The sequence below is a fragment of the Vibrio sp. Vb1574 genome (assembly GCF_033338675.1).
Genome location: NZ_JAWOTC010000012.1, coordinates 1 through 57,671, shown reverse-complemented (window position 1 = coordinate 57,671; position 57,671 = coordinate 1). Strand labels below are relative to the sequence as shown.

The 57,671-nt window shown below is 46.9% G+C and carries 53 protein-coding genes and 1 pseudogene (1 of these 54 running past the window's edge); 12 read left to right on the top strand and 42 right to left on the bottom strand.

Annotated elements, in window-relative coordinates:
- On the top strand, positions 1-343 hold the 3' portion of the coding sequence (locus R7O12_RS10765) for a hypothetical protein (protein ID WP_318125813.1). It extends 305 nt beyond the left edge of the window; the window shows 343 of its 648 coding nt (coding positions 306-648); the start codon falls outside the window, past its left edge; it ends in the stop codon at positions 341-343.
- A gap of 105 nt (positions 344-448) precedes the next feature.
- Positions 449-1,210, top strand: a complete 762-nt coding sequence (locus R7O12_RS10760) for a hypothetical protein (protein ID WP_258685831.1) — start codon at positions 449-451, stop codon at positions 1,208-1,210.
- Between the two features lie 172 nt (positions 1,211-1,382).
- On the opposite strand, the gene R7O12_RS10755 is transcribed toward R7O12_RS10760, so the two are convergent.
- The 10 genes from R7O12_RS10755 to R7O12_RS10710 form a co-directional block, all read right to left on the bottom strand.
- On the bottom strand, positions 1,383-1,700 hold the full coding sequence (locus R7O12_RS10755) for a hypothetical protein (protein WP_318125812.1): 318 nt from the start codon (positions 1,698-1,700) through the stop codon (positions 1,383-1,385).
- Positions 1,693-2,178 carry a hypothetical protein gene (locus R7O12_RS10750; RefSeq protein ID WP_318072521.1) on the bottom strand — a complete coding sequence of 162 codons (486 nt, stop codon included), beginning with the start codon at positions 2,176-2,178 and terminating at the stop codon, positions 1,693-1,695. The genes R7O12_RS10755 and R7O12_RS10750 overlap by 8 nt, the downstream gene beginning before the upstream one ends.
- A gap of 14 nt (positions 2,179-2,192) precedes the next feature.
- Positions 2,193-2,831, bottom strand: coding sequence for a DNA N-6-adenine-methyltransferase (locus R7O12_RS10745; RefSeq protein ID WP_318072520.1), 639 nt, complete (start codon positions 2,829-2,831; stop codon positions 2,193-2,195).
- Complete coding sequence (locus R7O12_RS10740; RefSeq protein ID WP_017634081.1) at positions 2,809-3,051, bottom strand: hypothetical protein; 243 nt, start codon at positions 3,049-3,051, stop codon at positions 2,809-2,811. The genes R7O12_RS10745 and R7O12_RS10740 overlap by 23 nt, the downstream gene beginning before the upstream one ends.
- On the bottom strand, positions 3,044-3,340 hold the full coding sequence (locus R7O12_RS10735; protein ID WP_318125811.1) for an HU family DNA-binding protein: 297 nt from the start codon (positions 3,338-3,340) through the stop codon (positions 3,044-3,046). The genes R7O12_RS10740 and R7O12_RS10735 overlap by 8 nt, the downstream gene beginning before the upstream one ends.
- A complete protein-coding gene (locus R7O12_RS10730; protein ID WP_052484255.1) occupies positions 3,340-3,663 on the bottom strand; it encodes an HU family DNA-binding protein in 324 nt (107 codons plus the stop codon). The genes R7O12_RS10735 and R7O12_RS10730 overlap by 1 nt, the downstream gene beginning before the upstream one ends.
- A complete protein-coding gene (locus tag R7O12_RS10725) occupies positions 3,642-3,842 on the bottom strand; it encodes a hypothetical protein (protein WP_318125810.1) in 201 nt (66 codons plus the stop codon). The genes R7O12_RS10730 and R7O12_RS10725 overlap by 22 nt, the downstream gene beginning before the upstream one ends.
- Positions 3,843-4,021: 179 nt before the next feature.
- Complete coding sequence (locus R7O12_RS10720; RefSeq protein WP_017634077.1) at positions 4,022-4,720, bottom strand: hypothetical protein; 699 nt, start codon at positions 4,718-4,720, stop codon at positions 4,022-4,024.
- A 26-nt stretch (positions 4,721-4,746) separates the two neighbouring features.
- Positions 4,747-5,475: a VRR-NUC domain-containing protein gene (locus tag R7O12_RS10715; RefSeq protein WP_048626743.1), complete on the bottom strand. Its 729-nt coding sequence runs from the start codon at positions 5,473-5,475 to the stop codon at positions 4,747-4,749.
- 2 nt (positions 5,476-5,477) lie between these two features.
- Entirely contained in the window at positions 5,478-5,942 is a 465-nt protein-coding gene (locus R7O12_RS10710) for a hypothetical protein (RefSeq protein WP_318125809.1), read from the bottom strand.
- Positions 5,943-6,467: 525 nt separating this feature from the next.
- Here R7O12_RS10710 and R7O12_RS10705 point away from each other — a divergent pair.
- Together R7O12_RS10705 and R7O12_RS10700 are read left to right on the top strand one after the other, a co-directional pair.
- Positions 6,468-6,737 carry a hypothetical protein gene (locus tag R7O12_RS10705; protein ID WP_024703886.1) on the top strand — a complete coding sequence of 90 codons (270 nt, stop codon included), beginning with the start codon at positions 6,468-6,470 and terminating at the stop codon, positions 6,735-6,737.
- A gap of 68 nt (positions 6,738-6,805) precedes the next feature.
- A complete protein-coding gene (locus R7O12_RS10700) occupies positions 6,806-7,900 on the top strand; it encodes an RNA-guided endonuclease InsQ/TnpB family protein (protein WP_213868156.1) in 1,095 nt (364 codons plus the stop codon).
- A 160-nt stretch (positions 7,901-8,060) separates the two neighbouring features.
- Here R7O12_RS10700 and R7O12_RS10695 read toward each other — a convergent pair whose 3' ends face one another.
- The 3 genes from R7O12_RS10695 to R7O12_RS10685 are packed head-to-tail and all read right to left on the bottom strand — an operon-like array spanning position 8,061 to position 9,312.
- Positions 8,061-8,600 carry a single-stranded DNA-binding protein gene (locus tag R7O12_RS10695; protein ID WP_213868157.1) on the bottom strand — a complete coding sequence of 180 codons (540 nt, stop codon included), beginning with the start codon at positions 8,598-8,600 and terminating at the stop codon, positions 8,061-8,063.
- 3 nt (positions 8,601-8,603) lie between these two features.
- On the bottom strand, positions 8,604-8,906 hold the full coding sequence (locus R7O12_RS10690) for a helix-turn-helix domain-containing protein (RefSeq protein ID WP_017634072.1): 303 nt from the start codon (positions 8,904-8,906) through the stop codon (positions 8,604-8,606).
- The gene (locus R7O12_RS10685) at positions 8,881-9,312 is read right to left on the bottom strand and encodes a hypothetical protein (RefSeq protein ID WP_318095433.1); all 432 of its coding nucleotides are present in this window, start codon (positions 9,310-9,312) and stop codon (positions 8,881-8,883) included. Before R7O12_RS10685 ends, R7O12_RS10690 begins: the two co-directional genes overlap by 26 nt.
- Positions 9,313-9,451: 139 nt before the next feature.
- On the opposite strand from R7O12_RS10685, the gene R7O12_RS10680 reads away from it, so the two are divergent.
- The gene (locus R7O12_RS10680) at positions 9,452-9,685 is read left to right on the top strand and encodes a hypothetical protein (protein WP_318125808.1); all 234 of its coding nucleotides are present in this window, start codon (positions 9,452-9,454) and stop codon (positions 9,683-9,685) included.
- 1,866 nt (positions 9,686-11,551) lie between these two features.
- Here R7O12_RS10680 and R7O12_RS10675 read toward each other — a convergent pair.
- The gene (locus R7O12_RS10675; protein ID WP_054577229.1) at positions 11,552-12,628 is read right to left on the bottom strand and encodes a replication initiation protein; all 1,077 of its coding nucleotides are present in this window, start codon (positions 12,626-12,628) and stop codon (positions 11,552-11,554) included.
- Positions 12,629-12,717: 89 nt separating this feature from the next.
- On the bottom strand, positions 12,718-13,635 hold the full coding sequence (locus tag R7O12_RS10670; RefSeq protein ID WP_213868159.1) for a hypothetical protein: 918 nt from the start codon (positions 13,633-13,635) through the stop codon (positions 12,718-12,720).
- 549 nt (positions 13,636-14,184) lie between these two features.
- Here R7O12_RS10670 and R7O12_RS10665 point away from each other — a divergent pair.
- Entirely contained in the window at positions 14,185-14,538 is a 354-nt protein-coding gene (locus tag R7O12_RS10665) for a hypothetical protein (RefSeq protein ID WP_318125807.1), read from the top strand.
- Positions 14,539-14,629: 91 nt separating this feature from the next.
- Here the strand turns inward: R7O12_RS10665 and R7O12_RS10660 are convergent, their stop codons facing one another.
- Together R7O12_RS10660 and R7O12_RS10655 are read right to left on the bottom strand one after the other, a co-directional pair.
- Positions 14,630-15,583 carry a head processing protein gene (locus tag R7O12_RS10660; RefSeq protein WP_169628934.1) on the bottom strand — a complete coding sequence of 318 codons (954 nt, stop codon included), beginning with the start codon at positions 15,581-15,583 and terminating at the stop codon, positions 14,630-14,632.
- Between the two features lie 13 nt (positions 15,584-15,596).
- The gene (locus R7O12_RS10655; protein WP_318125806.1) at positions 15,597-17,270 is read right to left on the bottom strand and encodes a portal protein; all 1,674 of its coding nucleotides are present in this window, start codon (positions 17,268-17,270) and stop codon (positions 15,597-15,599) included.
- 380 nt (positions 17,271-17,650) lie between these two features.
- On the opposite strand from R7O12_RS10655, the gene R7O12_RS10650 reads away from it, so the two are divergent.
- From R7O12_RS10650 to R7O12_RS10630, 5 genes are all read left to right on the top strand, one after another.
- Entirely contained in the window at positions 17,651-24,370 is a 6,720-nt protein-coding gene (locus tag R7O12_RS10650; protein ID WP_169628936.1) for an SNF2-related protein, read from the top strand.
- A 56-nt stretch (positions 24,371-24,426) separates the two neighbouring features.
- A complete protein-coding gene (locus R7O12_RS10645; protein ID WP_029860222.1) occupies positions 24,427-24,852 on the top strand; it encodes a hypothetical protein in 426 nt (141 codons plus the stop codon).
- A gap of 535 nt (positions 24,853-25,387) precedes the next feature.
- On the top strand, positions 25,388-25,630 hold the full coding sequence (locus R7O12_RS10640) for a hypothetical protein (protein ID WP_069497778.1): 243 nt from the start codon (positions 25,388-25,390) through the stop codon (positions 25,628-25,630).
- Positions 25,630-26,403: a ParA family protein gene (locus R7O12_RS10635; RefSeq protein WP_069497779.1), complete on the top strand. Its 774-nt coding sequence runs from the start codon at positions 25,630-25,632 to the stop codon at positions 26,401-26,403. The genes R7O12_RS10640 and R7O12_RS10635 overlap by 1 nt, the downstream gene beginning before the upstream one ends.
- The gene (locus R7O12_RS10630; RefSeq protein WP_169628937.1) at positions 26,400-27,320 is read left to right on the top strand and encodes a ParB/RepB/Spo0J family partition protein; all 921 of its coding nucleotides are present in this window, start codon (positions 26,400-26,402) and stop codon (positions 27,318-27,320) included. The genes R7O12_RS10635 and R7O12_RS10630 overlap by 4 nt, the downstream gene beginning before the upstream one ends.
- Before the next feature lie 21 nt (positions 27,321-27,341).
- On the opposite strand, the gene R7O12_RS10625 is transcribed toward R7O12_RS10630, so the two are convergent.
- The 20 genes from R7O12_RS10625 to R7O12_RS10530 form a co-directional block, all read right to left on the bottom strand.
- Positions 27,342-27,674 carry a hypothetical protein gene (locus R7O12_RS10625; RefSeq protein ID WP_169628938.1) on the bottom strand — a complete coding sequence of 111 codons (333 nt, stop codon included), beginning with the start codon at positions 27,672-27,674 and terminating at the stop codon, positions 27,342-27,344.
- A 96-nt stretch (positions 27,675-27,770) separates the two neighbouring features.
- Entirely contained in the window at positions 27,771-29,180 is a 1,410-nt protein-coding gene (locus R7O12_RS10620; RefSeq protein WP_169628939.1) for a hypothetical protein, read from the bottom strand.
- A gap of 66 nt (positions 29,181-29,246) precedes the next feature.
- Positions 29,247-29,369 carry a hypothetical protein gene (locus R7O12_RS10615; RefSeq protein ID WP_258500649.1) on the bottom strand — a complete coding sequence of 41 codons (123 nt, stop codon included), beginning with the start codon at positions 29,367-29,369 and terminating at the stop codon, positions 29,247-29,249.
- 133 nt (positions 29,370-29,502) lie between these two features.
- A complete protein-coding gene (locus R7O12_RS10610) occupies positions 29,503-30,006 on the bottom strand; it encodes a hypothetical protein (RefSeq protein WP_169628940.1) in 504 nt (167 codons plus the stop codon).
- Between the two features lie 68 nt (positions 30,007-30,074).
- A complete protein-coding gene (locus R7O12_RS10605) occupies positions 30,075-34,868 on the bottom strand; it encodes a hypothetical protein (protein WP_169628941.1) in 4,794 nt (1,597 codons plus the stop codon).
- Entirely contained in the window at positions 34,865-35,491 is a 627-nt protein-coding gene (locus R7O12_RS10600; RefSeq protein ID WP_169628942.1) for a hypothetical protein, read from the bottom strand. The genes R7O12_RS10605 and R7O12_RS10600 overlap by 4 nt, the downstream gene beginning before the upstream one ends.
- Positions 35,484-35,897 carry a hypothetical protein gene (locus R7O12_RS10595; protein WP_069497785.1) on the bottom strand — a complete coding sequence of 138 codons (414 nt, stop codon included), beginning with the start codon at positions 35,895-35,897 and terminating at the stop codon, positions 35,484-35,486. The genes R7O12_RS10600 and R7O12_RS10595 overlap by 8 nt, the downstream gene beginning before the upstream one ends.
- On the bottom strand, positions 35,894-36,217 hold the full coding sequence (locus R7O12_RS10590) for a hypothetical protein (RefSeq protein WP_169628943.1): 324 nt from the start codon (positions 36,215-36,217) through the stop codon (positions 35,894-35,896). Before R7O12_RS10590 ends, R7O12_RS10595 begins: the two co-directional genes overlap by 4 nt.
- Positions 36,218-36,581: 364 nt before the next feature.
- Positions 36,582-39,215, bottom strand: a complete 2,634-nt coding sequence (locus tag R7O12_RS10585) for a hypothetical protein (protein WP_169628944.1) — start codon at positions 39,213-39,215, stop codon at positions 36,582-36,584.
- 97 nt (positions 39,216-39,312) lie between these two features.
- Positions 39,313-40,431 (bottom strand): hypothetical protein, encoded by a 1,119-nt coding sequence (locus R7O12_RS10580; RefSeq protein WP_169628945.1) that lies wholly within the window; start codon positions 40,429-40,431, stop codon positions 39,313-39,315.
- A gap of 72 nt (positions 40,432-40,503) precedes the next feature.
- Positions 40,504-41,763, bottom strand: a complete 1,260-nt coding sequence (locus R7O12_RS10575) for a hypothetical protein (protein ID WP_158157460.1) — start codon at positions 41,761-41,763, stop codon at positions 40,504-40,506.
- Positions 41,763-42,224: a hypothetical protein gene (locus R7O12_RS10570; protein WP_158157462.1), complete on the bottom strand. Its 462-nt coding sequence runs from the start codon at positions 42,222-42,224 to the stop codon at positions 41,763-41,765. Before R7O12_RS10570 ends, R7O12_RS10575 begins: the two co-directional genes overlap by 1 nt.
- 57 nt (positions 42,225-42,281) lie before the next feature.
- Positions 42,282-43,154, bottom strand: a complete 873-nt coding sequence (locus R7O12_RS10565; protein ID WP_158157464.1) for a phage tail protein — start codon at positions 43,152-43,154, stop codon at positions 42,282-42,284.
- Between the two features lie 92 nt (positions 43,155-43,246).
- A complete protein-coding gene (locus tag R7O12_RS10560; RefSeq protein WP_169628947.1) occupies positions 43,247-44,647 on the bottom strand; it encodes a hypothetical protein in 1,401 nt (466 codons plus the stop codon).
- Positions 44,644-44,991 (bottom strand): hypothetical protein, encoded by a 348-nt coding sequence (locus R7O12_RS10555; RefSeq protein WP_024703838.1) that lies wholly within the window; start codon positions 44,989-44,991, stop codon positions 44,644-44,646. The genes R7O12_RS10560 and R7O12_RS10555 overlap by 4 nt, the downstream gene beginning before the upstream one ends.
- 3 nt (positions 44,992-44,994) lie before the next feature.
- Positions 44,995-47,667, bottom strand: coding sequence for a hypothetical protein (locus tag R7O12_RS10550; protein ID WP_169628948.1), 2,673 nt, complete (start codon positions 47,665-47,667; stop codon positions 44,995-44,997).
- A gap of 128 nt (positions 47,668-47,795) precedes the next feature.
- Positions 47,796-48,608, bottom strand: a complete 813-nt coding sequence (locus R7O12_RS10545) for a hypothetical protein (RefSeq protein ID WP_158157470.1) — start codon at positions 48,606-48,608, stop codon at positions 47,796-47,798.
- Positions 48,608-49,123 carry a hypothetical protein gene (locus R7O12_RS10540; protein WP_054866402.1) on the bottom strand — a complete coding sequence of 172 codons (516 nt, stop codon included), beginning with the start codon at positions 49,121-49,123 and terminating at the stop codon, positions 48,608-48,610. Before R7O12_RS10540 ends, R7O12_RS10545 begins: the two co-directional genes overlap by 1 nt.
- A gap of 11 nt (positions 49,124-49,134) precedes the next feature.
- The gene (locus R7O12_RS10535) at positions 49,135-49,695 is read right to left on the bottom strand and encodes a hypothetical protein (RefSeq protein ID WP_042522733.1); all 561 of its coding nucleotides are present in this window, start codon (positions 49,693-49,695) and stop codon (positions 49,135-49,137) included.
- Between the two features lie 254 nt (positions 49,696-49,949).
- A complete protein-coding gene (locus R7O12_RS10530) occupies positions 49,950-50,363 on the bottom strand; it encodes a LysE/ArgO family amino acid transporter (RefSeq protein WP_025594145.1) in 414 nt (137 codons plus the stop codon).
- Between R7O12_RS10530 and R7O12_RS10525 the strand changes: the two genes are divergently transcribed.
- Positions 50,340-50,813 (top strand): DUF4832 domain-containing protein, encoded by a 474-nt coding sequence (locus tag R7O12_RS10525; RefSeq protein ID WP_025594143.1) that lies wholly within the window; start codon positions 50,340-50,342, stop codon positions 50,811-50,813. The two genes, R7O12_RS10530 and R7O12_RS10525, sit on opposite strands and share 24 nt — an antisense overlap.
- A 146-nt stretch (positions 50,814-50,959) precedes the next feature.
- On the opposite strand, the gene glpC is transcribed toward R7O12_RS10525, so the two are convergent.
- The 5 genes and pseudogenes from glpC to R7O12_RS10500 all read right to left on the bottom strand — a co-directional run.
- The gene (glpC, locus tag R7O12_RS10520) at positions 50,960-52,186 is read right to left on the bottom strand and encodes an anaerobic glycerol-3-phosphate dehydrogenase subunit GlpC (protein WP_004726856.1); all 1,227 of its coding nucleotides are present in this window, start codon (positions 52,184-52,186) and stop codon (positions 50,960-50,962) included.
- The gene (gene glpB / locus R7O12_RS10515) at positions 52,183-53,508 is read right to left on the bottom strand and encodes a glycerol-3-phosphate dehydrogenase subunit GlpB (RefSeq protein WP_014257458.1); all 1,326 of its coding nucleotides are present in this window, start codon (positions 53,506-53,508) and stop codon (positions 52,183-52,185) included. The genes glpC and glpB overlap by 4 nt, the downstream gene beginning before the upstream one ends.
- Positions 53,505-55,175 carry an anaerobic glycerol-3-phosphate dehydrogenase subunit A gene (gene glpA, locus R7O12_RS10510; protein ID WP_025594253.1) on the bottom strand — a complete coding sequence of 557 codons (1,671 nt, stop codon included), beginning with the start codon at positions 55,173-55,175 and terminating at the stop codon, positions 53,505-53,507. Before glpA ends, glpB begins: the two co-directional genes overlap by 4 nt.
- Positions 55,176-55,783: 608 nt before the next feature.
- Positions 55,784-56,704: an IS5 family transposase gene (locus R7O12_RS10505; RefSeq protein WP_025594252.1), complete on the bottom strand. Its 921-nt coding sequence runs from the start codon at positions 56,702-56,704 to the stop codon at positions 55,784-55,786.
- A gap of 567 nt (positions 56,705-57,271) precedes the next feature.
- Positions 57,272-57,671: pseudogene (locus tag R7O12_RS10500) on the bottom strand (hypothetical protein); the annotation flags it as partial.

The following is a 57,671-nucleotide window of genomic DNA, read 5'->3' as shown; positions in this document are numbered from 1 at the left end:
TTTGCAAATCCCATTAAAAATCTTGCATCCATATCGTGAGCGCTATCAACGCCTACACGAAGACATTCTTAATGGCTTGTCCAGTGAGGGAGCCAGAGCCTTTAAAGAACTGGAATATTCCTCTGTATGCGCAGCTATGAGCAATAGCTTTCTCACTGGCCTATCAAACTACCAACGATTAACGATCCTCGCTAAAGACATTGATGAAAGTGAGCATAACGTCGAAGAAAAGGGGCAACAACTTACTAGTGATATGGCCGAGTTTCTTAAGATCTACGATGACTATCGCCAGCACGTTAAGCGCTATCTTAAGATAGTTAAGGATGTTAGAACGTCCCTTTAGAAGCCATGCTGTTAGTTGCGTTCCTATACCCCGCATGCATCAAGTCAATAATTTTTGTAGTCAGTCGACCAGAGTCACACTTCCACACTTATAGAATGGTAAACCATGAAGAAAAATATGAGCGATGAAAGGATAACCAAGATCGAAGATCTGATGGGTAGCCCGTTTCCATTAGAGGTAACAGATTACGAAGAGAAAATCCGACGAAATCTACTTTTTGCCTCTATGATTGTGTTTGGCACCACTTATCTAAAGTTAATCCCCACACCCGACTCGAAGTTTTTTGGTCTCTCGTTTGAGAACTTAACTGTTGATAGCGTATACATCATATTACTGTTAGTTGTAGTGTATGAACTACTCCACTACATATGGCTAGTAAGTAATAAGTTGATGTATTGGAGAGTAAGACTAACGGGCACAACCCCAAAAGCATCTAGAGGTAATTCTGGAATGCGTTTTGGTAGTCAGTTTGATTCTTTTGATCACGGCGGCAAGCAGGAAGACTCAACTTTCTATGTATGGATGCTCGAACAAAGATTCAGTCTGGACGAGGAATTTGAGCGCCATAACTCTATATGGATTAACCTCGAAGACAAGGCCTTTAGTAGCGAGCATCTAAAAAGCAATGACGTTCAAGAGATTCTCAGAAAACTAAATGAAGTCAAGTCATCACAAGATAAACTGTACTCTCACCTCAATAATCTTAGAATTGACGCTTCTATGCATTACTTTGATTCATGGTTTTCAAAGATGCTAATCAGCCAGTCTGTCAGATGGTTGATTTTGGACTTTATTCTACCAATACTTAGCGGTGTCTTAGCCATTGGCTTTCTTGCGTATCGGTTAGATTGGCTACCCATTAATTGATAGCATTTACCCCACAACTAAGAACAAAGGGCTGACCCTCTTTCGAAGATCAACCCTTTGCCCTCTTTGGGAGCCTGTAGGTTTTACCCTACAACGCTTGCACAACCTTATTAAACAAGCGCACCGTATAGGAAGTCGTATCCGTCACTGTCCTATGGGAATAATACTAAACTCATTCCGAACACATCACAATATTAGTTTGCATTTTATTTTGTGATTTTTGCCCATTTAAAGATTGTTTCTGTCGCTTTTTGCTGGTGGCTTTCTTGAGCGTTTCATAGTAGCCAATCTTTATCAAAAACAAGTACCAGAGCGCATTAAGAGTCGTGATGTGCCTAAACTGTAGGTCAGCAAACCAGAATCGCTTTTTCAGATGCTTAATGGCCATGTAGGCTAACCATTGGTGTTTGAATCTAAGCACCGTCACTAGGCGAGCTTTCTTCACCTTAAGCGTGAATACATAGGCTCTTGTCTTTCCTGTCTTACTCATTGCTTGCTTTCCCCTCTAACTGGTATCGAAGCGGAGCAGTAAGCCATCCCCAACGTTTATGTCGCCATATGTCGCTAATCGTGGACTGGTGAACGCCATATTCCTCGGCTAGCGTGTGTTGGCATACCTGTTTAGTGAATAACAGCTCGTAGATGCGTAGAACTTCACTAGGGGATAACTTGGATGCGCAGTTCTTTCCTCGGCGGTCTACGTTGTCCTTTACGGCCTTTTCAGCGGGTACACCAGCCTTAAGGCGTCTTAGCACTCTGCGGTAACTGGTGTCGGTAGCGGCGCATAGCTGTCTTGCGGTCATTACCTTGCCTTGGTAGGTCACAAGGTGCTTGGTAGCCTCGGCCAGTAGTTCCTCTCCGGTTCGTAGTCCTTTGTGATACGCGCGATAAAGGGAAGTCATTGGATAGCCAGTTAACTGAGCGAGACGGTACACGCTCATCGATTGACCCTGATATTGAATGCTCATAGTGACTCACTCCCTTAAGCCACTTTAGCGATTTGCTCATAGATACCAGTAAGGTACGTTCTGCCTACCTTACGGTTAAAGCGCATGGATGGTGTTTGTAGACCTTTCTCGGTAAAGAGCACTAATGCACTGCCGAAGTTCACACCTTGCTTTTTGGTGTGTCCATCTGTCTCATAGAACGGGTAACGACCATCCGGCTTGTAAATCATCGTGGCGTAGCCCTCAACCAAGTCCAGCCACCACGTTGTGAGTTCTTCATGTGGTAACAGCATCATGCCGTCACGACCTTTTCTGGCTTGTTCTAGCGCCTTTTCCAGAAACTCAAACTTAAGGTCGAACGGAGGATTGCACCACCAGCCATCTTCCCATTCGCCTTGTAGGCCATCGAACCCAACACAAACAGGGTTTAGGAGCTGCGCGGCCTTGTGTTTTGGCTTTAGGCTTGGGAATCCACTCGGCTGTTCGTTAATCCAGTCAGGAGCCACGTAGAAGCGGTTCACCTTGGCGGTTTGTGGCTCGGCGGCCACATCTAAAACAAACTCTTTTCCGGTATCACGTCGAAAGAGGAATTGAGCATCAAAGAAACAATCCCAACGAGTCGCCCATTTGTTCTTTGCGCCCTCGACGGTCTTACTTTTGACTAGGTGCGCCATTCTCTGACTTCTCCCCACTCTTGGCCGCTACCGTAATGCGCTCGATGCGTTCTGCGTCCAAATCAATCTTCACTCGCTCTATCTTTGGATAGACCACCAATCCATAAAAGCTGTATGTGCCAATACCGACAACAGCCACCAGCGCTAACACAATGGTTATGGCCAGTAGTCGAACAGAGCCGATAAAGACACGTAGCCCAATTGCCTTGCTATCATTCATGGACGCGTACCATGCCCTTGTAAGCAGAGAACATTACGCTGTGCTCGGTTTTGACACCTAAGCGCTCTTTCGTCGCCGGATTAATGGTTGTGCGTTCACGCTCTATGTGACGGAAACGGCCAAAGCCTCGAATTTGCACCTCACGACCTTTCGCAATCTCAACCAGAATGTGATTGATCATTGCGTCCAGACAATCGCCCACCAGCTCTGCATCATCACCAGTAAGCTTTAAGCCAAGGCGTTTAGAAATGTTTCTTTCAATGTCAGTTCGGTTTAAGCGTGTGCTCATTAATGTGCCCCCTTGATCTCGTTTACCTTGTTTGCCAGCTCATCGCGGAATACATCCGATGCACTAAAAGTCAGCTTGTCTCGCGCAGCTACAATCGCTGGCGCTCCCGTTTTTGGATTACGGCCAGCTCGCGCTTTCTTAAGGCGAGGTGCGAACGTGCCGAAACCACTAAGCAATACAGCATTGCCCTCAATCATGGTTTGAGTTGAGATTTCTTCGATAAAGGCATCAAAAACCAGCTCGCATTCTTCACGTAATGCGCCCGTTTCTTTTTTCATTGCTGAGATCAGTTCGTGCTTACCTACGGCTTTTTGTTTAGACACGCTAAGTCCTCTTGAATATCTTTCAGATAAATTCCGTGCTGTTGGCCTAGAAGATTGATGGCATAAAGAACCAGTTCTTCTCGACTGCTACAGCCAAGTTCTATTTGGAGTCGCCTAATTTGCTCTCGTTGTGGCGCGATAGTATTGACGTTTAATGTCAAACCTAGCCATCTTGGCAAGATGACGATTCCAGCGCTGCTGAGGGGTTAAGGCGTTCTTCTTGGGTTTACGTCCTGCCATGAGACGATTATAACCATTCCGAACACGCCGTAAATATTCCGAACACGATTTCTGTTTTTAATACAAAAAAACACCGCCCATATAGGCGGCATTTGTGGAAAGATGATCAAGGATTTGATTAAGCTCGTTTGAACTCCGAAAAGTGGCTGCGCATGCCATCACGAACTTTGAGAGGCGTTTTGCGCAGCTTGGCGCGTGTCGCTGTGTCGTATAAGTATTGTTCCCATTCCCAATAGGACATATCACGTAGTCGGCCTACTGGCTCACCAACACTGTTCATGAATATGTAGGTGTTCTTGGCTTGGCCGTTCGGGATTGAGTTGCCATTACCATCCAATATCTCAAAGACCCCTCTCGCACCGACAAACGTCACGGTCAGACCATATTGTGCCGCTGTAGCATCAATCATTGCGCTAGTGAGGTAAACATTCTCGCCAAAGATTTTAGTACGGAGGATTTCACGACGATATTTCTTAATGTCTCGAACCCATTCAAAGATAACGCAGCGAGTATGTGGCGTTCGGATGTTGGTTTTTACTTTGATTAGACCAGCATCGAATAGCATTCTAATGACTCGATAGTTGATCTTCTCTCTTGGTGCAATTGTGTCGCCAGTAGCATCGTAGTCACAAATATGACCACCAGTAAGCCAGCGATACGCTTGAGCGCTACCAAATTCCCCTGCGGGAGCATAGCTTAGCAACAACTTGTCATAGTAAAGGTAATCGCATAGGAAGTTACGGACTACCTTTGTTGCTTCTAACACGTCTAAATCAACTGGCTTTTGGCCAATGCTGTGATATTCACTCGCTAACATGAGATAACTAAGCCCTTTTTATATACTTATGCGGCTAGTCTAGTTTTGTTATCAAATGTTGGCAATTGGAGATAGCTATTAATTTGACAAATGCACTCATCAAACCCCTTAGCCACAACCACGTAATACCCTAGATTTTGGAACATTTTTATCTTTTCCTGTTGTTCCTTACTTGGGCGACCTTTTTCCGTTTTTACCTCCAAAAAGAACCCGTGATACACCCCTCTCGGGATAGGAAAAAATATATCTGGCACACCTTTCTTTTGTCCCTCATAGCTCATCATCGAAGCCGCTTTAGGTGTTCGGTAGCCACCATTAGGGATTGAGAAAACCAGCGGGTAAATGTCCTTGTACTGCGTCTCTAACGTGTAGAACAAACGCACCTGTAACCAGTGTTCGGCCAGTTTCGTGTCGTTAAACTCTTTCGGGCGCTTAATCCCTTGTGCTAGGCGCGTTTTGTGTGGTGAATCCAGTTCCACTTTCTTCTGTGTTGCAGCGCGCGCAACGTCATTGTCTTTCTCAAGAATACGGATGAGCCAAGCTGGTAGTTCCGACTTATCCACCAGCGCGGTATTAGGGACGTTTATCGATGCCGGATTGATGATGTGATTAACAGAACGGTTAATCTCGTTAAGTGCTGCATCGATATTGAAGTCGCCGCCGTGGCCAGCTTTCACGCCTTTGCTTTTCCACTTCTTGCGCTTAGCGACTTGGTTTGCGAGGAAAGAGTGATCGAATCGTGGTGCCTTGGCCATAACTAGATAAGCCCTTGTGTTACTAAAATCTCTTGTTCCTTACGGCGGTTAATGTAGGCAAATACCTCGTCCTTGGTGAATTGCTTAGCTACCACTTTGCGGCGGTCACCTTGCGAGAAAACACGCTTAGCAATGTCCTCAGATAGCGTCCAACAAAGTGCGGTTTCGATTTCGGATTCGTCATTGATAGCTCGGTAGGCCGTGATCACCTTGGGTAGCTTGGCGAACGCCTTGCGCTCTGACGATTTCATCACCTTGTGCTTGTTGCGTCTCGGGCACGTAAACAGGGACGACCACACACATTGATGTTGGTGCGAGCCTTGCGCTTTCCATAGCGTTCCAAGTACGTCCCAATAGGTTGAGTCGTCTTGGATAGCTGGCGCACTGCGAACAAAGAAATCGAGCTGATAACACTCAGGAATAGATAACAGGCGGGAAATGATATTGGAGTCGTTAACGTTAGCCACTTTGTACCTCTTTTTTGCCGCCTCACGCTGCTTGGCAAGGCGGCCTAACGTCATCTAAATGTTTCAGCGTGGATACCCCTCCCGAAAGAGGGAGGGGAGGAACGCTGCCCTTTGTGGTTAATTCTATTGTGGTTACGAGGGGATTATACGACAAAGCTTGCTAACTATAAATTCCGAACACAGAATTAAAATCAACGTTTTCACACTTGCCAGATTGCATATAAAAAATTATAGTTAAAAAACGACTTGCAAAACCTATTTTTTCGGAGTTAATCTATTTGGGCACTGGCAAAATCCAGTGTCGAGATTAGCCTCTCGAAACTTACTAGGCGCAAGTCGCCAGCATCCCATCTTGCTGGTTTTTTATTGCGTAAAATCTGCACATCCTAATTATGGTGGGCTGGTTTGGGAGCACTTCGGTGCGCCGTTTCCTAGTAGGCGGTAAGGCTAACCCCGAATCAGCTCACCACCACTGGTTAGCCTCGGTTTTGGTGAGTTAAACATCAACTTACTAGGACAAAAATCATGATTGGTACTTCTACAATCAACATGCGCGCCGCACTTCAAGCTGCGCAAGATTACCTCTCCCAAGATCTAAACGCGCCTGTAGAGCTTCTTTGTCAGATCTACAACGCCTTACAACCTGTCGATTGGAACGACTCACCAGAACAGCATTTTCAAGATTGGCTGCTTTGTGGTGGTGATCTTCGCGTTGATTCAATTCTGGACGCTCAATATCTGTTTTGCTCGGGGTTTGAACTTGCCCTAGAAAAAATGGACTTCCAGACAAATTAAATCGGGAGAGAAAGCCCCGTTTATTGCGGGGCTAACTCAATGAGTTAAGTCAAAAGCGTTTGTAAGACATGAAAGAGATCGCAATCAAACAACGGTTTTATCCAACTGATGAGCAAGCTGAACTTCTAGCAAGAACGTTCGGTTGTGTGCGAACTGTTTACAATAGAATCCTACGTTGGAGAACTGACGCTTATCGTAATGACAAAATTAAGGTGAACTACAGCGCAGCATCAAGCCGATTAACCGAGCTTAAGAAAGATCCGGAGTTAAGCTGGCTTAATGATGTTTCTTGTGTGCCTTTGCAACAATCACTACGTCACCAGCAAGCTGCTTTTAAGAACTTCTTTGAGGGTCGAGCAAAATACCCTGTCGAAAAAAAGAAACGTCACAAACAGTCTGCTGAGTTCACTAAATCTGCATTTAAGTTCCGCGATGGACAGCTATTTATTGCCAAGTCCAAGCAGCCACTTAATATCCATTGGAGTCGTGAACTACCTAGCGAACCAACCACAGTCACAATCTCAAAAGACACCGCAGGCCGATACTTTGTGTCTATGCTATGCCGTTTTGAGCCTAAACCAATGCCTGTAACCGCTAAAACGGTTGGTATTGATTTGGGTTTAAATAACCTGTTCATCACAGATAGCGGTGAGAAAGTCGATAATCCTCGCCACTTCAAACACTACCAAAACAAACTGGCATACCTACAGCGTCAACTCGCCAAGAAAAAGAAAGGCAGTAATAATCGCGCTAAGGTGCGCCAGAAAGTAGCCCGTCTACACGCGAAAATTGCTGATAGTCGATTAGACAACTTACACAAGTTGTCTCGCAAACTGATAAACGAAAACCAAGTTGTTTGTGTTGAATCGCTACAAGTGAAGAACATGCTCCGCAATCCAAAACTAGCAAAACACATCGCTGATGCGAGTTGGGGCGAGTTCGTTCGCCAACTCAAATACAAAGCAGAATGGGCTGGACGAACTATCGTTGAGATAGAACGCTTCTTCCCTAGTTCAAAGCGTTGTAGCTGTTGTGGGTTCGTACACGAATCAATGCCGCTTAATATCCGAAACTGGACTTGTCCAGAATGCAATACGCACCATGATCGTGATATTAACGCAGCGAAGAATATAAAAACCGCTGGACTGGCGGGGTTAGCTTAGGGAGCGACTGGATCGGGGATAGCCTCAAAAGAGGCTATCTAGTGAAAGCGTGTTGAACTAAGAATCCCCTAGCGAATTAGCTAGGGGAGTATGTCAATCGACGCAGTACAATCAGTAAGTCGTCTTGAGTTGCTAACGCTAAATTTTGTTTACTCATCGTTTAAGCCGCCACGTAACTCAGCATCTTGTAATGACGGAACTCGTTCTGGAACGGTATTTCATCGTCAAAGTCCATTGGTGGCTCGCCGTATTGCTGTTGAGATTGATCCCAACCACCCTGTTGCTGTGGTGAATGCTGTGGTTGTTGAGGTTGACCCCAACCGCCTTGTTGCTGCTGGCCACCAGCTCGGTTATTGCCAAGCATTTGCATCACGCCATTAAAGCCTTGAACTACTACCTCTGTGCTGTAACGGTCTTGGCCTTGCTGGTCTTTCCATTTGCGAGTCTGCAATTGACCCTCGATGTAAACTTGTGACCCTTTGCGTAGGAACTCCCCCGACACTTCGGCCAACTTGCCGAACAACACCACTCGATGCCACTCGGTTTTTTCTCGGTTCTCGCCTGACGCTTTATCGCGCCAAGTTTCGGATGTAGCGACCGTGATATTCGCTACTGCGCCGCCATTTGGTAGGTATCGGATTTCGGGATCTGACCCCAAGTTACCAACCAGAATGACCTTGTTAATGCCTCTTGAAGCCATTCGTTATTCTCCGGTATCTCTCTTTACCGCTTCGTCTCTGTTAGAAATCGCATCACCAAAGAACAAATAACCCACGTCTGTACTTGTGTAGACCGCTATCAGTTCTAGGTTTTGCACCCTTGGGTTCACTTCGCCATTCTCGATTTTTCGATAAGTGTCTGGTGATAACCCGATTAACCTGCTCATTTCGAGTATGGTTAAATCTGCATGCCGTCTCGCTCGCTTGATTCGCGCTGCACGTTGCTGTCGATACTCAAGCGATTGGATTCGAGCGGCCTGTTTAGTCTTTGCGTCTCGCATTTTCATAGAAGCTCTCCACTTCACTTGCTAGTCGTTCTTCCTCGGTTGTGGTCGCCTTAATCAAGGCAACGCGATATTCATGTAACCGATTCTTTGACCAATCGAGGCAGAGCTTTTGCCACTTGATAACGGCAACCGGATCGGAAAGGTCGTAACCCGTCCCAAAACAGCTACAGCACTCCCACTTGCTAAATAACGACTTGGTGTAACCTGTGCCATTGCAAGTCGGGCAGCGATCCGGTTTGTCGTCCAATGTCACATCGGCATCTTGTAACCGGTTCGCCAGAGCTTCGCGTTCGTCCGTAAGCTCTATGCCCTCGAATGTATCTAGGATTGATGGTGAGCTTTTGTCTCGCTCTCTTTGCCGTTGTTCCAGTTGAGATCGCTTAATTTCAGAAATTTCCTCACCCACCATTAATTCCGAACACATCAATTTTATACGGAGTATAAGCCTACTTAAAAAACAATGCAAAAAGTATTGATACAAAAACCGAAACGATGTATTTTTGTCTCAGCAAACAGGCAAATAGACTCATATGAGGAATCAGCAAATGTCAGAGAACAACAGCAAAAAAGTTCACGACCAAATCCAAGCAGACGTTAAAGAGTACATGACCAACACCTCGAACAGCGTCTTAGACTTCGCTTTGGCCAATGCAATTAAGAGCGGTCAGAACAACCTATATGACTTGTGTAAAAAGTGGAAAATCCCTGTAGATAAGCCACTTAGCAAGATAAACACTTCTCTTTTCAAAGTGGATGATGATACTATCCACCTCGCATAGACGGATACGTTTAGCTATCGGGATAAGAGTAATGGAAAGCTTCGGGGAAACTCGAAGCTTTTTTTTATCTCAATACTTAATCCGAACACTCAAGAATTTAAGGCACAAAAAAAGCGCCTACTCATAGAGCAAGCGCTTATCGTTCGGAAACCCACTAAAACATCCACCAGCAACAAAAACAAACAAAAACCAACCAAATTAAACAACAACACTGTCGCTTTATAAAAGCAAAATAGAAATTAGAAAGCATCAATCGCGAAAGATAGTTTGAACTGATTCATCAAGAAACCTCGTCCGTAAGGTTCTGTTAGCACGCATTCCATTTAAAATAGCGGTATAGTGAAAAATAAACGCCTTATGTGATACCGGATCGTTTAGCGTCTTATCACCGTCAAATAGTTGTGTTTAATACTGTCAACACTTAGGCTATTTGGAAGAAAAAACACTGTAAAAATAGTAGCTAAACCTATACTTTTGGCCCAATTAGTTTGTACGGAGAAGCATTTTAATTTTTTACAGGATAAGATGGCTTAACAGCAATACATTGAATGCGCTAACCCACCTGCTGGAAGCGGCAACTTTCTTTTGAGGTTGGCATCAAGCAGAAAGGAAAAATGAACATGAATTATTGGATAAAAATCTTGCTCATATCCCGATTCATGTAGAGAAATGAATATTTTTCAAAGCGTTCCTTTATGAGAGGGGAATTATCTGATAACAATGGGACATAAGGACTTGGGAGTTTTCATGCGCCTAAACCTGAAAGAGATAACCAACTCGTTTGGGCGTTTGCAAAATTAGCAAAAAGTCTGGAATACTAGGCACAGCAAGACTTGGAACAAAACGTTCCCCAATAACCTTGATTGTGTGAAGAATATAAAAAAAGGCTGGATTCGAAGAACCCAACCTTTAGTTAACTAGGAGGTAATTATGTAATCACCAACCAAGCTCGAAGCAGCTAAAAGCTTCACCTCAAGTAATGCGCATTAGGTGAGTACCAGTCACTTAATACGACTTACATAGCTACAACAATCAAAACCGTCGGAGGTTATATGAGTAAGCTCATTGAGCTTGTCATAGCTGTTATCAACCTAGTAGCAGCTATTATTCAAGCACTAATAGGTTAATTAACCGCGCTAGGGGTACATGTTGTTGCCCCTAGAGCACACTTACAACTATCCAATAATTAATATTTCCTGTCAATTCGTGTTTTTATCAAGAACTCACACAAATGCGATCGCTATTCGACTCTGCCTGCCAAATTTACCTTTCATCGTCCACCTATCAGTTAGATTGAAAATTGACCTACCACAATTAGTTGTAGCACGCAGTTGTCTATAGCCAGGATCATTCACTCATCTAAACAACAAAAACTTGTTGTGTATGTGGGAAACTGTGTAAATCTTTGATTTTCCAGTTATCCACATACGCTATAAAGATCTATATTTAACTATATCAATCTATGGAAACTATAGAACTATAAGATCTATAGGAACCGTAACGTATTGATTTCAATTGGTTTTAACTCGTTTAAAGATCTTTTTTTAGGTCTTTAAGTAACAAGATCTAGGTTTAATTGATCATTTATTAGGTGTTTGTGATCTTCTTACAGGCTTTAGTGCTACATAATCTAGGTGAAAGTGATCATATATCAGGTGATTGGATAACAGGTTTTAGGTGTTTCTGTTCTTAAATGACATATTTTAGGTGTGTGAGATGGTTGTATAGGAGTCTTGTCCGGTTTTTTCTACTTTCGAGTCAATGATCACGTCGAATTCCCTCCCATATACCTAAAATGTGTCACATAGCTCATTTCAACCTAGAAAATGTCATCTATCGAGCCCATGACCTAAAACTTGTTAGCTATCAGTAATCGTGTGTATCGGTTAGTTCTGAAAGGGTATCTATCTTTTCCATTAACGACTCTAATTCATGCATTCCATCATCATGCTTTTGTTGCTCTTTTTCTGAGTGTCGCTTTGACAAGCTAGCTTCAACTTTAAGAGCGTGGTCTTCTTTACCCACATAGCGGTACGCGATGGCAAGTGATTCTAGTTCAGACTCGGTGAGTCTGACTTGGTTTTGAAGCCTTTTCAATTCAAGTTGTCGAATTGTCTTAAGAGCATCGTGTTGATTTAGTTCATCAATTGAACCTAGTTTAACCCACCGAAAGAGAAACTTGATTCCAGTAATGGTTCTACCTTTCTTTACAACCTCAAAACCCTTATCACCTTGGCTGCTTTCTAAAAATAGAAGCTCTTTGCTAATCTGAGGGTGTTCAGAAAGTTCTTTAATGCTTTCCCTGATACAACGTTTCATAAATACGCTGTTGTTTTTGAAGGAACTTTTATCTTTTTTCAGCTTCCCTGATTCGTCCAAAAGCCCAAATATTCCTTTCAGTTCACTAAGCTTTTGCGCATGCATTTCAAAGCCCTTGTCTTTGAAGCGACTAAGTAGTTCGTACAAGCGCTTAGAATACTCCTTCTTTACCTCAAAGAAATTGCGAGTATTAATCAGAGCAAATCCTTGATTATATTCAATATACTCAGGTTTTAGCATATCGTTAGGAACCATCGTAAGTATGCCGTGTTTATAAGCGATATGTTTAAAAAGAGGTCTATAGTCGAATTCAATATCACCTTTCGGGGTTTCCACCTTTATCCCGATTTTTCGACTAGCTAGGCGGTTCGCTACTGGACTTAAGTTGCTACCGATATGTTTAGACTCAACACCTAACCACTCTGATAATTGATGTGAAGTAAACTCATAGTGTGGTGTTTTCTGTTCCCAATCACTTGGTTTCATATGTGCAATCATCAACGCAAACATATCTGCTTCCCTAGCGGATAGATCTTGACGACTAAAGACCAGTTGATGGCCTTTTTTGATATGTTTCGGGAGGTTATCGCTTACCGCAGGGTAGAAATATTCTTCATCACTCATGCAAATGCACATCCATAAATAACAAGATTTAGGTAATTATGACACATTTTAGGTCACGCATGTATAGAAATACTCACATCAAGCAGTGATTACAGATACCTGACTTGTACTCGCCCGACTGCGTCACGATAGTATTCAACTAAGCCTTGAGACTCTTTCTCGGAAATGGTGTTCATGTACTCTGCTAACATGGTGGCTGTATCACGAACCTTGTTCACGCTAGCTTTCACGGCGCTTGCAGCCTTGTTGTGCCAGCTAGCAATCACAAACTTAAGGTATGACACGAACTTAGGCGCTAAAGGCTGTTGGTGCTTGTTGTACAGCTTGATAACACGACGAGCTCCACTAGCTGATAGGCGGCCTTGCTTAGCTGCTAGTTGAAGTTGTTTTACTTCGTCAGCGTCACGTTTGAAGATCTTCAAAAACCAAGAATCAGACGGGACACCGTTATTAATTTTATTTTTACTCTCTGTAGAGAGATCTTTTGTATTTATAGTGCCATTTTTGTTTTTGTCTGATTGTTCGCAAGCCTTGTCAGCACTGGCCTCAAGAGGTTTTTCCACAGAAGCCCCCCCTGAGTGCCGTTTTTGTCTATTAAAACGCTTTTGTGCAGCTTGTAGCGCGTATTTGTATGCGCCAGCGAACATTTCTTGGATGGCGTCTACGCATAGAGTGATGTGACGTAAATTCTGACCTGTTGCATTGTTTGGCTTCTGTTCTCGGACAATTAAGTTCAAGTCTTCTGCTGTTTTCAGTTGTTTTTTGAGAGTGTCAAAAGTGGTTCGACGACAATCATAGCGATCGCAGTTCTCGTTGTAGACCTGTACCAATCGAGTAGTTGATGCAAAGCAGGTATGGCCATGCTTAAGAATATGGCTTGAGATAGTTTCTAGTAGGCAAGCAAGTTTACGTTGTGCCGACGGTTTATTGGCTTTGATATTGGAGGCTTGGGTTCTGAATCCTGACTTCCAGTAGCAAGGATGCAGTAAAAGCGGTGTGTTTTGCATAAAATTTGATCAAAAAAAAGGCGTAAAAATTTGCCACCGATCTCTTTGAACGTTATACTTACACCTGCTTTAGTGTGGTGTAATTTGTGTTAACGTTCGCTGAGATTGATGCTCAATCTAAACTGTTAAACTAATTACTAACCATTTGAGGCATTAGTCGCCAACTAAATGTCTCGCCTGATTAGGCTTCGGTCTAATTCATTACGGCATAATGACTTTCCTTAAGTTCGTTTGTCGTGACGCTTTAAGTTAGCCGCTTAAAGCTCGATTGCAGTAAGAAAGCCCGCTCGCCAAAGCGGGCTTTTTTATTTTCTGTTGCCCGAAATCGAATCACTTTCTCTCTATCACGGTATCGCCATGATCTAATTACAGAAAAACTCCCCTATTATTGATCGTAAATGGTTGATCAAACAAGTCCCTGTATCAAAGCGATTCCGAACAAGGTGCGTTACCATCTGGCGCTAGAGTTTACCAAAAATTTTATCTATTTAAACTCCTTTTGGACGTGTTAATATTCCGAACACGCCGAATTTTGTGGATAACTCTGTGATGAAATTTACTCCCCCACTAAGTGCTGAACAGCAATTGGAAACTCAAGTTAACCAATTAAAACAACAATTTAAGCGCCGTCAGTTCCCGAAAAAGAACGTACCAGCGCTACCGTTGGATTTGTTAGTAACAATCTCAGGTTGCACCTTTGGTTTGCATAGCCAAAAAGACGGTAGACTCGTTCTAAAGGCCGATAAGGCGATTAACTTTGATAAGGGTGTCAATGTGTTGCGCTCAGTGTCGTATATTGCTGGCGCGCGAGATAGCGTATCTATCGCTGGTTGGGACTGGCGACCAACGCACTTCAAGAAAGATAAACTCTATTTGCGTCCTGTCGCGCCTAGTGATTTATAAAACTCCGAATTGGCCACCAGCATTTTCGATTTATTTGAGTATTTTTTGTACTTAATTTCTAAGCGCTGGTGGCGCTTTTTAATTGATCAACTTATTGGAATTTTCGTAATGAAGATCCGAAGTTGACGAATTGCTGTTTAATTTGAGGCGCAACACTCACTTTTTGCTCTACTGGAACGTAGCTATTTGTCGGTAAAGTCGCCATTTTTCGGGAACCTAGCGACTCAAACATAGTTCGCACCACTTGATGATCTTCCTTGCTGGCCATGTTGGCGATCGCTTTGCGCTGCGCATCGGTCACATAGATAGGTAAAGAGTCCACAACATCAAGCAGCATCGAGGTTGCCTTAGCGTTTTGCTCTACCTTTTCACGCAACTCTGCGTTCACGCTTTCTAGGTACATAAGCTGGTTAGTAAGATCACCGACAAGCTCAACATTGCTCTGTTGAGTCATGTTCGCGTAGATATTACGCGCGGATTCCTCATCAAAACCTTGTTCCTGTAGCGATTCGAGGATCATTTGCTCGCTGTTCGCGCTTTCCATCATCATGGCCGGATGGTCTAGGCTGATATAGTTCGGCTGCAATACGTAGTCCATACCGTGATATGAAGTAGTAATCGATGCCTCGCGTGTATCTTGGCCACCAGTCGCCCAGCTCCAACCACCAGCACGGCTATTGTACAAACCTAAAGCGATACGGCCTGTATCGGTATCTAAAAACTCTTGAGTGTGTTCAACAATACCGTCATCTGAACAGGTGATAGAGATTGTGCGGTTAGATGGCACGTTTTCTACCACAACCGGACGACCATTAATCATGATCACCTCAGTTTCACCAATTGAGAGCTTATTAGCGCGTTGGCGGGATTGATGGCCATAGTAACCATACGCCTCACCTAGTCGTAGTAGCTCTTGAGTTCGTGGGCTGTTGATCATCGCTTGCACGGCTTTGATGATGTAGTTGCGCTTGTTGGCGCTAAGTTTTCGACCGTCATTGAATAGGCTGAAACGGTCGGATACTTGTTTAAGTGCTTTTGCTGTCACTTTCGTTTCTCCATTAATGGCTTTGGATTTCAGTTAGTAAGTCGAGAACTACGTCTCTAACGAATCGTTCCGCTTCGCTTTGGTCTGTCATGCCAATGGATTCCATCATCTTGTCGTTTTTAGAGACTTGAGCAGCCAGCTCGGAAATGACTTCCTTGGCCAACTCGGAATCGAGGCCAATAACAGACGTGTAAAGGTGATTTTTGAGTTTTTCGGATTTGCCGATTGGGGATTGCTCGATAAGGTCAAGCACGGTGGCCAGCATGGTTGCGTAGTTCGCTTGAGATTCCATTGCATCGGCTTTCTCTTGCTCAATAGCGGTATTGAGAGAGTTAAAGCGGATCTCGAATGGCATATCGTTATCGTTCCACACCTTGCCGTCTCGGTAGATGGTGTGAATATCGATGGCGCGTTTAACGAACTTCACCACGGCTGCGCGGATTTGGTTGGCGCGTAGTGCTGATTGAATGGAAGCGCGGAAGAAACCACCCTCACCTAGTCCACCAGATAGCAGATCACCAAAACCAAGCATGGACGGGTCTACGCCAAGCGTTCCCGCCAAGCGTTTAAGGTGAAACATAATATCTTCGATGTGAGAGATATTCGGGTCAGTGGTAAAGGTATCGATCTGCAAGCCACCTTTAGCGCCGCCCATAAATGGCAATAGCGTGTTGATGACGGTTGGGATGAAACCTAGCTTGCGGGAACGGTCTACCACCTCTTGACGGTCTTGTTTCATCTGGTCTGCGACCATGTTGATGTATTCCGCAGCTCCCGCCGCATCCAAGCCGTCAGTGTTTACCGCTACCATGCGATCGATAAGTGAAGCATTCACACGACTTGCGCCTAGCGCTGCAATGGACTGGCGAAGCATCGACCAAGCCTCAAAACAGGTAAGCAGAATCGATGTGCCGTAGTTCTGCGTCTCGATTGGCATGCGTGAATACGCATCGTCATAAAGTGAGTAGCGCTGGCCAGTGTAGTTAACTGGCGGTATATCCATATCTGGCCGCCAGATTGGCATTTTTAGTGGGATAAGCGCCCAAGGCTCGGCAAGGCGTACCTGTTCGCCGTTCGCTCGGGTTTGTAGGTATTCCGCAGTAAAGCCAGCCAGCTCGCCCGAACGTTCGTACTCACGTATTTGGTTAGGCAAGGTGTAATAGTTGGCCTCAAAGTGAGTGATACCAACACCCTCTTGCGTGTACGGACGAACGTAGTTAACCCCATAAACCAGCGTTGAATACGTCCAGTTCATAAGGTTGTCGTTGATTGGCGCTAGTAATTCTCGATTAAGACGGCCTACATACTCTGCGTATTTCTCATCGGTGGGATGAAGATACACGGCCATGCCATGATCGTTTGATACCGAAAGAGCGTGACCAAGGTGCAGATTGAGCGCGGCATCAATCGTGCTGTCCTCGGCCATCTCCTTGAGTATCGGATATAGCATGAAGCGATCTTTTGGCAGCTTATGAAGAAAAAAACGGTCTGAGCTCTTTCGACCGTCATTGGTCAGAGCGCCGTTGCTTTCATCTAATTGGTTATCGCGATCGTGGAATGGCGATCCCGTGTATCCAGCGCCAGATTCAAAACTAATCCCACTCTCTTTATCGTCATTCTCGTTAAAGAAAGGGAACGCTTGTTTTAAAGCTGCCGCCAGTCCAATTGATGCATTGTTTTGCGACATGTGCGACCTCAGTTAGTTGAGGCGCTTTTTACAGAGATGGGGATGATCTTGGATGATAGCGCATTGCGTCAATGTGACCAATACGAGAATAAATCATTGATTTTTGTTGGAATAAATTTTTTTAGTCAAAGTTCAATCGCTTGCCTTTTAATGATGGTTACTCACTAAAAACACTAATTTTTCGCCTTGATAGCGCTCGGTGTGTTCGGAATAATTGCCTCGTCCCTAAAAATCTACTTCCTTAGATATTTTAGATTATTCATTAACTTAAATTGATATTGATAGTGGCGTTTTTTTGGGATGGGGAATAGGAAAGGAAAAAGTCGGGCGAAAGCTCGACTTTTTTTTTGGCTTTTATCCAAAGAATAAAAGGCAAGTTCATGAACACTGATTTAACCCGCAGTATTGAACAGGCGACAACAATCGATGAACTGGTCAGCCAGTTTGAAGCCTTGCTCGCTGTCGATATTAGCGATACTCCAAAAGGCCACCAGCGCCTTAAGGCTAACCAACTAGCCAAAGACATTCTCGCCAAGTACAACGGCGACTACTCCAACGTTTCACCCGAAGATAAAGCAGCTCTGCGCGACTACACAGGTTTTGGCGGTATCGGTGGCTCCACCAACGAATACTACACGCCTAAATGGCTGGCGAGCGCGACTTGGGATGCAGTTCGCTCCTATGGCTTTACTGGCGGTAGCGTACTTGAACCAAGTTCGGGCGTGGGCGTATTTAGCGAAACCAAACCTAAAGGCACCCTAACTACATCCGTAGAAATGGATCAGACCTCGGCGGCCATTAACCAGATTCTTCACCCCGAAGATCATGTAATTCAATCGGCATTCGAAGCCGTGGCCAGCAATCCCGATATTGGCGATTTCGACCTAGTGATCGGCAACCCGCCTTATGGTGTTCGAGACGCTAGCGCGATGAAAGACAAAGCGTACAAAGACATTAAGTACGCCGATCAGTATTTCGTTTCTCGTTCTATCGATAAAGCGAAAGCTGGTGGCTTGATTGCCCTAGTGCTTCCAACTCGTATTTGTGATGCGAAAAACCTTGAGAAGTGGCGTACACAACTCGCACTTAAAGCGGAGTTCTTGGGCGCGCACCGACTACCAACGGGCACGTTCGCTGATACTGGCGTAGTGACTGACCTTGTTATCTGGCGCAAACACAGCGACCAAGCGAAAGCACTGATTGATAGTGCCGACCGTGACACGCTGATTGAATCTAACGTGCTTTGGAATACTTGGCTTAAAGGTAAGTGGTTCGAGCGCGAGGGTAAGAAATTCATCAACGGCGAACAGACTGTTGAGGGCGTAGGTAAGTTTGCGCGCAAAGTCGTGAAGCGCGGCAACCGTTCTAACGAGGACATTAAACAGTCCCTAATGCGCCGCTTTAACAGCCGTATCGACTGGATGTTGCTTGATGAATCGGTAAGCGAGCCAGTGAGCGCGAAATACTCCGAGGGCGATACAATGTTCCGCAATGGCCAGCAATACGAAATGATTGATGGCGAATGGGAAGTGTCCGAAAGCAACGCGAAAACAGGCGTTATCAGCAAGGCGACCTATGGCGTAGATAACACCGATGAGATCGGTTCTATCACCTACTCTACTGAATCGATGCTTAAGCTATCGGCCAGCCAAGCACTACAGATTTTCGAAGATTACGGCTACTTGTGTCATGACGACTTTAAAGCCCTAATGCGCGAGATTGCCAAGCTGCCAAAAGCGAGCCAAGAACACGCTTACAAAGGCATTCTACTTGGCATGAAAGTTCAAACACTTGCAACGCTGGTTGCTGGTGGCCGAACCACATCCAATAGCGACTTGGCCAACATGGCAATGGGCGCGGAGGACTTCCAGACCGAACAATATCGCGTGAAGTTAAGCGGCGAAGTGTTAGAGCTGAACGCACTAATGGGCGGCTCTAAGGTATCGAAGAAAGCGCTAAGCAACTTAAGCGAGAAGTACGTCTCTGCATGGAATTACTACCACTCATCGATCGATTCTAAGGGCAAACTGTCTGACCTACTCAAAGGCGACCTTAAGCGTGAACTTACTGTTCAATACAGTTCGTCTCGCATTGGTGACGTGTTCCATCTATGCGACCGTGAACTAGGCATAACCACACTGACACTGCATGACGTTCGCACGTATTACACCGCAAGCGGTATCGATACGATGAGCGATGAGCAGTTGCTTGATTACCTAGCGAACATGGATGAGGTAGCCGTAAACCCTGACGGTACGGTGACAGCATTCCACAAAGCGACGACTGGCCTTGTCGGTAAACGCATGGATCAGCTGACCACACAATTAGTATCGGCCACCAGCGATACCGTGAAAGCTAACATCATGCGCCAAATCCAAGCCATCGAATCTAAGCGAAACAAGATCTCGATTGCCGATGTGAAGATGAAGCTTACCGATAAGTGGATTCCTAAAAACATCATGCTTGAGTTCCTGCATGACCGTGGCTACACGGAATTTATCTTGGGCGACTTTACCGAGGATAAGGACGGCTTTGAGGATTTCGTACAAAGCGAATCCGGCCAATACCTCACTGGCTACCGTTGGCGTGATGGCGAATGGATTGATGGCCTAACTCGTAATGGCGTGAAAGGTAAAGCAGCGAACAGCGATGAGCGATTTGAGCGTCAAATTGAATCGTACATCAACTATGGTGCGGTTCGTGGCGGTAGTAAGAACGAAGATAAATCACTTATCCGTGAACAAATGCGCCGCCTCGATGATGAGTTTTCTACATGGATTGCATCATCTGACCATTCAGAATACTTGGAACAGGTTTACAACAATACGTTTAACGGTTGGATTAAACCGGAGTTCGATGACACTCCATTATCGCTAGATGGCGTATCTGGTGCGATTGAGTTCCTACCTTACCAAAACTCAACGATTCGCCGTCACAGTGCAGACGGTAACGGCATTATTGCCTTTGGTACTGGCTTGGGTAAAACGCTCACTGGCCTTGGTCTAGTGCAGTACAACCTAGAAACCAAACGCGCAAACCGTGTGGCCATCGTTGTTCCTAAATCAGTGCTAGAAAACTGGTTCTATGAAGCCGATCTGTTCTTTGGTGAAAGCAATCTATCTGACAAGGTATTTATCGGCCTTGAGGTTCACAAAGACGATGACGGCAAAATCATTCGGGAACCAGTATTGGATGAAACGGGCGAACCTAAGCTAGACAAGAAAGGCGATCCTATCTTGCGCGCCAAACTGACCGTAGACACCAACGGCAAGCGCGTAGCAGAGCAGCTCCACCAGCTTACACAGTCAACCGCTCGCATCGTGGTAATGACAAAAGACGTGTACAACCGCATTCCATTGAAGCCGGACACGATTACGGCCAACGTGCTTGAAATGCGCGATGCTGGTTTGATTGCTGGTTCAAGCAAGCTAGTTAAGGAAGCGGAAAGCCACACAGAGAAAGCGAAGAACGCGCGCTTTGAAGCGAAATACTCTGACGATGGCACGGCCAAAAACGAAGAACTACCGTACTTCGAGGACTTGCTATTCGACTCGGTTATGGTCGATGAGGCGCATGATTTCCGTAACTCGTACAAGGGCGGCTCATACCGAAACAACCTGGCATTCTTGCCTAGCCAAGCGCAAGCCGATCGCGCTATCGATATGCAGCTTAAGAACAACGTCATTAAAGCGCGCAATGATGGTCGAGGCGTTTACTTCCTAACAGCTACGCCAACCGTAAACAGCCCTGTTGATATGTTCAATATGCTGTCCCACATCATTCCGGCAGACACGTTTGCCAAGATGGGTATCTTTGACAGCGACGACTTTATCCGCATGTTTGGTAAGACTGGCGAAGCGCTGGTTACTAAGATTTCGGGCGAAGTTGAACAGCGTGAAGCCCTACTCGGATTCCAAAACCTAGACGCACTTCGAAACATCGTTAACCGATACATGACGATCGAGGATGCTAAATCCGTTGGTGCCAACGTTCACATTCCTGACCTGATTAGCCAACAAAGCTTTGTCCAAATGAATAGCGAACAGGAAGCGCTATATGAGGAACTACGCCAACGCGCTGACGCTATCAGCAATCCAGACAAAGACGAAAACCAAGAGATTGTCGAGCAATACCCTAACGACACGGTTTTCGGCCTGATCCGTAAAATGGACAAGGTAAGTACAGACCTTGATTTGTACTATGAGCGTGTTACCTACCGATTCGCTAAGGACAACAAGAAAGAGGTTGAGGCGGCAGTCGCTAAGCTACCAAATACCGTCACAGTCACTTTTGAGGATGTAGCACCAGACGGCACGGTTAAGCTAAGCAAAATCCAAGTTAAGGTTGATAAGAGCGTTAAGGTCGAGGGCGATCACTGCGTGGTTCAACTCCACCAGCAACTTGATGACAAGTTCACAAGCATTTGTGACAAGGCTAAGTTGAAATTTACGCACCCTGTCTCTCCTAAGTACGCCAAGTTCCTTGAGAACGCGCGCGAGATTTATCTGGCTGGTGGTAAGCAGCTTGTCTTTACCGAAGAAAAAACACAGCACAAAAAACTGGCTCGCATCATTGCGGATTTCGTTGGTTGCAAGCTGTCTGAAATCGGTATTTTGAACAGCGATACCGTTGCAGGTAAGAAAGGCTCTAAGGCCACTGAGGACGATGAAGAAGCAGGTTTGGAAGCAATCGCCAATGCTTACAACACCTCGAAATACAAATTCATGATCCTCAATAAAAAAGGCGAAGTCGGTATTAACTTGCATCATGGCACAACCGATATTCACCACTTAACGCTACCGTGGACTCCAATGAGTATCACACAGCGTAATGGCCGTGGCGCGCGCGTTGGCTCTAAACAAAACAGCGTGAACGTTCACTACTACACGTCTAAAGGCTCATTCGATGATTTCCGCTTGGCCACAATCCAACGTAAAGCCACTTGGATTGAGACAATGTTCAAAGGTAATGACAAGTACATTGCGAACGCCGATGCAGACGCAGCCGACGAAACAGCAATCATGCTGGCAGCGAATCCAGAAGAAGCGAAAGCCCGTATCGAAGCGGCCAAACGTGAAGCGGAGCGCAAGCGCAAATTAGAGGAACGCCGACTAGCAAGTATCAACGTTAGCAAGTACATCAAAGCTACCCAAATGCTTGCTTTGGATGTGGCCGAAGTTGAAAGCGAGCTGGCCGAACTACGCGATAAGTTAGAACCGCTACGCAATGAAGTGGAAGAAGATCGCCTACGCGCAGAGGGCGAGAAGCGAGGCAGTTGGCAGCACCAAAACTACCAACGCACTAAAGGCAGATTGTTTGCCCTAGAAAGCAAAATCAAAACCTTTGAGGCAGCGATCAAAAACCGCGACAAAGCGAGCGATACCATCAAGAAATTGAAACCAGCAATGGAGCTGGCCATCAATGACGGTGTGTTAAAGGATTACCCTGACTTCCTAACTCATCCAGAGTTATACATTGTTCGCAACGGTGTGATTGTTCGTAATGGCTACACCTACAAAGCCGAAGTTAAGAGCCGTTCTTGGAGCGCCGAGTACGACTCAAAAGCAACAATCATGATCACCAACTTCGACCGTAAATCTGGCACGGTGGACGGCTTTATTACTGAAATGGACGGCGAACCAGCGTCACGCAACTACGTCGATCTACCTGTTGAGCGCATCATTGAAATTGCGCCAGTGAATCAGGATAGAGCAGCACTAGAAGCAAAAGCGCTCCAAGGTGTACCACTAAGTGAAGTCGCTCATACGTTTGACCGTGAGACGTTCTTTGAACTGGTCGCAGAGAAGAAAATGAAAGCCTACGGTAATAGCCGCCGTTGTTTGGTGCGCAATGCTGACGGTTCATTCTCTACGCCGTGGGGATTGGATGTTGAACCAGACCAAACGCTGATTTATCCAGATGCGAGCGATAAAGCGATCGTGAAAGCCCTACTCGACCAAGTAACCAAGCAATTGGAAGATAAAGGTCGCGTGATGCTGGAACACGACATTCTAAGTTTCTTTATCGGTAGCGATTGGGACAAACAGGCGATGGAAAACGGCAACCAAGTGACCGAACAGGAAGTCGTAGAACTGGTGACACTTGAGATCAAAGCATTCGAGGAAAAATACCCTGAGCTTTATCAAGAGGCACTACTGAAAGCGGAGACGACTTACAAAACGTCTATCACTTTCCTTAAAGACCTAGATAATCATCTAAGCAATTTGAAATGGACAGGTTACACCAACGCACACGAAGCGCGCCGCATATCGGCTCGTGAGTTCACTCGTTACACCGATATTCTGACCGAACGCTCTAGCGAATACCGCACAGAGCTGGAAGATAAGCTATTCGCTGACTTCACTAAGCTGGTGGCCAACGACCCTGACCGTGCGAAACGTCTATCACAGATCGCGTATTGGATGACGCAATACAAACCAACGACCGATACTCACCTACTGAAAAAGGTCGATGCGATTTACGGGGAAAACTCACAAGAAACCATACTTAAGGTATGTGCCGACCTACACGCTATTGGCGAACGTGAGTTTCTATCCGGTGATGGCCTAATCTTCTCGGATGACTGGTCATTGAATCGCATGAAAGGTGCGTATGGTTCGCTATTCACTTACCGCAGCACACAGCGCGAAGAATTTATCGAGAAGTACCTAAATGCGGATAAGCTGGAAAAGGCCGAGGTTCAAGTGACCGAAACGCAGAAAGTGAAAATCGATAATATCTCTGCCATTAACGTAGAGAGCATCGAGAAGTTTAGCGAACTAATGTCAGGCATTGGCATCGACGTTAAAATGGTGACTTCACCAATTAGCTGGAAGCCTAAGCGCGGTCGCAACCGAAAAGAGATTGTTGTAGAGCCATACGAACGCATTGGTTTGATGGACAACAACGGCCTTAAAGGTTCGCTGAAAGTGATGTTCGCTGGTGACAAGGAAGCCAAGGCCGAGTACGGCGCTGACTTCGCTTCGAACGCAAGCAGTGAGTTTAATGGTGGCTGGTGGTTTATCTCTGCGAAAGCGGATTTAGAACTGCTGGCGAAATCGCTATTAACCATTCACAACACGTTGGCCGAAGCTGCCTAACTTAAATTTTCGCATGCGAAAAAGTTCTCGCATGCGAAAACTTTTTGGAGATAACAATGATTACCCAAGTGAAATTGCCTACCGTTGAAGATCTACAGCCCCTACTCGATGAGGCGTTAGAAACAGCGCAAAGCAAAGAGGCATTTATCCAAGCTCAAGTAGATGGCATTTACAAAACACTTCAAGCCAATCCGCTCATGTACCGTCACTATGGCGCTTATTGGTGGGCGGTTAAATCACTCATGGCCAAGCATGGTTATGACCTTGGCAGCGATTCAGAAGTGATCACAGAGCAACACTTCAATTTCGAAGACCCTGCGATTTTGTTGTGTGCTGCGTGGGCGTACCAGCAAGAGCAAATTGATAAAGGCTACTGGCAAGCAAACCTACATACCTACTACGCCGATGATGAAGAATTTGAATATTCTATCGAGGATGTGAACCTTGAAGCGTGGAGCGTGAACGCCAAATCGATGCGTTAAGTTTTCGCATGCGAAAACTTTTTCTCATATGCCCGTCATCTTTGGCGGGTATTTTTTTGCACGGAATTTGGTAGAGAGTTCTCGCATGCGAAAACTTTTGCTAGAAAAAAATAAACCCCGCTACTGAGAAAATGGCGGGGATTGCACGTTGAATCGATAAGCATAAACACAAGCACTACTACCCCTAATAGTTTTCGGCATCGCTTATCTGGTGTGTAATTTATATGAGATAAATTTCATATTCAACAAGTTTTTTTAGTCTTTTTTATTAAAAACAATTGGTTATGCAACCACTCACACTTGCTGATTACGCGCTGGCAATTCTGTCACTTTGCCGGATTGAGTAAGTAATAATTCTGTCAAAAAGTTTTCGCATGCGAAAACTCTCGGAATCAACCTCACATTTTTCTCAAAGTTCTCGCATGCGAAAACTTGTGCAATCGGTTCTGTTTGTTCACTTTTTTGCTTGTACTGTTGCTTCTGGCAACGTATAGTGTAACCCCGTTGCCAGTGACAACAATTAAGAGGCGTTGATATGGCATCCAAGGAACGATGCGAAAGACTAATTCAATTAGTCGAGAAAGCAGGAAGTACCAGAAAAGCCAAGCTGCTTATTGATGGCGTTAAGGGAGTAAGCCCTTGTCACACTGCCATCTACAAAGCCATGAATGGCGGCGGTACGACCGACTATGTGGTTCAGTGCTATATCGATGATCTTGAAACAGCACTGAGCAAACCAAAACAGCAAACAAACTCCACCAGCAAAGGAAATCATTAATGAGCACTATCATGGCGATTGCCAACCAAAAAGGCGGCGTAGGTAAAACAACTTGTACTTACAACTTTGGCATTAGCATCGCTAACCAAGGTAAGAAATGTCTATTCCTGGACTTTGACCCGCAAAACAACTTGGGCGGCTCTATTGCACCGGAAATGGTCGAGAATCCAGAGTACACATCTGCGAGCTGCCTACACAATGCTTACAACCTTTTCGAAAATCCAGTAAAGGCTAAGCCTTTTGTAGTAAGCGAAAACGTACACGTTATTGGCGGCGATAAGCGCATGGGTAACATTACTCAATCACAAATCTTAAACGTGGCTGAGTCTATCGACCTTATCAAAGACGACTACGACTATATCTTTATCGACTGTCCACCAGCGGCGAACGCGCTACAGCATGCAGCGCTACTTGTGGCCAGTAAGCTACTTATCATTAGCCAAGCACAAAAAATGTCGATCAAAGGCGTTAATGAGCTGGTTAAGACCTCGCGCCAAATCCGTCGAATGAACCCTGACTTGGAAGTGTTAGGCATTGTCCTAAACCTTATCGAAGCCAATATCACAAACGACCAGCGCGAACAGGAAGCGGAACTTCGTAAAGAGTACGGCAACCTAGTTTTTGAAAACAAACTGATTAAAACAACGCGCGTAAGTGAAGCTCTAAACCAAGGCAAAGCACTGATTGAAACCAACCCTAAAGCGGCTGAGAAATTCGGCTTTACAGCGGTTTGTGATGAACTTTGCAAGCGCATGGTAGAGGTGACAGCATGACCAAAAGCTTAAGAGATCGAATCAAGCTTAGCGACCTAGATAATCTCTTGGATGAATCAGCGGTAGAAATCCGCGATGCAGCGAAAGTGCTGGCTATCCCTAAAGACTCTTTGTATTCAGTTGAGCAAGTACGTGAAGAATTTAACGATGAGTCACTACTTGAATTGTGCGAAAGCCTAGAAGAAAACGGCCAAATTCAACCTGTCGTTGTTTACCCGTTCGATGGCAAGGGATACAAAATCCAAGAGGGTGAACGCCGTTGGCGCGCCGCTATGTTGAGCGACAAGCTGACTCACGTTGAATGTATTGTCCGTGAAAAGGGCGATATTTTTGGCCAGCTCATTGAAAACATCCAGCGTGAAGATTTAACGCCAATCGAATTAGGTAAGGCGTTTGACCAAGCTAAGAAAAAGCACAATCTGGATAACCGTGGCTTGGCTAAGCGCCTTGGCAAATCAGACGGCTACATTTCGAAATACCTAAATGTACTTAAAGCCCCTGACTTTGTTTTGGAAGCATTCCAAAAAGGGATTATTGGTGATGTGGAGTCCATCAACGAACTACGCAAAGCAACCATCGATAACTCTGATCGCGTTCGTGAAGCACTGGAAAGCGGCGAGAAGCTAACACGCCAAGATTGTGTGAAGTTACGCACCAATGCGTTTGGCGATGAGGTTGAGGTCAAGCTTAGCGAAGCAGATAAAGCAGACAAGGTAGAAAAGACCCAAACGACACCAGCAAGCAAAAAGCCTACGGCAAACCAAAAGCCTACCAGCATTTGTGTCATGGTTAATGGTCGTCATGGTTTGGTGTTCGCATCTGGCAAACATAGCGACAAGCTAACGGTACTGTTTGATGATGGCGAACTTGAGCAAGTGCCAGTTGGTGAAGCTCAATTAGTTGGGTATCGTGTGTAAAGTTCTCGCATGCGAAAACTTTTAAAGCGGGTGGCTAATTAGCTGCCCGTTTTTCGTTAAGACGTAGTACCCGCCGTCACGGTAGACACCAACCACATAGTGATCGAGTGGCACGTCTTGCCAGCCAAATAGCCCTAGTTCGTCATCGCAATAAGCGACGATATTCACCAGCTTTACCTTTTGGACATGCAGTAGATAGATATTATCTAGCGCCCCTCTAAATGGCCTGTAGATATATTCTCCATCTTTCCTTAAAGCGGGGATCTCGTTCTCTGCGACTGAATGGCCATCGGCAACGCCGTCCTCGTTTATGTCGATTAGCCCGTAATGGTAACGATGCCTTATGGTAAACATCCCCTACTCCCTTAAATGCAAAAACGCCAGATTTGACAATTAAATCTGGCGTTTTTGTCGTGTCTTCTAGGTTATCACAGGCTTGGAAGCCTAGACCTATTTTATAGCTGCATAATGGACTCTTGCAAGTTCGTCCGGTCGCAGAACAGACTCGAACATAAAGCCTGTTTGTACGCCCTCGTTTTCCAGCTCTTGATTCACTCGGCCAAGAATATCGATAAGCGACGCACCGCCACCGCCAAACATATCCCCTAGCGCTTGCCCTTGGTGAAGCAGCTCACTATTGATTGCATCGGCCATCGTTTTAAAGGCCAATGTCATGCGTTTTGCGCTTCGGTTGTTCGCAGCAATGAATCTCGCCAGCGCTTCGGCCTCGGGATCGTTGTCGCCAAACAAACCGGACTGAGCCAATAGCTCGTCTATATGTTGGCCGGACTCTTTTGCCTGTCTTACCAGCTCGGTTGCTTGCACCAGCGAGTCAAGAGCTGACTTAGCGAGGTCAGGTTGTGAAGCGTTAATTTCCACGGCCTCTGCCAGCGTTTCAGACGTGTTTTTATGCACTTCCCCGCTAAGATATTGCATCTCAACAAACGCGCTTGCTGCGCCGTTTAGCGCACTCAGAATATTGCGAATTTCGGGATCGGCTTCCTCGGCTACCAGCTTCACCAACTTCTCGTTTTTGTACGCCTTGGCAAACACGGCATTTTGCATGCGCTCAATCAGTTGTTTGGTTGGTCGGCCATCTTCGGTCAGTAGTCCGGCGGTTGAGTTATCCCCAATTTCGGTTAGGAAGCTGTTTATAAATCCTTGGTTAGACTTGGCCAAAAGGTTGCCTGTTTCGCTCGGCTGGAACAGGGCAATCATGCGGTCATCGATGCGCTCTGCGTCAACCCAAGCCGTCTCGGCTGCGCTCATTTGTTGCAAGTCAGAGAGGTTGGAATCTCGGGCAAACTTAGCACGGTTAACTTGGGTAACACGTTCTCGAACCAACACTGGCTCGCGCATGCTCTCAACTTTCTCCGGTGATAGGTCGAAGCGCTCCGCATTGTCGATTAGGAACTGGCGGTACTTTTCAGCCTTGCCCTCTCGATACGCTTTTATGATGGCGATGGTTCGACCGTTCCCCGACTCCACCACATTATCTGCACCAACAATCGGTGCGCCGTGGCTAGATAGTCCAGAATCCGTTAATTGTTGTGGGCGCAAATCGTTGGCCATCTTTGAGATCTGCAATTTTGAGGATACGCGAGTACGGTCGCGCGGTTGCAGCTCTTGTGGAAAATTCGGATTGATTCGACCGTCCAAATCGTTCGATGGAATAAGGTCGCTGGCTTCCACGACTTTAAATCCTGTTTCTACTTCGTCGCCTTTTGCTGTCACCACGTAGCTGGTGCGACCTAGCTTGGGTTTTGGATTGTCTGTTGCGTACAGTTGAACAATCTCGGCTAGGTCATTGATGTTTTTTGCCTCTTTGATTTCGGCGTTAATTGATGTGAGTTGATTCAATTTGACCGCTCCGGTTGGGAGTGGCGAGTTCTCGCATGCGAAAACTTTTGGGACAGGGAAAAAGGATTAAAGACTCTTAAGCAATGCGAAAAGCGCCTTGGCGTAGTTGTGACGCTCACTAGTTGCCAGTGCAAGGTTTAGAGATTGCTTGTAGTAATAGTCTGCTCGGATTTTAGTTAAAACATTCATTGTCGTTTTCTCAAGTTCTCTGAAAAGTTTTCGCATGCGAAAACTATATCGAACGGGATTCTTTAAAGTTCTCGCATGCGAAAACATCCGTGTTTTTCGCGCTCCATGCAAAAAAGTTCTCGCATGCGAAAACTTAAGCGGCCAGTTTGTCAGGATTGTGCTCGAACCATTCAATCGCTTTTTGCTTGATGCTATCTAGCTCCAAGCCCTCTGAGTGAACGTCTCGCATTACATCAACAAACACCGATGGTTTGGCGTTATTAAACTCGCCAGCAAGGAATCTCGCAACTAGATCGCTTTGCTCAACTGGACGTTCGCCATTGTCGCGCTCATTCTGCTCGATGTGCTTCGTAAGAGTCTTGATAGCCTTGTTACGGTCAGCGCGCGACCAGCTACCAAAGCCACCATTTTTCTTAGCTGAACCCGCATCGTTTTTCCAGTAGTCCAAACCTCGCGCGATATGCCCCTTGTAACCAAACTGGAAGCTTTCGCCATCTTTGTACACAACGTAGTTATCGCCAGTCAGTTTATTAAGAATTTCCACCAGCTCACGGTTCTTTTTGATGCGTTCACCAATCGATAGCTGGCCACTCTTAAGCTCTTTCAACAAACCCGCAGCATCGCGGTTGAGCGTCATTTTTTCTCTTAAGCTTAACACTTGATTCTCTCCGGTTTAGGCCGCCGATGTGGCGGCCTTGGTTGTGATTAGATTTGCGCTTGGATCATGCTGGTGATGTTGCTTAGAGCGGCATCCATCAACGCTTCATTCTCTGCCACTTGGTCGTTAGCTTCGAAGTAGGCGTAAGCTTGTTCTAGTGCGGTTTGGAACTCATCAACCAATTCCGGCGTAGGTTCACCAGTGAAATCTCGGATTTCTTTTAGTTTCTCTACATGTTCCATTTCTTCGTTATTACCCTCTGTTTCAGATTGAGGCGCTTCACTACTTAGATTGAACGCTTTCACTAATAACGCTTCCATTTCCGCTGTATCGTCAAATTCACCGATCAAGTCATTGCCTTGGTATAGCGCGAACTTGTACTCGCCATCTTTAGCGATTGGGTAAATATCAACGTAGCGTTCGTTTAGCCATGAACGCACGGTTAACGGAGCGTACACGTTCGCTGGTACAGAGCCATTTACTGAATGGATGCCAGCCGCAACGCTTGGTTGTGCCAATGCGCCTTTTTCGTTGTAGTAGGTATCCGCAGATTGCCAGCCCTTAATCGTCTCAAGCTGAGCTTTCGCTTTTTCGCTTAAGTCGGTCGCTAGAATGTCGAACAGAACGTCTAGGCTGTAAGTTAGTCCGTCCTCATCTTTCGCATTAATCGACTTCACTCGGCCTGTTGGGAATGTCACTTCCTGCTTACCAAGTTTTAGCTCTAGGTTGGTAAAGGCTTCTAGCTGCTCAAGTGCTTTCGCTTCTTCTTCGTCTAGGCTTTCACGGAATGAGTTAACGTCTAGTACGTCATCCTCTGCCTGTTCGCCTTGCTGGTGAATTTCAGTTAGAGACGCGAGCTCTACCACTTTGCGCTCTTTACCAAAATCAAAGTCCACGGTTAGGCGGCCACCAAAGAAATTGCGATCGTGGTAATCGGTCATTGTGTCGCTGTTGTTGTAGTCGTATTGGCCTACATAAGCGTTAACGAACTCGATCAGCTGATCTACTGCTTCGGTATAACGGCTCATACCGTGTGGCGTTGGCGAGTTAGGGTTATCAATCTCGAACTGTAGGTAAGCTGGATTGTAGAGCATGACGTTTCTTGGCAAGTCAGTCAGCGTTAGATCTAGTGTACCGTAGCGAGGCTTGCGTACTGAGATTTTAACGTCATTACTGATTTTGCCAGCTTTCTTAAGCTGAGCGATAAAGGCGCGGATTCGCTTAGCGATTTCACCCGTATCTCGAATGCCCTCTTTCTCGTAGATTGAGCCAAATGAATATTGAGTTGGGTCTAGTGCGAGAAGTTGTTTTTCTTCCTCGGATGCACCCTTGCTCACTTCATCTGCTGTGTCAGATTCTACGGCGTTCTTAGCACCCAATAGCTCAAGCAGTTTGTTCGCACCGTCAACCGTTAGGTAGCTGCGAGAATTGGTGTTAGCGATAAAGCGTAGCTCTTTACCCTTGTTCGACTTCGCAGAGAAGAAACTGTAGCCAAATGTATTTTCCATTTGGTTCTCTTGTTCTTCGGTTAGCGCAATGCCGTTAATCTTGCCGTCATCGTCCACCTTGGCCAGTAGCTTGTCGGCGTTCTCGCGTAGTGTTGGGCGCGAGTGAAGCGAACCTGAGCCGTTAATGGCCAGCGTTGAATACAATGATTCAAAGCCGTTGATTGTGGTGAACATAGCCGGACTGACAGGCTCAAGTGGTGCGCTGTATTCCGTCTCTGCAATTTGCTCAAGCGTTTTGCCGTCCTTAAGCATGTTAAAGATTGCAATAGTGCTTTCTTTCACTGCTTGGTCGTTTAGTTGAGTCGCTTTTTGCTGCGCTGCTGCGCCCTCTAGGCCAGTTTCTAGCACCTTGCCTGTGTACGTATCGATAACGCTAAAGTCAGCTTGGCCAGTAGTGCCTACTGGTGCGTAGCGCTTCTCGCGTGTCGCCTTGAATTGGCCTTTATGGTTCAAGTCAGGCAATGCAGCAAGGCTAGGGAAGCCACGGCTTTCGTATTCCGCTTCGATAGCTTTTGTGTACCACAATGGCATGACTGAGTTATGGATAGCGCGCGCCATCTGTTCATTGTCGATCTGCTCATCGTTATCCAAGAATCTAAAACCATGAATTGCCAGGATGTCTTGGTTGGTAACACTCGCCATTGCGTAGTGCTGAGCAAAGAGCTCATCTGAACTTAGTTCGGATAGGTCAGGGTAACTACCGTCATCGATCGCCTTAATGAAGCGCTCAACTTTTTGGTAGTCCTCGCCTTGGTCTGCCATTGCTGGAATTACGGTTTCACCTTTTGCCTTGGTGTAAGCTACGTCACCCTCATGGTAAACCGTAGTCGCGCTAAACGCTTTTTCTACGTCATCCAGTACCAACGCTTCGCCGTTCTCAAACTTCTCGTATAGGTCGCCACGTAGCGCGCGTAGGTCGAACATTTTCGCCGTTGCACTAAAGAATCCGTCACGGTAGTTCAAGATAGCTTGCAGTAGGTCAGCACGTTTCGCACGGCGGTTAAATGGGATGCGATGAGCCGTTAGGAAATCAGTGATCTCTTTGCGGTTCTTAAATTGCGCTTCCAATGACGCTAGGGTTTCACCTTGTAGTGATTCCACTAGGTGCGCTTGCTCTGAAATGCGCTTAGCTTGGTCATCCACTTTCTCGCCACGTTTTAGCGTTTTACCAGTACCTAGCGTTAGGTCAGCCAGCATAACAAGACGTTTGCGATCGCTTGGGTTTACTGACTGCATATCCTTAAGTTTGGATAGGGCAGTTTCTTGGAAGCGCATGCGGCCTTGCGTGTGTTCTGCTTGGCGCTGTAATTCAGCATCGCTTTGAACCAGCATTAGGTCTTCGGCAATCTCTTGAATCATTTCCGGTGTCACAAGGTCAATCGATGCGCTCCATAGCTTGTACGCTTTTGGATTTTCCTTGCGGTTCTTCATTTCCGGTTGCTGGCGTAGCTGCTTAGCGAACGCTGCTTTGAAGCCCACTTGTTTTAGGGTATCGAGCGTAGACTGAGGAATTTCATCAACGCCTTTGTCCTCAACCCATTGGTCTAGCGCTTCGGTTGCGATGCGCTCCGCTTCCTCTAGGTCGCCCTCAATCATGCCAAATAGCGGCTCTAGGTCAAAGTTGCTTACTAGATCTGGTGGCAGTTTTTGGTCATAAGCGATCGCACCGTGGCGAATGCCATTACCAGCGTCAGCGAATTGCTCTTTAGCCGATTCTGGATCGAGGTACTTAACCACTTGATGTTGTGGCGGCGTTGTACCCAAGCCATAAGGGCGTAGACGTAGGCCATACCAGAATAGGTTAGCTGTGGTTTCGTCTTTGTCTTGGTCGTTCGCGTTTGGCTCGTCGTTCTCAATTGGTTGCGGTTCTTCGTTGCTGTCATCGGTATCTTGAAGCAACTTAGATTCACGGTCGTAGTCAGCCAGAATAAGCGATTTAGCCGCTTCCCAACCTTGTAGATCGTCGCCACCAGCAAGCGGTGAACCCTCGCCGTAAGTGACAGCCAAGGTTTGGTTATCGCGCGCGTGGATCATGTACTGGCCAAAGCTATCATCGTCGTTCGCGTCAGGCGCTTCGAAGTAGACAAACGGCTCGCTGTCTTCGCCTTTATCCATCTTCCAACCTTTAGCAATAGTCTTGCGGCCAATAAGAGCCAATAGCCATTGTTTGCGCTCGATATTCGCTTTTCGTTCCCGTTCTTCGTCTGACAACTGAGGAAAATCATCTTCAATTGAATCACGGATGTATTCTTTAGCCTCTGAAAGCTCTGATACCGTCATAGCACCTTTATCGAGGTCATAAATCACATCATTGATGTACGACTCTGAATAAGTGCTAGGAACGTTTTGATTTGCTGCACCTGCAAACTCTAATGAGTCTTTAAACTCTTGGCTTAGCTGCTTAACAAAGGCATCGAGATCGCCATTGAAAGCGCGTTCAATGATGAAGTCGCGTTTCTCTTGTTTAGTCCATGAAGCGTCCCATTGCTCGATCACTTGAGACGGACTGCCACCAGCGTCCACATTGGTCGCTGCTGTATTTGCTGCTGGCTTGATAGCAGCAAGCTGTTTGCGTAGTTCTTCTTGGATTTCGTTTTGCGTAGCAATCTGAGTTTTTAGGCGTTTCTCTTTCTTGGCCAGCTCATCAAGTTTCTGTTCCAAGTCTGTTGTTTCTTCGCCTAGCTGAGCGGCTTGCTCATCGAGCTCTTGTGCCTTTTGTTGCGCTTCTTCCAGTGCTTTTGCGTCAGCGTCTTTCTTGGCCTTAGCGGCGACAAATTTCTCGCTGTTGTTCTCAAGCAATTGCGCTAGCTTGTCGGTCACTTCCTTAAGAGACAAATCCATGTTGCCCTTTGGCGCGACTACGTGAGTAATATCGCGCGAGTTCATTAGGAAGCGGAACGCGATTAGCGTGTCATCTGGATTTATTTTTAGCGGATCGTTATCCGGCGCATGGAACGCAATAGAAATGCTCTGTCCATCCGAGAATGGGATTTTCACCATTTGAACAGCGACCGCACCAGATTTGCGCGGTTTACCCACTTCTACAGCTTCTACCGATAGCGTAGGGGTTTTACGTTCCAAGTGCTTACCAAATTGCTGAGCACGAAACTCAAGCTTTGACGCTTTTGATTTGAACGCCTCTAGCATCATTTGAGGCACTGGTTTGCACTGGTATAGGTAAGTGTTCTCCAAATCCTCAAGCGATAGTGCTTCTAGGATTTGGTCGGCGTTTTCACCTTGCAGTACCGCTTCGATTTGCTCCGGTGTTAGCGTTTTAGCTAGATGGTCGATGCGATCCACAATCTTGATTTGATTTTGACTGGTAAACATCATGCTTTGGCCGCCTCTAATTGCGCTTCAAGTTCCTTGGTTTCTTGCTTCTCTTGCTCTAATGCAGCTTCAAGTTCGGCTACACGGCGTTGGTCTTCTTCCAACTTGGTGCGAACGCTGTCCCGAGCGGCTAGGGCGTTGGTGTAATTGGATTGTGCAACCTGCTCGGCTGCCTTGGCTTCTTCCAATCGCTTAGCAATAGAACGTGTGGCTGGTTGAATGTCTGAGGTGTCTTTAACGGCCTGTGCCGCTTTGCGAGCTACTTGCTTGTCAAACTTGCTTTGGTTGCGCTCCATTAGGCGAACCATTTCACGCGCAAGCTCGCGTTCGTTCTTCACGCTTGGGATAGGCTGTTTCGTGTTGTTCAGTGTCATTTGGTAAATGTCACCCTCATCACCCACAAACAGCGTCATGGACTGACCATTATCAAAGAACAGTTTGGCGCGTTTTACTGTCTCGCCGTCTCGTCTCGTTTTCTTGTTCGAGGCTTCTACGTCTGTAACAGTCGCACCCGCTTGTTTTAACGCAGTGATCAGACTCTTAAGGCCGCGTTCGGTCACGTTGTCAAAATCGACCACCACATAGTTGTGCGACTGGTCTAGTGCAAACTTGCTGTTGTTACGCAATTTCAAATTCCTCTGAATATGTCGTACAGGTAGGGAAGATTTTGTATAGCGGATTGATTAGGGAACAGGAGCGCTCAATCTTCACGTCCAGAATCCACTCGCCGTGTAGCTTTTCCCCTGCTTCACGTTCAAGCAATTTGCGGTCGAACGTTAGGTATTCGCTGTTATTTCCGGCGTGTGAAAAGTCGAGTTTACGTGTGCGAGTAATGACGGCTTTTGGTCGTTTCTTACTTCGCAACGAATAGGTTAATGTCCCATTCGTAATAGCTCGGTTAGATTGATAACCAAGAACGAATCGAATCACTTCGGGATCGTCCATCTGGTTTGCATGCAGTATTTTTACTGCGTTTCGTTTAAGCAAAAATCGGTCAGCAATGGCTAGGCCAATTACTGCAAATTCCATCATTTGCCTTGCCCTCCGGTATTAAAGAATCTCGCTAACGTGTGGCTAGTTAGTTTGCGGATAAAGTTAATTGAGTCTGCTCCGTTGTTTGACGCGATGAGGACAAGCGCGCTGGTGTAACCAGACTCCACACCCTCACTGTCACACAAGTAAGCGACTATCAAACCGACCACCAACGCCAGCGTTAGCTCGGTTAAAAAGTCAAGGAATCCACCAGCCAAACGTTGCTCGCGTATGCCTTGGAGATATGACCCAACACCACTGAGGACGGATAGAGCCAGAACGCTAATAGCAAAGCTCTCACCAACAACTGATACTGGCATTAAACCCCCCTTTTATATGTGTCTTGCAAAGTGTATTCGGAATGATGGTGATTGCTCAATAGACGGGCGTTACTTACTTTTTAAAGGCTATAAAATAGGGCTCGTTTAGGGGAAAAAGAGATTTATCAACGGTCTACATAAAGAAAAACCTCTCACCCAACGAGTGAGTGAGAGGCTGATCCAACCGTTTTGTCGCGCGGCAACGCGAGCAAAACATTCCACGAGGAAACAATGAGGTGAAATCTATATTTGAGAGATTTGGATTATATCCAATTTCGTTTTCGCATCAATATGCGCCAATGTTCTCGCATGCGAAAACTTTTGCAAGAAAAAAGGGACAGCATTGTGTCCCTTTGGTTGATGGTTATGGCTTGATGTAGCGAATTGTAAAATGGCCACCTCCTACTATTATTTCACCACCTACAGAAATGAACCTCACCGTGTCATTTACGTTAAGGTGGCCTACCCATTTAGCGGTTGGAGTTGCCAATGCGTTATCCCTAGCAGTACAACTATTGGTAATTTTCGTCGCGTTGTTAACTTGGATGCGAGCTGAAACAGTGTCGTCCTGACCTGTAGCACGCACTCGTCTATAGTCAGTAAATTCGATGTAATATGTGCCAGCTTTTACAACCTTAAATCCTGTTGTTGGGTTAACCCAAGTCATTAGCGATGCAGACTCCGTTGTGCGTCCAGCCCAGTTGCGAGCATGCCAAGTAACATGACCTTGTAGCACACCAGATGTCGTGTTTGATGGATCGTTGCCCACCATAATATCGCCAACGGGCGCTGTTGGAATACTGTTAAACTTAGCGTCTACATAGTCTTTACGTGTTAATGAATGAGCTGCCGAGCTTTGAGGCGAACCCGCATACACATTACCGCCATATACCTCTACGTAGTTGCTTCTACGGTTAGTGTAGAATCTAATTCGACCATCAGAGTTTGTAAGAATCTGAATACCAGCACGAATGTTAGTTCCATCGTAGTAAGAGGCAAAAGCCCAATGAGCACCTGTACTGTCAGGCTTGTTGACACTGAAAGCGGCTACTCCATTACCACCCCAAGTACCGTCGTAAAAGCTAGGCGCAACACGAGCCACCCTTGCACTGGCAGACCAAGAGCCCGCAGTAAACTCACCATCAGTACGAACCAATGAGCTACCGAAAAAGACACCAGAAGTAAACTTAGCTAAGTCATTGATGCGAAGCCAGTTGCCGTCTGTATTACGAAATGCAGCTCGCCCACCTAATGAAATGCTCTGATTGAGCATTACATCAATCCCTTTAGCAAAGGTGAACGCGGAGTAAGAATAAAAGCCGCTTGCGGCCTCAGTCTCCATGTGACAGTAGGATGTGTTGCGTGAGCCAATCCAAGTTTTCTTTGCAGAGTAATTGAGCTCTAAACCCTTTCCATCAACAGAGTTAATTGCACCTAAGTCTTTATTGTAAGACGTATAGCTAGTGACCATTCGCCCTTTGACAATACCCGCTGGTTGAGTTGCACCTTTGTTACTAACGTAAGGCGTAATGGTGTGACTACACATGTATCGAATTAGGATGTTCGTACTGTAGGCACTACGTGTTTTTACATAGATAGCGTAATTATCACCGCTAGTATTCACCCAACCAAACTCACTAAATGGCAAGCCGCTAGGATGGTCTGTAATAACCTGACCATTTAGACCTTTAGGGCTTCCGTTACTGGCTCGCAGAATCATTTGGTGTCGTGACGACTGATAGTGCAAGTCAGTGTTAAAGCCAGCACCACCAAAGAACTCAATAACCGCAGTAGAGCTTGATTGAGGCATCGTTACATTGGCAACCAAGCACCAAGAGTTGTCACTACCTAAAGAGGTGCGCACAACCTCTGTACGGTTGAATGCCTCGGTAACTACCTTGCTACCTGATACTTCTATAGGCACATTACTGACTACTTTGCTCTTATTTAGGGTTAGGTATGCGGGCGTTGAGTTGTGCGCACCACCTACACCAATTTTTACCTCGGCTTTTGCGTCGGTTGAGCCGTTAGTTAGATACATAATTTGGCGATTACCAATCAAACCGTAACCATCCATTTTTACATGGTCGGTTGATGGAACCGTATTACCAGCTCTAGTACCTTGCACTTCAACGCTACGGTTGGAAGATACCGACTCTGTTGTGCTTAGTGAGCCGTATAGCGTTGTTTCACCACCTTTGCGGATCTTCAATCGACTTGAAACGTCACTCTCCACAACCTCAAAGGTGCCATCGGTTTTCGTTTCTATATGGAATCGCTTACCTGTATGGCCTAAGTGAAGTTGTGAGACGTTACTTGCGCCCTCATCGATGAGTAGGCCGCCAGTTAATGTACCACCTGCAAGTTTCAGGTAGCGGCCATCGGCTTGCGCTTGAGTCATCTTCGACGCTGCAAGGTCATACGCTTTCTTAACTGCACCTGCCGCCGCAAATTTCACGTCACTGGCATCGTTAATCGCCGCCGTGAATGCGTAGTTAGGTACGTTGGATAAGCCAACTTGAGCTTTTGTTACCTTGTGTGGGTTTGATGTGTCGGATTTGTGTTGAGCGATATTGGTTGTAATGGCCGCTACCGCATCTTCTTGATCCATTAACGCATCACCTAGCTCTTTGATTGTATCTAGCGCTTCTGCTGGCGCACCACCAATCAAAGTGCTGATACGGTCGTCGGTGTGCTTGTTCGCGTTTGTCTCTGCTTGCTCCGCTCGGTCATAAGCAGCGTTACCGCGATTTAAACCCTCAACGCCTTTGTCGTATGCCTGTTTAACAGCACCAGCGGTCGCAAGTTTGCTATTGGACGTGTCCGATACCGAGCTGGTGGCCGGATAGTTCGGTACGTTACCTAAGCCTACTTGTGCCTTTGTGACTCCGTGCGGGTTTGTTTTCTTGCTAGCATGCTCATCAACTTTCGTAGCGATTTCTTCACGAATTTTGCGAGCCGGACTACCACCAACTTGAGTCAATTTTTTTAATGCCATTCAGAAATATGCCTTTCTCAATTCATTGACTAGCAACTCCGACAAAGCGCCGGAGCCACGTTGTTAGTGGGGAAAGTAGGAAAGGAAAGGGCATGGCTTATTTGAAGCCGATAACAGTCACAATGTCGCCAGCTTGTAGCTGTTCACCGAACGTAATTGTGTTGCCAGATAGACTCCATACACCTGCGTTTTGCATTACACCGCATACGCTTAGAACAAGAACGGCAGAGATAGTACCTGCGGGTAGAGTGACGGTAGTTGATGCCGCTTCTAGCGTAATATCGACAGTGCGGATCGCGTCTTTGATTGTTGCGGCTACGCTTGATTTGGTCGCGTATTTACCGTCAGATTCCGCTTTGGTGTATGACGCGCCGCTAGCAGCAAGGCCGCTACGTGCTTCTGAAATGATTTGCGCTTTTGTTGAGTTCTCAAGTTTCGCAGCGTTAGCGGCAGTTTCGCCAGCGCCTAGCGCGCCCACGTCTTCTGCTGTTAGCTCGATGTTTTGGCTTAGCGCGTGACCGTTGATAGTGCGAGTCTTTGGTACTGCATTCACAACGCGAGAGTCGTTACCCTCCATTACTGTGCCAGCGGCATTACCAAAGTTTTTGTTGAACGCTGTGTTTTTGCTAAACGCTGGCTCTGCACCTACGTCTGTAGCTTCAAGCACTACGTTACCGCGCTGGCCGTTAACAGATGAAACCGCATCTGTTGGCGTTAACAGTTCTTGCCAGTTCGCTAGTGTGCTTGCTGGTTGGCGCATAAGAACGAATGATTTACGCAGATCCGAACGGATTGCCATATCACCCTCTTGCGCTGTCAGAGCAAGCATTTCCGCTTCTGATTTAACAGGGAACGTTTCTTTGATAGCGATAGCTGGCAATTGGCCTTGTGGGATCTTACCTGTGCTATCTAGCGTAGCCACGCCCTCTGCAACGCCTTTCTTGTTGTTAGGGATGTAGTCGTGCGTGTGGCTTGCTGGCGCTGCGCCCACATCTGAGTGAGTCAGAGTCACATCACCTGTTAGTGGCTTGTTATTGATAGTGCGAGAGGTAGGGACAAGGTTCGCGCGCGCTTCACTAACAACTTGAGCTTTAGTTTTGCCCTCAAGTTTTGATGCGTCTGCCGCGCGAGCGCCTACTGGCAATGCGCCAACGTCTTGTGCTGTTAAGTCAGAAACTAGACGGTTAATGCGAGTTAATTTGTTTTGTGTAGCCATAAAAGATCCAATTTATTTGTTAGTTAAAAAGGGCATTTATGGGGAATAGGGTTAGGGGAATTTGAAAACTGATTAGCCGACCAAGGTGATCTCCGTTCCTGCTGCAATTTCGTCAACAAACTGGATAACACCAGTGTCCGGCACAATGGTGTAAGCAAAGTCTTTCGATTGCTGCACACCTTGTAGGAACACAAGCTTAATCGCTCGCTCTGCAAATGCTGGCGGGATAGCGAATGTGTTCGAGGTATTAGGGAAGTGGCTATGGAATACTTCCATAGGCGAGCCAGTAGCGCCGCTATTGATGATGGATTCAAGCTTATCGATGTACTCTTGAAGCTCGGCAATGATCGTGCTTGATGTTGCCGATGGCGAACCAAGCGTAATCACCACTTCATCACCCGCCTCAAGTGGCTCGGCCACTTCGACTTCGTTCGTGTCTTTGAGGAACTGCCAAGCGCTGCCTTTGGTCTGCACAATGCCTTGAATAGACATTGCATCCACTTCTGGCACTTCATAAGGCAATGCGATTCTTGTCTCGCCACCAGCCGCAATATATGGCCAATGCTCAACCGTTTTGTTGTAGGCTGCGACCGCTTTATCGTGGACTAACTTGATCGCTTTTGCCGTGGCATACAGCTGATCGCTATCTACGTTAATCTCACTGGTTGCCGCCCAGTTGTTTACCAATCCAAGGCCAACTTGTTCTTTGGTTACGTGGTGCGGGTTTTCACGGTCTGCGTAGTGCGCTTTAGCCTCGGCGCGCATCGCATATTGATTGTGTGGGTCTGGATGTGAAATGTGCCCTTCGAGGTCATAGCCGCCTTGCTTGCGGTCATCAAAGTTAAGGTGTTCGCTTTCCAGTTGGCTAGCGGTATCCGGCACGGTGACACGGCACAAAATCAAATGATGATCTTCGACCGATTCCAGTGGCAGTACCTTAATTTCTGACGCTTCAATGTCGGACGCTAAATCGACTTGCTTTGTCTTTACGCCGAACTTATAGAACGCTTCGAGCACCACGTATGACGTAGCACCCGCCGGAATTTCCACATCAATATCGTGTTGCTGGCGAACAGTTAGGATGTAGTCGTCACGCTCAACCAGCGCCACGCCAAATTCTTCACCACTGCTCACACGCAGTTTCATTCCACCAGCCGGAGCACATTCAAAACCACGGAAAATACCAGCGCGAACGATGCCGTAAAATTTGCGGTTTAAGCTGTTACTGGCCAGTGGTTCTAGGTACTGCGTATCGGTGATAAGCGGTAGCGCTTGCCAGTCCGTTAGCAGTGGCGGAATGATGATTGTTTCTTCGAAGTTTGGGCGACTCATTATGCACCAACCTGCGCCACTCTAGCGCTATCCGTGCGAGCCGTGTTGATCACGATTTCAATCGATAGGCCACGGTCTGAGTAAATCCAAACTGGTTGCGTGACAGCCACCAGAATTAGGCCGCCACTTGCATCTTTCACGCCCACGCAAGAGAACTGGTGTTGTTCATCTTCTGCTAGCGTACCCGCTGGCAAGTTTGCCGTGATCACGATGTTGCCATTCACATAGGCATAGTTGGCCTTAGAACGGTAAAACACGTTTTCAATGGTTTTCTTGTCCAGTGGAATAGGCATGCAGCTAGGCTTGCCCTCAATTTCTTGGATAAGGTCAAAACCCCATTCAAGATCGCCAAATTGGAAATAAGGCTCAGTACCATTGGTAGGCAACGACGACAAGGCGCGTTCGTCGTAATAACGGTTAAGCAGTTCACACTGCGATAGGACTACTTTTTGTGTAAGCACCTTTACGACCTCGTATAAGTCGTGGCGCTTTAATGGGACGGGGAATAGGAATAGGGATTAATAGTACCGTCTATCAATGGAGATCGCATCCAAGGGGATAGCATCCATTCGAGGTGTACCATACATCGGGCTAACTGGACGTTCTTCCTGTGTCGTCGTTCCAGTCCGAACAAAGTCCTGTTTATAGCTTGGTGTTGATTCTATATCGGTCGCCACCTGTTTTCCAACCGTAACATGGTCGGAATAGTGGGGAATTTCCACCATATCCATGACTTCGAACTCGATTGAGTACAATTGGCCATCTAAAACGATGCGTAGCGGGATAAGTGGATGTACCACTCGTCTGATTTTTGCTTCGAACGCTCGAATGGCTTCCTCGGTGATACCGTCCTCTCCTGCAATGTCATTCAAAGGGATTCGAATCGCGCCGCGACTGGTCAGGAAAAAGTCGCTCGGGTTTAGTCCGTTTTGCAGTTCTAACTCTGACTCGGGAACTAAGAACGTGCCGTATGGGAATCGCTCTTGGTCTACTGGTGCGTAGATTCGTTCCCACTTCACACGTAGCCCTTTAAACTCACGCGCGAGCGTAGAGATAAGCGGGTAGATGGTCTTTTTAAAGTGGATTTCGTCCTTACGCTGCATCACAACGTGCGGCAAGTCCTCATCGGCCACTTCGCCTAGTGGGAAGATTTTTCGCAGCTCTCTAATATCTTCTAGCAGCGACTCTTTATCCATTTCGTACAGAGACGAACGTGCCTTAAGCTTTTCAATGTATGACTCTACGTGGGTTTCAATTGACTCTGCGATCGCGCTTGCTAAATCTACCCAAGCGGTTTCCTTTTGACGCGCCTTGGTTAGCTGGCCAGATAGCCATTTTCTAAAGTCTCCAAATGCCATATTTTCGCCTTGTTGGTCTGAAAGTTTTCGCATGCGAAAACTATACAGGATAGTGTTTCCTAAAGTTCTCGCATGCGAAAACTTTAGGGGATGACATGTTTTAAAGTTCTCGCATGCGAAAACTTTTATAGTGAGTAGTCGTAATTCAGTTGAATTGTTGACGTGCTCACATTCAAGTAGTGGTAAGTATCGATAGGGATACGGTCAAGAATACCGACTACCTCAACCTCAAATTCCTTAATGCCTAATGTCGCGTTGAGGTCTTGGATCACATCCCAAACCTGGTTCTTGGTAATACGCTCATTACGGCTCGCTTGCTTACCAAATTTCGCATCCAACGCATCGGCCAATACCTTTGTCGCCCATTCTGGATTTGAGTTTGGGTAAAGCTTGCCTTTGACCGTCACCGTAAATGGCACGTCCTTGCGCTCCACCAGCTTATAGCGCTCGTTATAGCCCTCACGGCCAGCGAATAGATCTTGGATTTCCTTATTCAAAATCTCATCGGTTTTATCGGCAGAGTAAGCGCAAATAAAGATCGTGTTGATGTTGCGAACGTCAGGTTTTCCAGTGAGTTTTTCCTGCTCCGCTTCGCCCCAAATAGACAACCAAGTAACACCCGAAACATTACGCTTAACAAAGGTCATGTAATCCGAGTCCCACGCAATCTGCTCGTCATAGATTGGCGAGTAAAGGGCGTTGTTTCGGATAGATTCAATATCCTCTGGCTCTGCACCACCGATAATGCTGGTGGCCGTTTTAATGGCGAGCTGGTCTTTATAGGCGCTTTGAATACCCATATCGATGAGCTCTAAAGGCTGCGCATCGAGTAGGGTAGTTACACCATTAGTCAGCCATAGCTCAAACTCAATCACATCGCCCGTAGCTGGCGCGCGACCGTTATTGTTGTTACCAAAACGAACGCCTAGCTGGTCGGTTGGCTTGTAATATTCCATGTAGGCTTTGGATTTGCCGTCCGTATTACGAAACTTAAAGACGTGCTCCCACACTTCACCGTTCACGCGCACAATGATGTTATGAATGCGCTTCGTCAGCTCTTGTGGGAACGCAACGGCTAACCAGTTATGCCCCTCATCGACCGTGTAGGTCATCTTGGACACTTCGAACTGTTGAACCTCTACAGACGCGCTTTCCTGTGGCATGAGATCGATGGCTTCCATTAGCGTGTAGCGTAATTGGTTGCCAGCAACGCATTGGCTGTATTTCGGCAAGGTAACGCGCTTAGTTCCGGTATTGGTCACTAGCGCACGGCCTTTCGATGGCGCTGCTTTTCGACCTACATAGCCCTCAGTTTCAGCACCCGCCAAAATGGAGGTGCGTTTAGTGGCTAACGTCAAATAAGACTCTTGTAATGCACGGCTACTGATCGCTGCCACACGTTCAACAATCTTGGCCACAAACAAGCAAAGGTAGTCAACGAACTGCGAACCAATATGACGCGACCACCAGCTTGAACCAGCAATCGCCTCGTTAAAGGTCTTTTTGACTTCTTCTAACTTACTCAAAACGTAATACCTCTTTCCAACGTTTGACCGTTCACAACGATCGTCAATTTGTAGGCATCGATACCGCTGACGTTTGGCTCTACGGCAATGCCGTGAACCACTGCGCCTTTCACGTCAATTGGGAGGGTTAATAGGATTGAGTTTTCGATAGCTGCTGCTGTGGTTTCGTTTACTGGTTCATGCTTGTATGTTCCTAATCTGTTGCCCCATTGCGGAGCGCCCCAAACTTGGCCTTGAGGTGTATCGAGCCATTCAGAGACGCGCGCAACGATCGCGTGTTTCTCATCGGCTACTTTTACACCGTCAATATCGACCCGTAGTAAGTAATCAATTTCTTGGCTCATCTATTACTCCATATCAGCGCTTTGACGCTGTAACGAACGGTCATCAAAGTTGAGAGGAATAGAGCCGCTAGCCTTAGTGGCTGACGCTGGCTTGTCTTTGCTTGAGCTGCCGCTAGGCGCTGCAAAGATAGTGGTCGGTTTGTTGTTATCACTGCCGCTAACCGCGCGCCCAATGGCATCCAGTGAATGTTTGCTAAGTTCCACGGTTTGAGGCTTGCCGCTCTCTTTGAGGTCTTTCATTGCTGCCTGTGCTTGCAGCTCGCTAACTCGCTCATTGCGTTGAATGGATGATTGAGTCGCAACCGTCTTATTCGAGGTGTTTTCGGTGTCCACTTTCACCACGGATTGAGTGTCCGTTTTCTGGTTACTTAGCTCGGTATTGATGGATGATTCATGGCTGGCTGTGGTCACGCTGTTGGTTTGCGTGTTGTTTGCAGCCTTGGTTAGTGCGGCTACGGCCTCAGCCTCTTTACGGCGTTTGATCTCCGCATCGACGGCGGCCACTTGTTCAGCTTTCTTATCTGGCGAGTAAACTTGGCCAAGCTCGGGATGCTCGACCATACCGGACATATCCATGCCTGTTTCATTAGCCACTTGCACACGTTTGTCCTGGCTAATGTGTTTTTCTCTTTTTACAGCTAAGTAAGCTTCTTTGTAGCTAATGCCTTGCTCGCTGGCCTTATGCGATACCTCTTGAGAGGTCACTTGAATTGAGTTTTTTGCATCAAGCTCGCGCATGCTTCTCTCATCACCGGACGCTTGAGCCGTGTGGTAGGCTTCGGCGCTCTTGAGGTGTTCTTCTTTCTCTGGTTGAGCTTTCTCAGCCTTAGAATCCTTAGCCTCTTTGTCGTCCTCAACCTCACCGCCAAATAGCTTGTAAATGCTTTTGGCCATATCGCCAGAATCAAAGGTTAATGCTTCCTTAGCGCCATCCAAACCGAACGCCCCAAGCGCCGAACCAAGCAAACCAGCACCGCCACTGACTAGGCCACCCAAATCGAGCACGTTCGCCAATGCCATTGAGCTTTTCTGGCCAGTTGTCGCCTCTTGGCCATCTTTGAGGTTGAACGTCTCTTTCTGCTTGTCTTGGTCTGTAAATCCGCTAAACGCATCGTAGGCCATTAAGGCCGGAGCAAGGAAAGGGATCGCCTTGCCAGCAACAGAGCCGATTTTAGACATACCTTTAAAGGCAGCTCCCGCCATCGATACGCCCTTGCTGGCCACGTTTGAGGCTTTGCTGCCAATGCCTGACATAACCGATTTAACTCGGCCACGCTTACCGCCAACTTTACGACCATTGCGGCGTTCAAACATATCGCCAGCCAAGTCAAATAAACCACCTTGGCCATCGTTCCCCGCTGCTTTGGTTGCCGAAATCAGATCATCGAGCTTGTCTAGCACATCATCAAACTGGCGTTCACGATCAGCACTCGACTCATGGAGCACTTCAAGCATGTTTGCTCGGTAGCTCTGATCTTTGGTGCTCGTTAGCTCACTGGCCTTGCTTATCCGGCTAGAATCGCCCCTAGCAAGATTGACAGGATCGTTACCCCTAGCACCATCACGGTTAGGTCGATCACTAGGCGTAATTTGCGTTGAATGGCTTGTCTCGAACGAATCTTTTGTCGCTGATAGTTGTTCATGGCTAACTGTCTCTATGGCTGTGACGGCCTGACTGTCTGCCTCTGGCGCTTGTTTGCCTCGGGTAAAGAGTCGGCCTAGTTTCGATTCTTTTAGCTTGTCCTTGGTTGAGGTGGCTTTTTCAGTCACATCATCCAATGCTTCTTTAGCGTCTTGCCCCAAGTGATAAAGCTCTTTAGCGGAGTAGAAGAACGAACCACCAGCCGCAGCGCCAGCCGCATCGGTCGCGTCGTTTTCTTCCTGTAGGAACTCTTTCACGTTATTGATGGCCAGTTGCTTAAGGCTGGTGGCCACCTTGGCAAAAACGTTCTGGCTTTCCTTTTCCGTGTCGGTTTGCTTTTCAATTTGGCGCTCTAATGCGGTTTGCTGTGCGTTCTTGTAAGCCGATTGCTCTTGCTTACTCGCATAGCGACCATCGGAGCGTCGAAGCTTGCCGTTAGCGTCTTCCCAATAGCCCTCAAACTCTGCCAGTGCGTCAGAGACAGCCTTTTCTAACTTCTCTGGCACATCATCAAGGATTGAAGTATCCAAACGTTCAGAATTGAATTCTGGCGCTTCTACACTCACGACAACGGGCGCTTGTTTTACTTGCTCGCGCGCGTCCTCGCTTTTCAGCGTGTCAGCAATCGACTTTACGCCACTTACAGAGCTGCTTTGCTCGATCGCTTTGGCGTCCGGCTTAGCTTGTGTTTCTGCTGGCTGACTAGGCGCAAATGACAACTCAATTTCACCTGTACGCTTGGTCTTGGTTGCACTTGGTTTAGGTGTGCCGCTTGATTGTTGTGTTAATCCTTTTTGTGGATTAATGCTCGGAATGGTAGAGACGTTAAGAGAGGCATTGGAAACGCCCTTAGTTACCGCCTTTTCGATGCCCTTTGTATCCACTGCAAGGACGGCCTTTTGTTGGCTCGTTGGTAGAGTCTTGCCATCGAGTTTGCGACTAATCTCAGATAGCACGGTCAGCTCTTTGTCACTGGCTCGTTTCACTGCATCAACAACCAGTGAAAGATCAACCTCTGTTTGGTTTCTGTCCATTTTTCACCTTGTCTTGGAGCGCTTTATCTAGGCTTATGGCCATCGTTTGAGGTGTTTTGAATACCGCATCGATAGGCTGGCCACCGTAGATCGTTAAGTTCTCAATCAGTACGTTCCAACCAACGTAATCAAAACGTTGTAATGAAGTCGTTATGCCGAAAGGGTAAGAGCAACGTTCGAGTTGCTTCACCTCCTTGCTCGATAACTTTCTGACACTGCGGAATGGTGGCGACTAGGTAGTAACGCCCCTCGTCGTACTTGGTGAGCAATCCGTGACGCGCATTGCGTAGGCACTTTTCAACCTTGGCAAAGGCCACACGAAATTCCGTGTTGAGGTACATCGATTTCAATAGGTCGATTTTCCACACTAGGGCATCGTCTTGGTCTTTGGGTTGATCTTCGAACGTTAGGCAGTAGGCCAGCTCAGTGAGCGCCATGTGATTCGCTTGCTGCTTCCATTCAGCGCTGTCCGGTTCGTACTGGTCGCGCTCATTGCGAATGTTCTCAAGTTGCTCCGCTTCGTAACCGGTTAGTGGTTTCACGTTCGCTAGGTATGACTTGCCTTTCACGCTTAAGGTGATCTCTTGTTTTGGCAATCCATTGAGCGCTTTGGCCGATTCCATTAGCTCGCCCATATTGAGATCGAGATAGTGAGTTTTTTTGCAGTGCTCGCACTCATAGCTAAAGGGAATAGTGCCTAGCTCGCTGGTGGACATAAAAATCCACCACAATGCTGCGCGGCGATCTTCACCAGTCCATAGGCCGCTATCACTCATAGGGCGCTTACTGGTGTCTTGCATGTGGTTCAGATAGCGAGTTGTGTTGGCTTCCTCTTGGTACTCGTTGAGGTCGCAGAACAATAGAGCGTCTTCCACGGTTGGGACTCGAAACTCAATCACTTCTGAAATGTTACTTGGTAGTGGAAATGATGGAATGCGCATTACAGTACCTTGTTACCTACAGACATAAATTTTTGGAGAATGAGCGGGAATGACTGGATCTGGTTGCCGTTTTCGCGTGAAAACATCACGTTGCCAATCTTGGTAGGAAAGACTTGATAGCTCTTATAGAGTGACTTTTTGCCGTCCTCATTGAGCGTGAATATGTTGATTTTGAACACGTACTCTTTGGGGATGTTGAGTGTGCCGTCTTGGTTTCTGACTTTCTTGATTCGGCTTTCAAACCATTTAGAAACAGTCAGGTTTTGGTCATCACGAACCGTTAGCGTGATTTCGCCAACGCTGCTGTATGTAGGCAGCGCAATCGAGCCAGAACCGACTTGGAATGAATCCGCATCGATAGAGCCAGCACCAAAATCAATATCCTTTACGTAAATATCAAAGTCCGTTGGCGCGTCCGGCGAGTCGATTTCTACCGCCCATTGCCAGCCTTGCAGCCACGGCTTATTCATAAAGTTATTGGTCGCGCGTTTGGCGAGCTGCATGTATGGATTCATGGCCGCCTCGCTTAGAGCAACGATACTGGTGGAACAATGGCACGGTTCGCGCGCATTGAGTTTTCAATCTCGGCTTTACGTGCGGCTAAGTCAGGTTCGGCAGCAATATCGGTCACATCCAACTTGCCAGCTATGGCAATACGGCGTTGACGCTCTGCGTTCGGGATAGTGATCAGCAATTCCAGATAGTCGCCAAGCAAGCTAATGCACGGCGTTGGAAGCTGGAACGAATCAAACGGCTCATTGAGTACGTTTTGCATGTACATCAATGTCAGTGGGAATGTTTCTGCGCCTGTTAATTTCAGTTCAAGAACGTTGCCCCAAACCTCGCTACGCACATAACGGCCACGGTCATCTTTGACCACCAGCCTTGCAGCAAAGTCGGACGGTAATTCAAACTGATTGCTATCGGCTAAGTCGCTTTGTTGGATGCGGATTTTAGTGGTAAATCCGGCAATCTCTTGGTACTTGGCCAGCGCTTTACGCAGTAGGCTTAACAGCGCCTTTTCGTCGTCGTGGAGCAAGATAGGGAATCTCGCTTTCACGTCTTCGAGTAGTTCAATCGGTGTCATGGCCGCTCCGGTAGTGGCGGCGCATTTTGAGATAGGGGATAGGCTTGGTGAATCTTAACTCAAACCAATAGTGCTCGCGATTTAAACTTTGTTATTGTCGATGGACAACAAAGACCGAAACTCATTTTTGGACAGAAATGGTTTAGAGTATTTACTTAAATTAGCAAAGGACGAATAACTTCTGGTATGGAAACTCAGTGTCCAATCTAACAGGAGCAATTTAGTTAATAGAAATGCAGCTTCATCGCGACGCTCTATATGTATTGGCTAAACAAAGGTGCTGCCAGCTTCAATGCAATACCACACATGATGCATGAAATCGCAGAATCTAAAATTCGCCATGTTCTTGGCTTACTAAAAAGTGGGATCAACTTGTTAGCCAAATACACTAATCCATAAAACCAGCCCCCTGATGCGATCAGTGCCCCTATAACAAACAATAGTTTTTCATCAGGTTCCATTTGAGCAGTCACGCCCCCGAGTATCACCACCGTATCCAGATATACATGTGGATTTAAAAAAGTGATAGCCATCGCCATTAAAACGACTTTTAACCAACTCTGGGCAATGTCCGAATTTTCCAACTCTAGGTGACTTGAACCTTTCCAAGCTGATTTTGCAGATTGGTAGCCATACCAGAAAGCTTGGATTGGGCGATTGCGCAGCACGCTTCGACATTGAACCTGAAATCGCACGTGGTGCCGACTCAGTATCGTGATTTGTTGGACGATGCGTTGGCTCAAATTGGCTATCGTCTGCGTGTAGACACACTGGTGCACCCTGCTGAATTGACGCCGGGCGCGACCATGACGGTTCAGGCCTTGCTTGTGAACGAAGGGAACGCGCCACCGTATCAGCACCATTATCTGGCGTATCGATTGGTGAATGAGGACGAAGAAACCGCGTTTTTCAACGTCTCAACCGCAGATGTCATGCGTTGGCTGCCGGGTGAACACGCGACCTCCAGCAGTTTCACTTTGCCTGAAACGATCCCCACCGGCCATTACTACCTTGAGTTGGCTTTGGTCGATCGCCATGCTGAGGCAGAAGTGAATCTGGCCAATGAAGGGTTGCAGGCGTCGGGCTGGTATCGCTTATCTGACGTGACCATTCGTTAGGTCGACAGCCTTCGCCATGCTGTGGTGCGATAGACAGCAGCAAACGAAAAGCGAAAGTGACAGAAGAAAAGCGGGCAATGCCCGCTTTTTTGTACGTTGAGCGTTGAAACGACTTTCTTTGAAGACGCCTTTTTGGGGTTGGAAGACTAAGCCAGTGCTTGCGCCAGCAAGCTGACCGGGTGAATGGTTTCCAGCGCGGTGTTCTCTTCGATTTGCCATTTACAGGTTTCGCAGTCGGTGATCGCAAAATCTGCATCGGAGGCTTTGATCGAGTCAAACAGGTGCGAGCCGATTTTCATCGACACGTCATAGTTCTCTTCTTTAAAGCCATAGGTGCCCGCCAAACCGCAGCATTCGCTATCGAGGACAATCAGTTCTAGGCCCGGAATCATGCGCAGTAACTCAATGGTAAACATCACGTTGCCACTGCGTTCCAAGTGACAAGGCGTGTGATAAACCACTTTGAGGTTGACCGGTTTCATTTTCGGCGCATTGCCATTCATAAACTCTTTCAGCAGGAAGCGCGTGACGTATTCAATGTCGTTGGACACTTGGCTGTTGTCGACGCCGAGCACATGCGGGTATTCCTGTTGCAGCGTGAACGAGCAAGTTGAGGAGGTTGAAATCACTTTGGTGTGATATTCATTGACCGCAGTTTCCATGTTCTTCACGTTCAGCAATGCGTTTTTACGCGCTTTGTCATGAAAACCGTTGGCAATCAAAGGCACGCCGCAGCATTTCTCGTTGTTCAGCAAGCGCACGCCAATATTCATCGCATTCAACACCTTCACCAGATCTTTGCCCAATTGTGGGTGGTTGTAGTTGACGTAGCAGCCATGAAAGTAGGTGACTTGGCGCTGATACAGCGGCTGGCTGGTGCAATTTTGTTTAAACCAGCGACGGAACGTGCCGTGCGAGTATTTCGGCAACGCTTTGTGGTCATGCACGCCGATGGTTTTGTGCATGATTTTTTTCACCAATGGCATCGATGTGGCGAAGTTCACCACTGGTGCAAATGGCGTGGCCAGTGAGCCGAACAGGTCGGTGTGGCTCAGCACGTAGTCACGCATCAGTTTCGGATTGAGCGGTTTCTTGCCATGTTTACCCCGCGCGACGGCGATGATGTCGCCGATTTTCACCCCAGAAGGACACGCGGTTTCGCAGCGTTTGCAGTTGGTGCAGTATTTAAGCGCTTCGTCGTAATATTCCGGGTTTTTAATGCGCAGGCGCTCGCCATCCGGCCCGCACTGTTTCGGGCCTGGGTAATCTGGGTTGGCTTTTGCCACGGGGCAGTACACCGTGCAGACGGTGCATTTAATACATTGGTCAAAGCTGGTATTCAGAGGAGCAGCTTTTGAAAATGGCGCGTTCATGCGAGCACCTCCTGATCGAATGGGTTAGGGTGAGACGCTGACAATTGAGGTTCTAGGCATTGCATGATGGCGTGGTAGGCGGTGCCAATCGCGACGCCGCCACCGCACCCTTCAAACACGGGATCGTATCCCGACAACATGGAGCCGCAGCAGTACAAGTTTTTAATGGTGACGCCGCTGCGCTGTGGGTTCAATTGCGCGTTGGTTTCGACACCGAATGCCATAAAAGGGTGTGAACGGTCGGCAAAGAAGGCCGGATTGCGCCAATCAACGCGTGCTGGTTTATGCGTCACTTGCAAGCCAAAGATCGGTTCTTGGATGGCGTGTTGCTCGGCATGCAACCCTTGGCTGAAATAGCTGCCGGTTGCCATGATGTAGTTGTCGGCGCTGATGGCCATGTCGCGCAGGTTTTGCGTTTGCAGGCTAACCAGACGCTCGCCGTCAAACGTGCCGTTGACCACTTTGTCGCCTTTGAGGTGAATGCCACCCAGCAGCAGGAAGGTGCGACTGAGCGCCTCTTCAATGCGAATACCCAGCAGCGATGGTGGCATGGTCGGCACTTCGTGAAATTGCAGTTGCGTGGTGTCGCGTAGCTTCGTTAGCAGCGTTAGGCCATCGCCGTTGCCCATGATCGCGGGCATGATCACCAAGTCGTTGCGATTGGCTGCACGCATCAAACCATCGCATAGCGCGGTCCACGCGGCATCGTGTTTTAGCAAACGTGCAATGTCGATTGAGCGCAGCTCATTTGGGTTGCGGCGGTATCCGTCAAACCCCGGAATCGACAGGGTGACCGTGTGAATCGGCACACCTTGAAAATCGGGATGCTGGTGAAGGTTATCTTTCAGCATTTGTGGCTGAAAATCGCGATAGCCATCGATCGAAACCACCACAATACGCTCAAACGAAACTTCTTGGCGGTGTTGGTAAACAAATGGCTGCGATAGCCAAGTCGCTTTGAGTGTGCCAAGCGGCGTGATGCGCCCGTGATTGGCCAAATCATCTTGATGCGATAGCGGCACGTTCGCGGTGGCGAGCGTTTGACGAAACCATTCCAGCCCTTTTTGCAGCGTGCTACGACCCACCGTGTTGTACGGATGGGACGGCGCTTGTTGCTGTAATGCGTCGAGGGCATCAAACGGGTGGGTGACCGCGCTGCCATCTGGTAATTTCGCCAGCACATCAATGGAGCCGGAAGAGAAATGTAACGCGCTTTGACCCTGATTGATGAGCACGGTTTTTTTGCCAGCTTGCAGGCTGCGAATTGCAGCGGTATAACCCGCAATGCCCCCGCCGATCACGGCCACATCATAATGCATCATAATTCCGCCTCCTGTTTTTGTTGTTCTGCTTGAGGGTGTTCTGATTGAGCGGGCTGGGGCAGGTCGCTGGCACCGAGTAATCCTTCGTAAATCCAATAGCTGAATTCCGCTTCGCGCAGCGCATCACCCCAGAAAATGGGTTTGATGCCTTTCCAGCGCTCTTCTAGAAAATCGACCAACAATTCACTCGATTGACAGCCATCGACCTGACCATATTCGGAAAACAGGCTGGCCGCACGGTAGATGCACAGTTCGCCCTGACAAGGGCCCATGCCTAAGCGAGTGCGGCGGCGCAGATCGACCAAGTTGTTGACGTCGAGCTGTTTAATCGCGTATTCAATTTCGCCCGCAGTGACCATTTCACATTCACAAATAATCGCTTGGCTCTTGGCATCGTCAGACAAGAATTGCGTGGCGCGTTCACCATGGCGATAAATGGCGGATTCATACACCGGTTTGGCGATGCTGGCGGTTTTCTTGATGGCTTTTGGCGTTTCGTTTGACCCCGGCAGTGGGCGCGTGTGGGTTTCGCACGCCTGAGTGTTGCCCAGTTTCTTCGCCACTAAGTCGGTCGCCCATTCCGCCATTAAGCGGTAGGTCATCAGTTTGCCGCCGGTAATGGTGGTGAGGCCTTTGAGGCCGTCGCGCTCTTGGTGATCGAGCAAAACGATGCCGCGGCTGATATTCCGGCCACTGCCATCGTCATCTACCGAAACCAAAGGACGTACCCCCGCGTAGGCACGCAGTACGCGCGTATTGGCCATGATCGGCGCAAGTTTCGCGCCTTCTGCCAACAGCACATCCACGTCACGTTCGGTGACGTGCAAGTTGTCGATCTGGTCGTAATCAATGTGTTCGGACGTGGTGCCGATAAGTGAAATGGTGTCGCCGGGCACCAGAATGTCGGCATCGGAAGGTTTACGGCAACGGTTGATCACCAAGTTATTGATGCGGTAATCGAGGATCAACAGCGAGCCTTTGGCAGGGAACATCTTGATGTTGAGGTCGGCATATTCGCAGATATGTTGTCCCCAAATGCCCGCGGCGTTGATCACTTCTTTGGCAAAGATTTCAAACTGTTGGTTGGTGCCCAATTGCAAACAGCGTACACCGAGTATGGTATCGCCTTGGCGAATCAAACTGGTGACGATGGTGCGGTTGAACATGCGCGCGCCGTGCTCTTTGGCATCAAGGACGTTCGAGGCACATAAACGGAACGGATCCAGCGTGCCGTCGGGCACTTTCACCGCACCGATCAGCGCCGGGTTCACGTTCGGTTCGAGCGCGAGTGCTTCTTTTGGCGTTAAACGGGTCGCTTCGATACCGGCATTGCCGCAAGCCTGAATAAAGGTGTCTTGAAAGCTGAGTTCGTCTTCAGGCAGGGTAATGAATAGGCCGTCAGTCGCTTCCACACAATGGCGAGCGATGCGTTTGAGCGTTTGGTTTTCTTGAATGCATTCTTTGGCCGATTCTGCATCAGTGACGGCATAGCGCGCACCAGAGTGCAGCAAGCCGTGGTTACGACCCGTGGTGCCGGAGGCGATGTCATCTTTCTCTAACAGAATGCACGCGATGCCTCGCAATGCGCAGTCTCGCATGATGCCTGTGCCGGTCGCGCCGCCGCCAATGATGACAACGTCGGTTTCCATTCGTTGATAAGCCGTCATGACCTTTACCTTATGCAACTTTAATAAACTTACAACTAGTATGTTTTTTTTTATCATTTACGTTCGATATATTGCTCACAAAAGCGCGAACGAGCGTTAAATTGATAGTTTTGGTGATTGTTTCGTGTGGGTGTGGAGAAATTAACCAACAATGTTGCTGGTATTTAACAGGGTTAGGCACATATTTGTTACATGTAAATCGATGAAAACAGGAATAAATTCGCTAACGAGCTGGTCTGATGTGCAAGCGGAGTCAAGAACGTTGTTGGTAAATGAAAACGTATGATGCCTTGTTTAATAAGCAATTGCTCAGTTTATTAGGGTTTTCTTGATTAGAAAATGGCGCGATAAAAACTAACCCTACTGATGAAATGATCAAAATGATGCGCCAATTAACAAAAAAACGAGTTTGACATTAACAAACTTGTGCTCGAACGCTCATAAATTTCCTTGTTCGATTTTCGAGAGTGCTCTTCTGTGTCAGATTTGCCCACACAAAGTTTGTGTACATAACTATAAACAGGACTCTTACTTATGACTCGAACAAAACAACAGGCTTTGTTGCTTAATTCGATGAGAAGACATGGTAGCCCCATGTTGTTCAGTTCTTAAACAACATACTGAGTTTCAGGCATACCTAGCCCTGTAAGCTTGTTCAGCGCTTTGATCATAGCGTAAGTCTCACCAACTTGAGCGTTGTAGTCCCTCAGGCTTAATTTCCCACCTAACAACTGTTTTACCCGATACATTGCTGTCTCTGAGAGCGAGCGCTTATGATAACCATACCGCTTTTTCCATTTCTTGTTAGAGCCGTAGAGCTTCTGGCAACCCACTGCTAAGTTGCGAGGATGTCCTCGTTCCCAGAAGGCTGCCCCTTCTCGTGGCGGAATGAGCGGAACAGCTCGCTTGAGCCGTATGGCATCATGGCAATTCCTTGTGTCATAAGCACCATCGCCTGATATCTCAATGATTTTACGGCGTGTCTGCTTAAGCAAGTTGGGAAGTACTTCGGCATCGGTTACGTTAGATAAGCTCAGCTCTGCTGCGACTATTTCGTGGGTGCTAGTATCTACTGCGATATGCAGCTTACTCCAAACCCTACGCTTCCCGTCAGTACCATGCTTCTTGACCTTCCATTCGCCTTCGCCATAAACCTTGAGGCCAGTGGCATCAATGGCTAGGTGTTGTATCGCACCTCTGGTTTTAGTTTTAAATGAAACCTCAACTTCCTTAGCTCGACGGCTTATACAGGTGTAGTGGGGACAAACTAGCGGGATGTTAGCCAGCTTAAATACCGAGTCTAGAAATCCTTGCAGTGCTCTCAACGGCATAGAGAATATGCGTTTCACCATCAGTGCAGTAGTAATGGCTAAGTCGCTGAATTGGCGAGGTCTGCCGCGCTTGCCTTGTTTGTTTTGCTTCCACTCGGCTATCGCTTCCTCATCAATCCAAAAGGTCAGAGAGCCACGGTTTATTAAGGCTTTGTTGTACTGCGTCCAGTTAGTTGTTTTGTAACGAGGTTTAGGCATGAGGCTACGACGATTAATGGGTGTAGCCGATCAGATCGTAGCTTCTTGATTTAGTTCCATCGATTTAAGCAACAAAGCCGATATCAAAAGTCAATTTGAAGGTTTGGAACGTAGTGGATATCGAATCATAAAGTCGGGAAAATCAGTAAACATAGAAACACCATTACCTCAAATATCAATCGCAGAACAGAGTTTTGACTCAGTATTGGAAGAAATTAGTATCGCACTAAATAAAGCCCAGCAGTTGCATTCGTGGATGGTAAATCACCCTTCTGTGTGACGTTAAAGAAACGATGCTCAGGAAAACTTATATCTAGAGGCTTGCTGATGGGGCATGAAACACAGAAATGCCCCATTATTGGTTTCGTCTAACAAATTTGCGATTTCAATCAGTCGTAATTTACCCAAATATAACTCATGTGACGTTAATAATAGTTATGCGGTGAGAGTGAAATTTTAATTGGATTGGTAAGTCGCTTCTGGACAAAAATCAGTTTCAATTTCCTCTCATCTAGAAAAAGTTAATTTCTCGATTTACGAATGTATATTCAAGAAGGATGCATGTTTTCAAATTTTGTATGGGTACGGGGGAGAAGGAATCCAATATTCACTATTGCAATCTAGTACCCATTTTAAAAATTTATTTTGGTAATTTTCTGGTTTTATTTGCAGTAAAGGTTCTTGATTAAGTTTTGATAAGTAATATGAAATCCAGTAATCAGCAAGAGCTATGGGTTCAATAACTTCTTGAACCATCTGTATAAACTCTAAATCCGTCACTTTTGTGTCGATACAACCCGCTAAACCTTTACAAAGCCCATGAGCTATTGAGTTTCTAGCGATCCTCGCTTTATCAAAAATATCAAATAGCTCTGGCAACATATCTTTGGGGTAAGTGTTCACCAAGCCCCTATTGACAGAAAAAGTGTGACACTCAGCACTTGATCCATTCTTGGCTATTGAGTGA

Coding starts and splice junctions, on each gene's coding strand:
- R7O12_RS10760 (WP_258685831.1), top strand. CDS start 449: ATGAAGAAAAATATGAGCGATGAAAGGATAACCAAGATCGAAGATCTG.
- R7O12_RS10755 (WP_318125812.1), bottom strand. CDS start 1,700: ATGAGTAAGACAGGAAAGACAAGAGCCTATGTATTCACGCTTAAGGTG.
- R7O12_RS10750 (WP_318072521.1), bottom strand. CDS start 2,178: ATGAGCATTCAATATCAGGGTCAATCGATGAGCGTGTACCGTCTCGCT.
- R7O12_RS10745 (WP_318072520.1), bottom strand. CDS start 2,831: ATGGCGCACCTAGTCAAAAGTAAGACCGTCGAGGGCGCAAAGAACAAA.
- R7O12_RS10740 (WP_017634081.1), bottom strand. CDS start 3,051: ATGAATGATAGCAAGGCAATTGGGCTACGTGTCTTTATCGGCTCTGTT.
- R7O12_RS10735 (WP_318125811.1), bottom strand. CDS start 3,340: ATGAGCACACGCTTAAACCGAACTGACATTGAAAGAAACATTTCTAAA.
- R7O12_RS10720 (WP_017634077.1), bottom strand. CDS start 4,720: ATGTTAGCGAGTGAATATCACAGCATTGGCCAAAAGCCAGTTGATTTA.
- R7O12_RS10715 (WP_048626743.1), bottom strand. CDS start 5,475: ATGGCCAAGGCACCACGATTCGATCACTCTTTCCTCGCAAACCAAGTC.
- R7O12_RS10705 (WP_024703886.1), top strand. CDS start 6,468: ATGATTGGTACTTCTACAATCAACATGCGCGCCGCACTTCAAGCTGCG.
- R7O12_RS10700 (WP_213868156.1), top strand. CDS start 6,806: ATGAAAGAGATCGCAATCAAACAACGGTTTTATCCAACTGATGAGCAA.
- R7O12_RS10695 (WP_213868157.1), bottom strand. CDS start 8,600: ATGGCTTCAAGAGGCATTAACAAGGTCATTCTGGTTGGTAACTTGGGG.
- R7O12_RS10690 (WP_017634072.1), bottom strand. CDS start 8,906: ATGAAAATGCGAGACGCAAAGACTAAACAGGCCGCTCGAATCCAATCG.
- R7O12_RS10680 (WP_318125808.1), top strand. CDS start 9,452: ATGTCAGAGAACAACAGCAAAAAAGTTCACGACCAAATCCAAGCAGAC.
- R7O12_RS10675 (WP_054577229.1), bottom strand. CDS start 12,628: ATGAGTGATGAAGAATATTTCTACCCTGCGGTAAGCGATAACCTCCCG.
- R7O12_RS10670 (WP_213868159.1), bottom strand. CDS start 13,635: ATGCAAAACACACCGCTTTTACTGCATCCTTGCTACTGGAAGTCAGGA.
- R7O12_RS10665 (WP_318125807.1), top strand. CDS start 14,185: ATGAAATTTACTCCCCCACTAAGTGCTGAACAGCAATTGGAAACTCAA.
- R7O12_RS10655 (WP_318125806.1), bottom strand. CDS start 17,270: ATGTCGCAAAACAATGCATCAATTGGACTGGCGGCAGCTTTAAAACAA.
- R7O12_RS10650 (WP_169628936.1), top strand. CDS start 17,651: ATGAACACTGATTTAACCCGCAGTATTGAACAGGCGACAACAATCGAT.
- R7O12_RS10645 (WP_029860222.1), top strand. CDS start 24,427: ATGATTACCCAAGTGAAATTGCCTACCGTTGAAGATCTACAGCCCCTA.
- R7O12_RS10640 (WP_069497778.1), top strand. CDS start 25,388: ATGGCATCCAAGGAACGATGCGAAAGACTAATTCAATTAGTCGAGAAA.
- R7O12_RS10635 (WP_069497779.1), top strand. CDS start 25,630: ATGAGCACTATCATGGCGATTGCCAACCAAAAAGGCGGCGTAGGTAAA.
- R7O12_RS10630 (WP_169628937.1), top strand. CDS start 26,400: ATGACCAAAAGCTTAAGAGATCGAATCAAGCTTAGCGACCTAGATAAT.
- R7O12_RS10625 (WP_169628938.1), bottom strand. CDS start 27,674: ATGTTTACCATAAGGCATCGTTACCATTACGGGCTAATCGACATAAAC.
- R7O12_RS10615 (WP_258500649.1), bottom strand. CDS start 29,369: ATGAATGTTTTAACTAAAATCCGAGCAGACTATTACTACAAGCAATCT.
- R7O12_RS10610 (WP_169628940.1), bottom strand. CDS start 30,006: ATGACGCTCAACCGCGATGCTGCGGGTTTGTTGAAAGAGCTTAAGAGT.
- R7O12_RS10605 (WP_169628941.1), bottom strand. CDS start 34,868: ATGATGTTTACCAGTCAAAATCAAATCAAGATTGTGGATCGCATCGAC.
- R7O12_RS10595 (WP_069497785.1), bottom strand. CDS start 35,897: ATGATGGAATTTGCAGTAATTGGCCTAGCCATTGCTGACCGATTTTTG.
- R7O12_RS10590 (WP_169628943.1), bottom strand. CDS start 36,217: ATGCCAGTATCAGTTGTTGGTGAGAGCTTTGCTATTAGCGTTCTGGCT.
- R7O12_RS10585 (WP_169628944.1), bottom strand. CDS start 39,215: ATGGCATTAAAAAAATTGACTCAAGTTGGTGGTAGTCCGGCTCGCAAA.
- R7O12_RS10580 (WP_169628945.1), bottom strand. CDS start 40,431: ATGGCTACACAAAACAAATTAACTCGCATTAACCGTCTAGTTTCTGAC.
- R7O12_RS10575 (WP_158157460.1), bottom strand. CDS start 41,763: ATGAGTCGCCCAAACTTCGAAGAAACAATCATCATTCCGCCACTGCTA.
- R7O12_RS10565 (WP_158157464.1), bottom strand. CDS start 43,154: ATGCGAAAACTTTCAGACCAACAAGGCGAAAATATGGCATTTGGAGAC.
- R7O12_RS10555 (WP_024703838.1), bottom strand. CDS start 44,991: ATGAGCCAAGAAATTGATTACTTACTACGGGTCGATATTGACGGTGTA.
- R7O12_RS10550 (WP_169628948.1), bottom strand. CDS start 47,667: ATGGACAGAAACCAAACAGAGGTTGATCTTTCACTGGTTGTTGATGCA.
- R7O12_RS10545 (WP_158157470.1), bottom strand. CDS start 48,608: ATGCGCATTCCATCATTTCCACTACCAAGTAACATTTCAGAAGTGATT.
- R7O12_RS10540 (WP_054866402.1), bottom strand. CDS start 49,123: ATGAATCCATACATGCAGCTCGCCAAACGCGCGACCAATAACTTTATG.
- R7O12_RS10535 (WP_042522733.1), bottom strand. CDS start 49,695: ATGACACCGATTGAACTACTCGAAGACGTGAAAGCGAGATTCCCTATC.
- glpC (WP_004726856.1), bottom strand. CDS start 52,186: ATGAACGCGCCATTTTCAAAAGCTGCTCCTCTGAATACCAGCTTTGAC.
- glpB (WP_014257458.1), bottom strand. CDS start 53,508: ATGATGCATTATGATGTGGCCGTGATCGGCGGGGGCATTGCGGGTTAT.
- glpA (WP_025594253.1), bottom strand. CDS start 55,175: ATGACGGCTTATCAACGAATGGAAACCGACGTTGTCATCATTGGCGGC.
- R7O12_RS10505 (WP_025594252.1), bottom strand. CDS start 56,704: ATGCCTAAACCTCGTTACAAAACAACTAACTGGACGCAGTACAACAAA.